The organism is Marinomonas foliarum (assembly GCF_016906065.1).
GTDB classification, from domain to species: Bacteria; Pseudomonadota; Gammaproteobacteria; order Pseudomonadales; family Marinomonadaceae; genus Marinomonas; species Marinomonas foliarum.
Map to the genome: position 1 here is coordinate 992,672 of NZ_CP070273.1, position 57,671 is coordinate 1,050,342.

General features: G+C 42.2%; 53 protein-coding genes (2 of these 53 running past the window's edge). 18 read left to right on the forward strand and 35 right to left on the reverse strand.

The features are described from left to right. From pyrH to rpsB, 3 genes are all read right to left on the reverse strand, one after another. On the reverse strand, positions 1-343 hold the 5' end (the start) of the coding sequence (pyrH, locus tag JSY38_RS04620) for a UMP kinase (protein WP_114410787.1). It extends 380 nt beyond the left edge of the window; 343 of the gene's 723 nt are visible here — the first part of the coding sequence; the start codon lies at positions 341-343; its stop codon lies off the left edge, out of view. Between the two features lie 130 nt (positions 344-473). After that, positions 474-1,334, reverse strand: a complete 861-nt coding sequence (tsf, locus tag JSY38_RS04625) for a translation elongation factor Ts (RefSeq protein WP_114410766.1) — start codon at positions 1,332-1,334, stop codon at positions 474-476. Positions 1,335-1,419: 85 nt separating this feature from the next. Next, positions 1,420-2,154, reverse strand: coding sequence for a 30S ribosomal protein S2 (gene rpsB, locus JSY38_RS04630; protein WP_114410765.1), 735 nt, complete (start codon positions 2,152-2,154; stop codon positions 1,420-1,422). Positions 2,155-2,486: 332 nt separating this feature from the next. On the opposite strand from rpsB, the gene map reads away from it, so the two are divergent. The 5 genes from map (at position 2,487) to JSY38_RS04655 (ending at position 8,804) form a co-directional block, all read left to right on the forward strand. Next, positions 2,487-3,344 carry a type I methionyl aminopeptidase gene (gene map / locus JSY38_RS04635; protein WP_114410764.1) on the forward strand — a complete coding sequence of 286 codons (858 nt, stop codon included), beginning with the start codon at positions 2,487-2,489 and terminating at the stop codon, positions 3,342-3,344. Between the two features lie 85 nt (positions 3,345-3,429). Continuing rightward, positions 3,430-6,123, forward strand: a complete 2,694-nt coding sequence (glnD, locus tag JSY38_RS04640) for a [protein-PII] uridylyltransferase (RefSeq protein WP_114410763.1) — start codon at positions 3,430-3,432, stop codon at positions 6,121-6,123. A gap of 6 nt (positions 6,124-6,129) precedes the next feature. After that, positions 6,130-7,317 (forward strand): succinyldiaminopimelate transaminase, encoded by a 1,188-nt coding sequence (gene dapC / locus JSY38_RS04645; protein WP_205115508.1) that lies wholly within the window; start codon positions 6,130-6,132, stop codon positions 7,315-7,317. 43 nt (positions 7,318-7,360) lie between these two features. Next, a complete protein-coding gene (gene dapD / locus JSY38_RS04650) occupies positions 7,361-8,398 on the forward strand; it encodes a 2,3,4,5-tetrahydropyridine-2,6-dicarboxylate N-succinyltransferase (RefSeq protein WP_205115509.1) in 1,038 nt (345 codons plus the stop codon). A 58-nt stretch (positions 8,399-8,456) separates the two neighbouring features. Next, complete coding sequence (locus JSY38_RS04655) at positions 8,457-8,804, forward strand: ArsC family reductase (protein WP_205115510.1); 348 nt, start codon at positions 8,457-8,459, stop codon at positions 8,802-8,804. Here JSY38_RS04655 and JSY38_RS04660 read toward each other — a convergent pair. Then, positions 8,801-8,995, reverse strand: a complete 195-nt coding sequence (locus tag JSY38_RS04660) for a hypothetical protein (RefSeq protein ID WP_147270545.1) — start codon at positions 8,993-8,995, stop codon at positions 8,801-8,803. The two genes, JSY38_RS04655 and JSY38_RS04660, sit on opposite strands and share 4 nt — an antisense overlap. Positions 8,996-9,074: 79 nt before the next feature. On the opposite strand from JSY38_RS04660, the gene dapE reads away from it, so the two are divergent. The 4 genes from dapE to panD are packed head-to-tail and all read left to right on the forward strand — an operon-like array spanning position 9,075 to position 11,332. After that, positions 9,075-10,232 carry a succinyl-diaminopimelate desuccinylase gene (gene dapE / locus JSY38_RS04665; protein WP_205115513.1) on the forward strand — a complete coding sequence of 386 codons (1,158 nt, stop codon included), beginning with the start codon at positions 9,075-9,077 and terminating at the stop codon, positions 10,230-10,232. A gap of 29 nt (positions 10,233-10,261) precedes the next feature. Then, entirely contained in the window at positions 10,262-10,528 is a 267-nt protein-coding gene (locus tag JSY38_RS04670; RefSeq protein ID WP_114410757.1) for a hypothetical protein, read from the forward strand. Positions 10,529-10,532: 4 nt separating this feature from the next. Further along, the gene (locus JSY38_RS04675; protein ID WP_114410756.1) at positions 10,533-10,907 is read left to right on the forward strand and encodes a hypothetical protein; all 375 of its coding nucleotides are present in this window, start codon (positions 10,533-10,535) and stop codon (positions 10,905-10,907) included. 44 nt (positions 10,908-10,951) lie between these two features. Then, positions 10,952-11,332 carry an aspartate 1-decarboxylase gene (gene panD, locus JSY38_RS04680; protein WP_114410755.1) on the forward strand — a complete coding sequence of 127 codons (381 nt, stop codon included), beginning with the start codon at positions 10,952-10,954 and terminating at the stop codon, positions 11,330-11,332. Between the two features lie 98 nt (positions 11,333-11,430). Here the strand turns inward: panD and tpx are convergent, their stop codons facing one another. Together tpx and JSY38_RS18565 are read right to left on the reverse strand one after the other, a co-directional pair. After that, positions 11,431-11,928, reverse strand: a complete 498-nt coding sequence (tpx, locus tag JSY38_RS04685; RefSeq protein ID WP_205115514.1) for a thiol peroxidase — start codon at positions 11,926-11,928, stop codon at positions 11,431-11,433. A 26-nt stretch (positions 11,929-11,954) separates the two neighbouring features. Next, complete coding sequence (locus JSY38_RS18565) at positions 11,955-12,425, reverse strand: cold-shock protein (protein ID WP_205115515.1); 471 nt, start codon at positions 12,423-12,425, stop codon at positions 11,955-11,957. Between the two features lie 286 nt (positions 12,426-12,711). Between JSY38_RS18565 and JSY38_RS04695 the strand changes: the two genes are divergently transcribed. Next, positions 12,712-12,924: a SlyX family protein gene (locus JSY38_RS04695; protein ID WP_114410752.1), complete on the forward strand. Its 213-nt coding sequence runs from the start codon at positions 12,712-12,714 to the stop codon at positions 12,922-12,924. Between the two features lie 11 nt (positions 12,925-12,935). Here the strand turns inward: JSY38_RS04695 and JSY38_RS04700 are convergent, their stop codons facing one another. The 9 genes from JSY38_RS04700 to cysM form a co-directional block, all read right to left on the reverse strand. After that, positions 12,936-13,727, reverse strand: coding sequence for a class I SAM-dependent methyltransferase (locus JSY38_RS04700; protein ID WP_114410751.1), 792 nt, complete (start codon positions 13,725-13,727; stop codon positions 12,936-12,938). A gap of 131 nt (positions 13,728-13,858) precedes the next feature. Then, positions 13,859-14,662 carry an undecaprenyl-diphosphate phosphatase gene (locus JSY38_RS04705; RefSeq protein WP_205115516.1) on the reverse strand — a complete coding sequence of 268 codons (804 nt, stop codon included), beginning with the start codon at positions 14,660-14,662 and terminating at the stop codon, positions 13,859-13,861. Between the two features lie 6 nt (positions 14,663-14,668). Then, positions 14,669-15,376, reverse strand: coding sequence for a tRNA (adenosine(37)-N6)-threonylcarbamoyltransferase complex dimerization subunit type 1 TsaB (tsaB, locus tag JSY38_RS04710; RefSeq protein WP_205115520.1), 708 nt, complete (start codon positions 15,374-15,376; stop codon positions 14,669-14,671). Positions 15,377-15,383: 7 nt separating this feature from the next. Continuing rightward, entirely contained in the window at positions 15,384-16,040 is a 657-nt protein-coding gene (adk, locus tag JSY38_RS04715; RefSeq protein ID WP_205115521.1) for an adenylate kinase, read from the reverse strand. Between the two features lie 224 nt (positions 16,041-16,264). Then, positions 16,265-18,895, reverse strand: coding sequence for a phosphoenolpyruvate carboxylase (gene ppc / locus JSY38_RS04720; protein ID WP_205115522.1), 2,631 nt, complete (start codon positions 18,893-18,895; stop codon positions 16,265-16,267). Between the two features lie 72 nt (positions 18,896-18,967). Continuing rightward, complete coding sequence (gene mazG, locus JSY38_RS04725; RefSeq protein ID WP_114410746.1) at positions 18,968-19,771, reverse strand: nucleoside triphosphate pyrophosphohydrolase; 804 nt, start codon at positions 19,769-19,771, stop codon at positions 18,968-18,970. Continuing rightward, positions 19,768-22,017, reverse strand: coding sequence for a GTP diphosphokinase (gene relA, locus JSY38_RS04730; protein WP_114410745.1), 2,250 nt, complete (start codon positions 22,015-22,017; stop codon positions 19,768-19,770). Before relA ends, mazG begins: the two co-directional genes overlap by 4 nt. 16 nt (positions 22,018-22,033) lie before the next feature. Beyond that, on the reverse strand, positions 22,034-23,350 hold the full coding sequence (gene rlmD, locus JSY38_RS04735) for a 23S rRNA (uracil(1939)-C(5))-methyltransferase RlmD (RefSeq protein WP_205115526.1): 1,317 nt from the start codon (positions 23,348-23,350) through the stop codon (positions 22,034-22,036). Between the two features lie 103 nt (positions 23,351-23,453). Continuing rightward, positions 23,454-24,347 carry a cysteine synthase CysM gene (cysM, locus tag JSY38_RS04740; RefSeq protein WP_114410743.1) on the reverse strand — a complete coding sequence of 298 codons (894 nt, stop codon included), beginning with the start codon at positions 24,345-24,347 and terminating at the stop codon, positions 23,454-23,456. Positions 24,348-24,794: 447 nt separating this feature from the next. On the opposite strand from cysM, the gene JSY38_RS04745 reads away from it, so the two are divergent. Then, positions 24,795-27,596: a response regulator gene (locus JSY38_RS04745; RefSeq protein WP_205115529.1), complete on the forward strand. Its 2,802-nt coding sequence runs from the start codon at positions 24,795-24,797 to the stop codon at positions 27,594-27,596. Here JSY38_RS04745 and acpS read toward each other — a convergent pair. The 8 genes from acpS to glgC form a co-directional block, all read right to left on the reverse strand. Continuing rightward, positions 27,563-27,949, reverse strand: a complete 387-nt coding sequence (gene acpS, locus JSY38_RS04750) for a holo-ACP synthase (RefSeq protein ID WP_114410740.1) — start codon at positions 27,947-27,949, stop codon at positions 27,563-27,565. The genes JSY38_RS04745 and acpS overlap by 34 nt on opposite strands. Before the next feature lie 16 nt (positions 27,950-27,965). After that, positions 27,966-28,709 carry a DNA repair protein RecO gene (recO, locus tag JSY38_RS04755; RefSeq protein WP_114410739.1) on the reverse strand — a complete coding sequence of 248 codons (744 nt, stop codon included), beginning with the start codon at positions 28,707-28,709 and terminating at the stop codon, positions 27,966-27,968. A 5-nt stretch (positions 28,710-28,714) separates the two neighbouring features. Next, positions 28,715-29,617, reverse strand: coding sequence for a GTPase Era (gene era / locus JSY38_RS04760; protein ID WP_114410738.1), 903 nt, complete (start codon positions 29,615-29,617; stop codon positions 28,715-28,717). Further along, a complete protein-coding gene (rnc, locus tag JSY38_RS04765; RefSeq protein ID WP_114410737.1) occupies positions 29,610-30,293 on the reverse strand; it encodes a ribonuclease III in 684 nt (227 codons plus the stop codon). Before rnc ends, era begins: the two co-directional genes overlap by 8 nt. An 18-nt stretch (positions 30,294-30,311) precedes the next feature. Further along, the gene (gene lepB / locus JSY38_RS04770) at positions 30,312-31,136 is read right to left on the reverse strand and encodes a signal peptidase I (RefSeq protein WP_205115530.1); all 825 of its coding nucleotides are present in this window, start codon (positions 31,134-31,136) and stop codon (positions 30,312-30,314) included. Positions 31,137-31,186: 50 nt separating this feature from the next. After that, positions 31,187-32,992 carry a translation elongation factor 4 gene (lepA, locus tag JSY38_RS04775; RefSeq protein WP_114410735.1) on the reverse strand — a complete coding sequence of 602 codons (1,806 nt, stop codon included), beginning with the start codon at positions 32,990-32,992 and terminating at the stop codon, positions 31,187-31,189. A 246-nt stretch (positions 32,993-33,238) separates the two neighbouring features. Further along, positions 33,239-33,871: a riboflavin synthase subunit alpha gene (locus tag JSY38_RS04780; RefSeq protein ID WP_114410734.1), complete on the reverse strand. Its 633-nt coding sequence runs from the start codon at positions 33,869-33,871 to the stop codon at positions 33,239-33,241. A gap of 324 nt (positions 33,872-34,195) precedes the next feature. Then, positions 34,196-35,452 (reverse strand): glucose-1-phosphate adenylyltransferase, encoded by a 1,257-nt coding sequence (gene glgC / locus JSY38_RS04785; RefSeq protein ID WP_114410733.1) that lies wholly within the window; start codon positions 35,450-35,452, stop codon positions 34,196-34,198. A gap of 93 nt (positions 35,453-35,545) precedes the next feature. On the opposite strand from glgC, the gene glgA reads away from it, so the two are divergent. Further along, positions 35,546-36,982, forward strand: coding sequence for a glycogen synthase GlgA (gene glgA / locus JSY38_RS04790; protein WP_205115533.1), 1,437 nt, complete (start codon positions 35,546-35,548; stop codon positions 36,980-36,982). 30 nt (positions 36,983-37,012) lie between these two features. Here the strand turns inward: glgA and JSY38_RS04795 are convergent, their stop codons facing one another. Next, a complete protein-coding gene (locus JSY38_RS04795; RefSeq protein WP_205115534.1) occupies positions 37,013-37,846 on the reverse strand; it encodes a substrate-binding periplasmic protein in 834 nt (277 codons plus the stop codon). Positions 37,847-38,127: 281 nt separating this feature from the next. Then, positions 38,128-40,344: a transglycosylase domain-containing protein gene (locus JSY38_RS04800; RefSeq protein ID WP_239544344.1), complete on the reverse strand. Its 2,217-nt coding sequence runs from the start codon at positions 40,342-40,344 to the stop codon at positions 38,128-38,130. Positions 40,345-40,709: 365 nt separating this feature from the next. On the opposite strand from JSY38_RS04800, the gene JSY38_RS04805 reads away from it, so the two are divergent. From JSY38_RS04805 to JSY38_RS04820, 4 genes are all read left to right on the forward strand, one after another. After that, the gene (locus JSY38_RS04805) at positions 40,710-41,039 is read left to right on the forward strand and encodes a Rieske (2Fe-2S) protein (protein WP_205115543.1); all 330 of its coding nucleotides are present in this window, start codon (positions 40,710-40,712) and stop codon (positions 41,037-41,039) included. A gap of 214 nt (positions 41,040-41,253) precedes the next feature. Beyond that, positions 41,254-41,796, forward strand: a complete 543-nt coding sequence (gene modB, locus JSY38_RS04810) for a molybdate ABC transporter permease subunit (RefSeq protein ID WP_338041466.1) — start codon at positions 41,254-41,256, stop codon at positions 41,794-41,796. Continuing rightward, positions 41,793-42,053, forward strand: coding sequence for an ATP-binding cassette domain-containing protein (locus JSY38_RS18630; protein WP_181858484.1), 261 nt, complete (start codon positions 41,793-41,795; stop codon positions 42,051-42,053). The genes modB and JSY38_RS18630 overlap by 4 nt, the downstream gene beginning before the upstream one ends. Beyond that, the gene (locus tag JSY38_RS04820; protein WP_205115562.1) at positions 42,008-42,808 is read left to right on the forward strand and encodes a molybdenum ABC transporter ATP-binding protein; all 801 of its coding nucleotides are present in this window, start codon (positions 42,008-42,010) and stop codon (positions 42,806-42,808) included. Before JSY38_RS18630 ends, JSY38_RS04820 begins: the two co-directional genes overlap by 46 nt. 29 nt (positions 42,809-42,837) lie before the next feature. Here JSY38_RS04820 and JSY38_RS04825 read toward each other — a convergent pair whose 3' ends face one another. Beyond that, positions 42,838-43,476 (reverse strand): HD domain-containing protein, encoded by a 639-nt coding sequence (locus JSY38_RS04825; protein ID WP_205115564.1) that lies wholly within the window; start codon positions 43,474-43,476, stop codon positions 42,838-42,840. A gap of 162 nt (positions 43,477-43,638) precedes the next feature. Beyond that, on the reverse strand, positions 43,639-44,250 hold the full coding sequence (locus JSY38_RS04830) for an OmpW family outer membrane protein (RefSeq protein ID WP_114410725.1): 612 nt from the start codon (positions 44,248-44,250) through the stop codon (positions 43,639-43,641). 313 nt (positions 44,251-44,563) lie between these two features. Between JSY38_RS04830 and JSY38_RS04835 the strand changes: the two genes are divergently transcribed. Next, positions 44,564-45,439 (forward strand): carboxylate/amino acid/amine transporter, encoded by an 876-nt coding sequence (locus JSY38_RS04835; RefSeq protein ID WP_205115565.1) that lies wholly within the window; start codon positions 44,564-44,566, stop codon positions 45,437-45,439. Between the two features lie 79 nt (positions 45,440-45,518). Here the strand turns inward: JSY38_RS04835 and JSY38_RS04840 are convergent, their stop codons facing one another. Then, positions 45,519-46,250, reverse strand: a complete 732-nt coding sequence (locus tag JSY38_RS04840; RefSeq protein ID WP_205115566.1) for a YccT family protein — start codon at positions 46,248-46,250, stop codon at positions 45,519-45,521. A 273-nt stretch (positions 46,251-46,523) separates the two neighbouring features. Here JSY38_RS04840 and JSY38_RS04845 point away from each other — a divergent pair, with 273 nt between their 5' ends. Then, entirely contained in the window at positions 46,524-47,567 is a 1,044-nt protein-coding gene (locus JSY38_RS04845; RefSeq protein ID WP_205115568.1) for a GGDEF domain-containing protein, read from the forward strand. Between the two features lies 1 nt (position 47,568). Here JSY38_RS04845 and JSY38_RS04850 read toward each other — a convergent pair whose 3' ends face one another. The 7 genes from JSY38_RS04850 to JSY38_RS04880 form a co-directional block, all read right to left on the reverse strand. Then, entirely contained in the window at positions 47,569-47,997 is a 429-nt protein-coding gene (locus tag JSY38_RS04850; RefSeq protein WP_114410721.1) for a GNAT family N-acetyltransferase, read from the reverse strand. After that, a complete protein-coding gene (locus JSY38_RS04855; RefSeq protein WP_114410720.1) occupies positions 47,998-48,492 on the reverse strand; it encodes an MgtC/SapB family protein in 495 nt (164 codons plus the stop codon). It lies immediately after the preceding gene. 94 nt (positions 48,493-48,586) lie between these two features. Next, positions 48,587-50,575 carry a cache domain-containing protein gene (locus tag JSY38_RS04860; RefSeq protein WP_205115569.1) on the reverse strand — a complete coding sequence of 663 codons (1,989 nt, stop codon included), beginning with the start codon at positions 50,573-50,575 and terminating at the stop codon, positions 48,587-48,589. Between the two features lie 297 nt (positions 50,576-50,872). Beyond that, positions 50,873-52,291, reverse strand: coding sequence for an esterase-like activity of phytase family protein (locus tag JSY38_RS04865; protein WP_205115571.1), 1,419 nt, complete (start codon positions 52,289-52,291; stop codon positions 50,873-50,875). A 191-nt stretch (positions 52,292-52,482) separates the two neighbouring features. Then, the gene (locus JSY38_RS04870) at positions 52,483-54,318 is read right to left on the reverse strand and encodes an ATP-binding protein (RefSeq protein WP_205115573.1); all 1,836 of its coding nucleotides are present in this window, start codon (positions 54,316-54,318) and stop codon (positions 52,483-52,485) included. Positions 54,319-54,484: 166 nt separating this feature from the next. Continuing rightward, the gene (locus JSY38_RS04875) at positions 54,485-55,438 is read right to left on the reverse strand and encodes a hypothetical protein (RefSeq protein ID WP_205115575.1); all 954 of its coding nucleotides are present in this window, start codon (positions 55,436-55,438) and stop codon (positions 54,485-54,487) included. Further along, on the reverse strand, positions 55,435-57,671 hold the 3' portion of the coding sequence (locus JSY38_RS04880; RefSeq protein ID WP_205115577.1) for a LysM peptidoglycan-binding domain-containing protein. The gene runs 1,144 nt beyond the window's last position; the window shows 2,237 of its 3,381 coding nt (coding positions 1,145-3,381); the start codon falls outside the window, past its right edge; the stop codon is at positions 55,435-55,437. Before JSY38_RS04880 ends, JSY38_RS04875 begins: the two co-directional genes overlap by 4 nt.

The following is a 57,671-nucleotide window of genomic DNA, read 5'->3' on the forward strand; positions in this document are numbered from 1 at the left end:
CAACTATTCCTGTCATAGTAATAGCCGACATTACACGTGTTGCAATATTGGCACGCTCTAATGCATCTCGCATTGCCAATGCATTCATAACCGTCGCCAGCATCCCCATATGGTCGCCAGTCACACGATCCATGCCAGCTTGACTCAAGGCTTGACCACGGAATAAATTACCGCCACCAATAACGATACCTACTTCAACGCCAATGCCACGCAATTGCCCTATCTCTAACGCGATGCGATTTAACACTTTAGGGTCAATACCAAAGGACTCATCGCCCATTAAGGCTTCGCCACTCAACTTAAGCAAAATTCTTTTGTATTTTGGACTCTTTTCTTTTGGCATATCAACCTCCGGCAATGATTTCATATCTTGAGTAATTGAGGCTAATGTAGCCGACACTCATGCAGTTGTCTTTCATAAAAAGGGGCAGTCAAGCTGCCCCTTTTTTTTTGCAAGACATTACAACTAGGAATTAACCTTTAAGTTGTGCTGCTACTTCTGCTGCAAAATCTACTTCAGCAACCTCAATACCCTCACCCACTTCAAGGCGAATGAAAGAAGTCACTGTTGCGCCAGCATCTTTAACAAGCTGACCAACTTTTATTTCTGGATTCTTAACAAAAGGCTGTTCAGTCAAGCTGTTTTCAGCCAAGAATTTCTTCATACGACCAACAATCATTTTATCAACGATTTCTGCTGGTTTACCAGCCATGTCTGGCTGTGCACGAACAATTTCTTCTTCTTTTTCAAGAGCTTCAGCAGGCATATCTTCACCACGAACAACGCGAGGAGCTACAGCAGCAACGTGCATAGACACATCTTTAGCTAATTCCGCATCACCGCCTTCTAACTGAGTCAAGACAGCGATTTGACCATTACCGTGAAGGTAACCACCTACCAAACCACCTTCAATGATAACAGCACGACGAGGTGTAATGTTTTCACCAATTTTTTGAACCAAAGCTTCACGAGCTTCAAGCATTTCGCCTGAAATCACTTTTGCCATGTCAGTTTCTTTTGTTGCAAAAACAACATCAGCCACTTTATTAGCGAAAGAAATGAAACCTTCATCACGAGAAGCAAAGTCAGTTTCAGAATTGATTTCAACCAAGACGCCATAAGATGAATCATCAGCTACACGTATAATGATTGTACCTTCAGCTGCAGTACGACCTGCTTTTTTAGCTGCCTTCATACCACTTGATTTACGTAGCTCTTCGATAGCCACTTCGATGTCAGCGTTAGCAGCGACGAGTGCTTTTTTACACTCCATCATGCCTAGGCCAGTACGATCACGTAGCTCTTTTACCAATGCTGCAGATACTGCGGCCATGTTAAATCCTCTTTATACCAATTCAAATTTAAAAAAGGAGGCAAGAAACCTCCCTTTAGAAACCAGAACAAACTAGAAAGTTTGCTTACGCTTCAGTAGCTTCGCTTACTTCAACGAATTCATCAGCAGTTCCTGCAGTCGCATTACGACCTTCTAGAACAGCATCAGCAAATGCACCAACGTACAACTGAACAGCGCGAATCGCGTCATCGTTAGCCGGGATGATGTAATCAACACCATCTGGATTACTGTTAGTATCAACGATACCGATAACAGGAATACCTAATTTGTTAGCTTCTTTGATTGCGATACGTTCATGATCAACGTCAACTACGAACATTACATCAGGAAGGCCGCCCATATCCTTGATACCACCCATAGAAAGCTCTAATTTATCAAGCTCACGAGTACGCATCAAAGCTTCTTTTTTGGTCAGCTTATCGAAAGTACCATCGGACATTTGTGTTTCAAGCTCACGTAGACGCTTGATAGATGCACGAATAGTTTTGTAGTTAGTCAACATACCACCTAACCAACGGTGGTTAACGTATGGCATACCAGAGCGAGCAGCTTGCTCTTTAATCGTTTTAGATGCAGCACGCTTAGTACCAACAAACAAAACCTTATTCTTGTTTTCAGCCATTTTTTTAACAAGCTCAAGAGCATTATTAAGAGCTGGAACAGTGTGCTCAAGGTTAATGATGTGAATCTTGTTACGAGCACCGAAAATGAAAGGCTTCATTTTTGGGTTCCAGTAACGAGTTTGGTGACCGAAGTGTGAACCAACCAATAATAGGTCGCGCATAGAAACTGTAGGCATTTTACTATCCTTTAAATTTGGGTTGTTTATGCTTACCAGCTAAAAGCGTCAGTCAAATAAGGTTTAAAGCAACCTAAGACACCCAAGACACTTTCTTTAGTAGCGGCAAGATCGTTGATTTAAGTAATTATCACTTATTTTGAGCACAAGCCCTATAAGCCGGCGTTTTATACCACATTTAACCAAAAACCAAAAGACCCAAACATATTTTTTACGCTTCACCATCTACACGTTTTTTTCATTTAGAGAGGCGATTCTACTGCTTAAGTCATGTAGAATATCTCGCAAACCAGTTTCTATGTAGACATAAACCAAATTAAGACACGTGAATTATGAGCAACGAAATCTTACAAAAAGTTGAAGCATTAACCAAAGATGGTCGCATTGACGCGCCTAGTTGGACTCCGCGCCCAGCGTCAACACGTTTCACAGACGTTAGTGATCTAGAGGGCATGCGTACAGCAGGAAAATTAGCCGCTGACGTTTTAGTTATGCTGGAAGAATTTGTGGTTCCAGGTGTGACAACTGAGCAGATAGATATTATTGCTCACAATTACATCATTAAAGAACAAGGCGCCATTCCAGCACCTTTAAACTACCATGGCTTCCCTAAGTCTTGCTGCACCTCTGTTAATGATGTCATCTGTCACGGAATCCCAAACGATAAAGCGCTAAAGAAAGGCGATGTAGTCAATATTGATATCACCATTATTAAAGATGGCTATTATGGTGATACCAGCAGAATGTTTTTTGCAGGCCCAGCTCTTCCTCACGCAGAACGACTTGCTAAAGTCACGCAAGAGGCGCTTTATATCGCCATTGATATGGTCAAACCAGGCGCTCGCTTAGGCGACATTGGCGCAGCCATTTCAGCCTATGCGCACAAACACCACTACTCTGTAGTTGAAGAGTATTGCGGGCACGGCGTTGGAACGACTTTTCACGGCGAACCTCAAGTTGCCCATTACGGTACGCCAGGCACAGGCGTCATGCTGGAAGAAGGTATGACTCTGACTATCGAACCCATGATCAACGCTGGCAAGAAACAAGTTAAACATTCAGGCCCAGACAATTGGATTGCAAAAACCAAAGACGGACGACTATCTGCACAATACGAACACACTTTGCTCGTTACAGCTGATGGCGTTGAAGTGCTAACACGTCGACCAGAAGAGACTCGCTTCTCATAAGAGAAGCGAGTTAACACACGCTTACTTAATTAACAGTTTACTTCACAAACACCAATAACAACGATTCATTCTTCGAGGCTTTTGTATGGACTTCCCTGCTTTTCCAGACGCTCCGCCACTACTGACAACGGAAGAAAAAAACGAACTTTCCAAAACGGGTTGTTCGATTCCCCGCTACAAAGCCATTATTGAAGAAAAAACCAATAGCTATAATGACCTTTTTCATTCTCTATACCCCATTGAAAAACTCGTTAAAGGTCTATCTTGTTTCTATGACGAAATCATGCAGGCCGCATGGATATCGAAGGGATTAAACAACGAAATCCATGTCAGTCTTGTTGCTGTTGGCGGATACGGTCGCGGAGAACTGCATCCAAAATCAGACATAGATTTGCTGATCTTAATCGAAAATGAAACATTAGCTCCAAAAGATAAAATAGAGGCATTCATCACCTTCCTCTGGGATATCAATTTAGATGTCGGCCATAGCGTCCGAACCATTGATGAATCTACAGAAATGGCCGCGAAAGACATCACAGTTATCACAAATCTAATCGAATCGCGCACACTGATTGGCCCAGATGATCTATTAGCGACACTTAAATTGCATGTTGATATCTCACAAATGTGGGATGGCCACTCTTTCTATCAGGCCAAACTAGCTGAGCAAAAACAGCGCCACGCAAAATACCAAAATACCGCATACAACCTAGAACCCAACCTAAAAGAATGCCCTGGCGGACTAAGAGACATGCAAGTAATCGACTGGGTTGCTAAACGCCACTTACATACTCATAGACTTAGCGCCCTCATCGAAAAAGAGTTTTTATCAGAAGATGAATATATACAAATAAAAGGCGCTGTTAGCCATCTCTGGCGAGTCCGCTGGGCTCTTCACATGGTCGCAGGACGCAAAGAAGACCGCTTACTTTTTGATCACCAACGCACCCTAACCAAATTATTTGGTTTTGATGATGATGACTTGAAGCGCAACGTTGAACGTTTCATGCAAGGCTATTATCAGAGTGTTGCCGCTATCCAACAACTAAATGATTTACTACTTCAGCACTTCGAAGAATCTTTCTTAGCAAACGATGCAGTCAATACGGTAGAAATCATCAATGATCACTTTCAAATTGCCAATGGACAACTTGAAGCACGCTCAGCGTCACTATTCAACGACACGCCCTCCAGCATGCTCGAACTGTACGTTTTATATGGAGAGTATGAGAACATAAAAGGCATTCGAGCCAACACCATGCGACAACTTCGCGACAGTTTAGACTTGATTGACGACGACTTTAGAAACGACAAAATTAATACAGACCTGTTTCTCGACATCATTGCCAGTCGATACAGACTAACAAGCATATTAAGATCAATGAAACACCTCGGACTACTGGGCCGCTACTTACCCGAGTTCGGAGCCATCATAGGCCAGATGCAACACGATTTGTTTCATATTTATACGGTTGATGCGCACACACTACAACTTGTTGAAAACTTACGCCGCCTTTGGCTACCCGAATTTAAACAAAAGTTCCCGATTTCGGCCCAGGCGATTCGACATATAGCAAAAGTCGAGTTACTGTACATAGCGGGTTTATATCACGATATAGCAAAAGGTCGCGGTGGTGATCATTCAGAACTAGGTTGTGTCGATGCTCAAGCTTTCTGCGAACGCCACGGTCTATCCAAAAGAGATACTGAATTGGTTGTCTGGTTGGTGCGAAACCACCTATTTATGTCTGTGACAGCTCAACGCAAAGACATATCCGATCCAGAAGTTATCTGGGAATTTGCTAGCTACGTCAAAGACCAAGAACATCTAGATTATTTATTTATCCTCACCGTTGCCGACATCAACGCGACCAACCCAACGATGTGGAACAGCTGGCGCGCGTCATTGATGCGCCAACTTTATTTGGAAACCAAACGCGCTCTCCGTCGCGGCCTAGATTTCCCAATCGACGCAGACATGATCAGCGATGAGCACAAACAACGCGCTTTAGAGATCATCATTGAACGCAACGTTGATATCGTGGAAGCAGAAAACATATGGGAAACCATTGAAGAGGAATATTTCATTCGCTCAAACGGTGACGAAATTGCCTGGAACACAGAAGCCATTATACGCCATCGCCCTAGCGACAAACCTCTCATTGCCATCACACCTCTGGGTGGACGCAATTTCTCTGGCGCCAGTAAAATATTTATCTACACCCCAATCAGTAAACACCTCTTTGCCGTAACCGCCGCTACCTTTGAGCAATTAGGCCTAACCATTTTAGATGCAAAAATAAGCCATACTAGCGACAACTACAGTTTAGATAGCTTCGTCGTGATGGACAGTAATGACAACGACGCCAACCTGCATTTAGACAAAGAACGCATCACGCTAATTCGCAAAACTTTGATGGAGCAATTAGAAACCCCATCTATGTTTGAAAGCGTAGTACAACGCCATACACCAAGAATTTTGAAAATATTTAACTCTCCTTCAACCGCTCATTTTGTTAGCCAACCAGAAGAAGTATGGTCGGCACTCGAAATAACCGCTCCAGACAGACCGGGGCTATTGGCGTTAGTTGGACAGTTTTTTATGAACCACAACATCATGTTACACAAGGCTAAAATCGCCACTTTAGGCGAACGAGTAGAAGACACCTTTTACATCACGGATGAAAATGGTGATCTAATTACAGCCCCTGATGACATGAATACTATCTGCGACCTTTTAAAAGAGAAAATAGATCGTTTCTCTCAAGCAATGGACTAAAGACAAATGAACCCTCTTATACATTCTTTGCACCCATACCCATTTCAGAAGCTCGCAGAGCTAATAGAAGGGTTAACACCAAATCCAGAAAAGCCATTGATTAAATTAACCATTGGCGAGCCTCAACACGAAGCACCTGCGATTGTTTTAGACACCCTAGCTAAAAGCTTAGCTGGCGTAAGCAAGTACCCAAGTACAAAGGGGGAGCTCCCTCTTAGACAGGCAATTAGCAATTGGGCGACTAAACGCTTTAACCTCAAAGCGCTTAACCCGGACACTGAAATCCTGCCAGTAACAGGAACCCGTGAAGCACTGTTTGCTATCACACAAACACTGGTTGGTGAAAAAAAGAACGCTCTTGTCGTCAGCCCAAACCCGTTTTATCAAATTTATGAAGGTGCAGGGATACTTGCTGGAGCAAACCTACACTTCCTACCCTGTGGAGCAGAAACAAACTACAGAGTAAATTACCAAGAAGTTAGTGATCAGGTGTGGCAACAGTGTGAAGTACTGTTTGTCTGCTCGCCCAACAACCCAAGTGGCAGCATTACGACACTAGAGGAATACGCTTACCTAATAGAAAAAGCCAAAACCTTTAATTTCACCATTGTGGCAGATGAATGCTATTCAGAGATCTACTTTGGTGACCAACCACCTCTGGGCTTACTAGAAGCCTGCGATAAACTGGGTCACACAGATTATAAGCACTGCCTAATATTCCAGTCTCTGTCGAAGCGCTCTAATTTGCCCGGCCTTCGATCAGGTTTTGTCGCTGGTGATGCCTCTATTCTTAAGCCATTTTTGTTGTATCGCACCTATCAAGGGTGTGCCATGCCGATCCATCATCAAGACGCCTCCATTGCCGCTTGGAATGATGAAGAGCATGTGATCAAAAATCGCCAAATATACACTCGCAAATTTGACTCCGTTTTAGAAATATTATCGCCAGTAATGCCGATATCTAAACCCGAGGCCGGTTTTTACCTTTGGCCTGAATTAAACATGACAGATGAAGAGTTTTGCACCTCGCTATATCAAGAAGAGTCCGTTTTAGTCTTGCCCGGTAGCTATTTAGGCAGAGAAGACAATGGTCATAATCCTGGCAGTCGCCATGTACGCATGGCCTTAGTTGCTGAAGAATCTGAGTGCGTTGAGGCAGCAAAAAGAATCAGAAGCTTCCTCAGTCGCCGATAACCCTTACCCCCCTTTAGTTAAACAACTCAGTTGGAGAATAGACATGAGTAACACAATTTTCGCATTCGGACTTGGCATCGGAGCACAAAATAAAGAAGGCAACTGGCTAGAAGTTTTCTACCCAACACCAAGCGTAAATGTAGAAAAAAGTACGCTTGACGCCATTTTAGAAAGCACAAATTACGAAGGCGGTAACTGCACGCTGGTATTAGATGAAAGCGATCTAAACCGCTTACACATGAGCCTTCTAAAAGCCGGCAATATCGAGCAAGCAGAATTAGCCTCTCGCCTAAAAGCCTCTACTAAGCCTGTAATTCTTTGTGTTCTAGCCAGTGACGAAGCACCAACAAGCCCTGCTGAAGTTTACCTAAAGCTTCAACTAATCTCGCATCGCTTAGTTACACCTCACAACACTGTGCTAGACGGTATGTTCGGTCTATTAATCAATACCGCATGGACAAGCGAAGGTCCTATCGACGTTCGCGAATTAGCTGATCGCCAGCTAAGCGCTCGCATGGAAGGACGCACCATCGAAGTATTCAGTGTTGATAAGTTCCCTAAAATGTTGAATTTCATCGTTCCTACAGGGATTCGAGTTGGTGATGCTGCTCGCGTTCGCTTAGGCGCTCATTTAGCAGAAGGCACAACAGTCATGCATGAAGGCTTTGTAAACTTCAATGCAGGCACACTAGGCAACAGCATGGTTGAAGGGCGTATTTCTGCTGGCGTTGTTGTAGGAAACGGCTCTGACCTTGGTGGCGGCTGTTCTACTATGGGCACATTGTCTGGTGGCGGTAATATCGTCATCGCTGTTGGCGAGAAATGCTTGATCGGTGCGAATGCAGGAATTGGTATTGGTCTTGGCGATCGCTGTATCGTTGAATCCGGTCTTTATATCACTGCTGGATCGAAAGTCGCTGTTTTGGATGAAAACAACCAAGTTGTATCAACCGTGAAGGCGCGCGATCTTTCTGGCCAATCAGACCTTTTATTCCGTCGCAACTCTGCTTCTGGCGCAATTGAATGCAAAACGAACAAGACCGCTATAGAGCTAAACGAAGCGCTGCACGCACATAACTAACAACCAAACCCAAAAGGCCATTTTGATTGCATCAAAATGGCCTTTAACGGAACATACAATGATTACTATATTTGGCATTAAAAACTGCGACACCATGAAGAAAGCCTTTCGCTGGCTTGATGAAAATAATATTGAATACCACTTCCATGACTACAAAAAAGCCGGCATAGATGAAACAATGGCCAAAGCATGGATAGATTTATTAGGCTGGGAAAACGTCATTAACAAACGCGGCACTACATGGCGAAAGCTAGACGATGAAGTAAAAAACACAATAGACAATGAAAAAGCAGTTAACATAATGCTTGCTCAGCCATCTATTATTAAGCGACCTTTATTGAGACTAAAAGAGTCAGAATATTTGCTCGGTTTTAAAAGCGAAGAATACGCAGAAAAACTACTTTAGTTAAAAGCAGGCGTATAAATTCTAGGTCTTTCTTTTCTCTGTACTGCTGGAGCTACGGTTGGTACATAACCAGAGGTTGAAGTATCAGAACGTATCACAGGAACAAAGTACGACTCTTGATGAACAGGCGGCGCAAAAAGACTACAACCAGCAGAAATCAACCCTAAAAAAACAACAACACCTAACTTCATAAGACCACCTTTATCTGAATCTCCTGTTATAGTAACAGTATCTTCTATAAGGTAGCGAAAACCAACACAAAGGTAAAGAATGTCAGACTTGTCCCCTACACTAAAACTTGCCATAGACCTCATTTCTCGTCCTTCAGTGACACCAGAAGACGCTGGCTGTCAGGATCTAATGATAGAGCGATTAAAAAAAATCGGTTTCGAAATTGAATACATGCCCTTCGGAGAAGTAAAAAACTTCTACGCTAAACGCGGAACCTCTGGACCAAACCTTTGCTTCGCAGGTCACACTGATGTTGTTCCAACAGGCCCAGAAAGCGAATGGAAAGTACCGCCGTTTTCTCCGTGTATTGTAGATGGTATGCTGTTTGGACGTGGCGCCGCTGACATGAAAGGTAGCCTTGCAGCTATGGTTACTGCGGTAGAAGATTTTGTAGCCAAACATCCTGATCATCAGGGGCAAATTTCTTTTTTGATCACTAGCGATGAAGAAGGACCATTTGTCGATGGCACCACCCGTGTTGTTGATGCGCTCATCGCACGAGAGGAAAAGGTCGATTGGTGTATTGTTGGCGAACCTTCCAGCACCAAAACACTTGGCGATATCATAAAAAATGGTCGCCGCGGCTCATTCAGCGGTGACTTAACTGTATACGGAAAGCAAGGCCACGTTGCTTACCCTCATTTGGCAGAAAATCCTATTCATCTAGCTGCACCAGCACTTGATGAAATGGCAAATGCTCATTGGGACAATGGTAATGATTTTTTCCCACCAACCAGCTTTCAAATATCCAACATTCAATCTGGCACAGGCGCTACCAATGTTGTCCCAGGCAAACTGAATGCGCAGTTTAACTTCCGTTTTTCTTCTGAGCTGGACTTCGATGCACTTAAACTTCGTGTACTTGAGATCCTAGATAAGCATAACTTACGCTACGACATCGAGTGGACCTATAATGGCTTACCATTCTTAACTCGTCCCGGCGAATTGGTTGATGCCATTGTTGAAGCAGTGCAAACTACCGTCAACATTACCCCTGAACTATCTACTTCGGGCGGCACTTCTGATGGCCGTTTTATCGCAAAAATGGGAACACAAGTTGTAGAGCTTGGTCCTATTAACGCTACAATCCATCAAATTAATGAGTGTATAGACGCTGAAAGCTTAAACCACCTTTCAACCATTTACGCTCGTATACTTGAAAACCTCTTTACTAAAGGTGAGTCGGACAATAAGTAGCCTACAGCAGAGCACTCATTCAACCCAATATGAAAAACGCCATACATAAATTAGCCATGAAACTGGGAAATAACCCAAGGCAAGCACTTATCAAAATGATCCAAGGTGGACTTGTGTTTGTTTTTGGTGTGCTAATGCTTATGGTTGCTGACCGTGTCATTGTAGAATCTCTTGCCCAAGAGATTATGGCGCTATTTGGCTTAATTCTAGCTGGCTGTGGCGTGCTATGGACATTATTTGGCTATTTGTCCATGAGCGTTCTCAGGATTTATCACATGATCAATAAGAAGGATTAGAACGATGCAAGAAGATATTGAAATATATGTATTGTCCTGCCCGACAGAGAAAATCATAACTTGGCTAGAAAGCACTTTTACCCTCATAGATAAAAGCAGTCCATCGCCACTCTGCACCAAAGCAACGATTGCCGTAGACAACAATGAAATAGAAGTCACCATTTTAGAACAAGCGGCAGGAAAACGTTTTACCTCTATCTGGTTTGACTCAGATAAAACCCCTTGGGAAGATGATATCGCTTGCGCCAAGCAAGCATTTGAAGCCCTCAACTGTGAAGTACGTTGCAACTTTCAAGGATGGGAAGAGGAAGGCAACCAAGATCCAGACCAATGGTGGCGCATTAATAGCCACGAAGAAGGCCCTTTCATTTGGAATTAACGAGCCACTCAAAAACAGAAATATATCATTAGAGACTTTTACACATGCAAATAACACTTCTAAAAGGCAAACTTCACATGGCCAGCGTTACGCAAGCTGAGCTGTGGTATGACGGCTCTTGTGCAATAGACAAAGACTTAGTGGAGCTAGCAGGATTCAGAGAGTTCGAACAAATAGACATCTATAACGTTGATAATGGCGAGCGCTTCCACACCTACGTAATTTTAGCTGAATCAGGGTCTGGTACGATCTCAATGAACGGTGCTGCAGCAAGAAAAGTACAAGTAGGTGATCGAGTTATCATTGCCGCTTACGGCCAAATGAACGAAGCACAAGCCGATGAATTCAAACCAAAACTAGTCTATCTAAACAAAGACAATAGTGTAGAAAGAACAACCAATACTATTGCTATGCAAAAAGACTAATACCAAATTTTCTGGGTTTAAGAGCCAAAACTCTTTTACAAAGACAAAAAAAGGCCGCTTCTGATCAACCCAGAAACGGCCTTTTTTATCATTATCAATTACGACAATACAGCCAAAGCCGCTTCATAATCAGGCTCATCAGCCGTTTCAGCAACTTGCTCTGTATAAATCACAGAACCCTTTTCATCCAACACCACAACTGCACGAGACAACAAACCAGTTAACGGACCAGTTGCAAAAGCAAGACCGTAATCTTTGCCGAACGTTGAACGGAAAGTAGAACCAGTATCGACATTATCAATACCTTCTGCACCACAAAAGCGCGCTGCCGCAAAAGGCAGATCAGCAGAAACGCAAATAACATTCACGCCTTTTAATGCTGCCGCAGATTCATTAAATTTACGAATAGACATGGCACAAGTCGGTGTATCAACAGATGGAAAAATGTTTAGTACCAATTTAGCGCCTTGGTAGTCTGCCAATGTAGCGACAGACAAATCCGTTTTAACAAGCTCAAACGCTGGAGCGACAGAACCCAAAGCAGGAAGAGAGCCTACAGTTTCAAAAGGATTACCTTTTAATGTTACCGTTGCCATAAATACCTCTTAAATCGAATGAAAAATTAACCGCGGATTATAGATACATTTTCAGCTTGTTTGCCTTTCTCACCTTCAGTGACATAAAAGCGAACTAGTTGACCTTCAACCAAGAAACGGCGACCACGACCACGAATAGCACGGTAATGAACAAAAACATCATCACCATTTTCCATTGTTAAGAAGCCAAAGCCTTTTGAAGAGTTGAACCACTTAACCGTCCCCTGTTCACGATCATCATCTTCGTCTTCATCAGACTCAGAATCTAAACCGGCAGAACTGGCCTGGCTGACCATAGCACCAATATAAACAGACACCAAAATAAAGGCGAAATACACTAAGAAGTTTGTACCCATTTCTTCTTTCAAGACGCCCGCAATAAGCAGAGGTACAATTAAAGCAATAACAAGGCTAACGATAAACGTGCGCAAGGAAAACAAACCTGAACCAACAGAAGACCCTTTGTTATGCGAAACATTATCCTGATGATCATTCATAAAAATATATCTCTTATTAAATTGAATATTATTGTGAAGCAGAGTCTATTTACAAAAATAGACTCCGTATTAGTACATATAGTGAATAAATAAATATTATTACTAAACTCTTTTTAAATCACTGTGTGAAGCGAAAGAAGATAGTAGTAAAATACTTACCTTCATTTTAGAGCAATTTTCACGCCACCCCACACATAAAATGATCAGTAGCTACATCATATATTTGTATAGAATAGCTTATAAAATACGAATTTAGTTTCGTAAGGTTAACACACAGAAGGTATCTATGAACACCTCACAAATCAATCAACGCATCGACGAACTAGAATTCAAACTACAATTTCAAGAAGACACAATTGATAGTTTAAACCAAGCTTTGGTCAGCCAACAAAAAGACATGTTGCGGATGCAAGAAAAGCTCGTTTTATTAGGAAATCAATTAGAATCCTACCGACAGCAACAGCCCATTCAGGATGGAGATAGACCGCCGCACTATTAATATTGCGACTGCTATTCTGAGCTATCAAGAGATTTTGAAACATAAATGTCGAATCGGCCCGACTTCCCTTCCAATTGGTAAGTTGGTTCGACGTCATTTAAATAAGGTGCACCTTTAGGGCGCTTAACCACTACTCGATAATCAGCTAATGCTATTGCATAAGGCAATAAACGATCAGCATCCTCATCTTTACCAATCAAATCTCTAAAGAATGCCATTTCTTTTTTCGCCGCTGCAGAAGATTTTTCAGTATGAGGATACATAGGATCCAAATACACAACATCAAACTTCGTACTGCTATCTATAGCAGTGATATCTGTCTCCAGCAGCTGCATTTTCTCTGTAATCTCGGCCACTTCAAAATGGAATGAAGCTCGATATAAACCATCTTTTAACATAGCTCTGACAAAACCAACACGCTCACACAATGAAACAGAGCAACCAAGACACGCTAAAACGAACGCATCACGCCCTAACCCAGCAGTCGCATCAAGCACAGATAAGTTAGCACGTTTATTCAAGCCAACCGCTTTGGCTATGTCCTGCCCTTTACCACCGCCAAAGCGTCGACGATGGTCAACTGCACCAGAGGTAAAATCAACATAAACAGGTTTTGGCGCCCCTTTTCCTGTTTTAGCAACAGCAAGCCCTTCCTGTGTATTAAGCAGAAGATAATCATATTGAGAAACAAACTTAATGGGTTCACGCAAAGGCAGAAAGTCAAGATCCAGTGACTTTGACAATAAACGAGACTCAGCCTCTAACAGCTTATCAATCGTTGCTACAGCAATAGAATTAAGCAAAAGGCACTTTCTCCGAAAAAGACCATAAGACAGGCTCAAAATAGGCTCAGCCTACTTTTAAAACAGCAGTAGGCTATCTAAACCGCCAGCAATATATTTAGCCACTTTTACAACAGGATAAAGGAAAACGCTTATAAAACATAAACGATAAATAGAAGAATAAAACCTAGAACAAGGCGGTATATGAAAAAGGGGAAAAAACCAATCGTGTTTAGCCATTTTAGGAACAGATAAATACAGCAGTAGGCACTTATCGCCGACAGAACAACCCCAGCAAGAATACTAACCCAATCCACAGCTATATTTGAAGACACAAGTTCAACAGTTTTTAATCCACCAGCGGCTAGAATCAAAGGAATAGACAAGAGAAATGAAAACTTTGCCGCAGATTCACGACCAAACCCCAGAAAACGTGCGGCTGTCATGGTGATACCCGATCGAGATGTTCCAGGAATTAGCGCGAGAACTTGAGCAAAGCCGATATAAAGCACACTCTTTACCCCGAAATCTTGCTCAGTTTTATTAGACGTCCCGTATTTATCAGACAACCAAAGCAAAACACCAAAGCCGATAGTGGTATACGCAATAACCTCTAAAGAACGTAAGTGTGTACTGATAAAGTCATCAAACAGCAAACCTGCTGCGCAAGCCGGTAAGGTAGCTAACACGATCCACCAAGCTAGACGACTTTCAGGTGTAGACTGTCTAGTCTTTAGGGACACAAACCAAGCAACAACAATGGCAAAAATATCTTTCCTAAAATAGCCAAGGATGGCCATTAAAGTGCCAACATGAACAGCAACATCAAAAGCCAAACCTTGGTCTGGCCAATGAAGCAACTGAGCTGGGAGAATTAAATGAGCAGAGCTTGAAATTGGCAGAAACTCAGTAAGACCCTGTATTACTGCCAAAAAAACAATGTGATACCACAACATAGTTTGTTATCGCTTTCCTATCCTTGGAGCTTGCTTTTCCCAGCTAATTTCATCTCGTAAGTAAGTCGGTATTGCCTCATAAGAAGAAACCGTTTCACCCTGCTGAAACTTAAGCAGAGCAAGCTCAGCAATACAGGCAGCTCGAGGAGCAGCGTCCGTTAAAATGTGCTCTGGAGCAGCAGGCATTAATGAACTAAGAATGTCTTCATAACACCAGCCAGAACCTACGCCGTTATAGTGTTCAGTAAAACCTTTTAGGGATTCGGGCTTCACAACACACTCATCAATCAATGACTCTATTACATAGCGGCCTTCCACTTTATTAACAGTGTAACCACCCATGTAAATTTCACCCATACGGGCATCAAGTGCAGCCAGCCAACGATTTTTTCCCGTTTTCTGAAAACCTTCCAGAGATAGTGCCGCCAATGTCGATACAGGAATAACAGGCAAATCAGCACCAAAGGCAAGCCCTTGAACAACACCCGCACTTATTCTCAGACCAGTAAAAGAGCCAGGCCCTCTTCCAAATGCAATAGCATCTAGATCTGACAGGGTAATACCAGCTTGGTCTAGAATTTGATCGACCATAGGAAGAATCAAATCATTATGAAGACGTGGCGCCATGCGAAAATCTTCTAACACAACGCCATTTATGTTCAACGCCACAGAACAAGCTGGCGTTGAAGTATCAAGAGCTAAAATCACCGACATGAAGTAATTAAGCCTTTAGTGATTCTAAAAGATTTTGCTTAATTTCATTCAAATCACCAATACCATTAACCTTGACGAACTTAGGAGCCGTTGAGCTATCTGATTTTAACCAATCTTGGTAATAACCAATCAGTGGCGCTGTTTGATCATGGTACACACCTAAGCGAAGACGAACAGTCTCTTCTGTATCATCGGCACGCTGCACAAGGTCATCGCCCGTTACATCGTCTTTACCTTCTACTTTCGGCGGGTTGTACACAATGTGGTATGTACGACCTGACGCTTCATGGACACGACGTCCACTCATGCGCTTAACAATCTCTTCATCTGGTACATCGATTTCAACAACATAATCGATCTTAACACCAGCGTCTTTTAAAGCATCCGCTTGAGGAATCGTACGAGGAAAACCATCAAACAGCGCACCATTAACGCAATCATCTTGTGTTAGACGTTCTTTTACCAAACCAATAATAATGTCATCTGAAACAAGCTGACCTGCGTCCATAACCGCTTTGGCTTTTAAACCCATTTCGCTTCCTGCTTTCACGGCGGCACGCAGCATGTCTCCAGTAGAGATTTGTGGAATACCAAACTCTTCTGTAATAAATTGAGCTTGAGTGCCTTTACCAGCGCCTGGCGCACCTAATAATATTACTCGCATAAACGTCTCCAAAAGACAGCGTTAACTGATAAGCAAGGCTAACTGACACAGCGCACCATCAACGTGCAAAAAGCACGGCAGCACTATGAAAAATCACACCATTTGCATACTAATAAATTGAATGGCCGCCAAGCATACCCAAGCAGCCATACTTTATGCAAATTTACGTGCCTTTTTTTATGTTTTTCTTACTCATACTGAGCATTTATTAACCATATTTACTATTAGCCCGTATTTTGCATACCACTGGCAATCCCAGCCATGGTAATCATTAGAGCTTTATTAACCTCGGCGTTATCTTCGTCTTTGCGACTACGATACAAAAGCTCTGCCTGTAAATAATGCAGTGGATCAATATAAGGGTTACGAACATCAATAGATTGACGAATCGTTTTATTATCTTCAATTAAGCGCTCTTGTTTTTTCAGCATTTTCACAAGCTCACTTACTTGCTTTAGCTTGCCTCGTAACAAGCGTCCTAACCCCTGAAGCTCTTCACCAACCAACCGCTTTTCATAATATTCAGCAATTTCAGGCTCAGCCTTCGCCAATACCATGTCGAGCATGTCTAAGTAAGCACCAAAGAAAGGCCATTTCTTATGCATTTCACGCAACTTTTCTAAATTACCGGACTCAACTCCTTGCTGTAATGCACTCTCGGCACCCAACCAAGCAGGCAGCATGAGACGAATTTGCATCCAAGCAAAAATCCAAGGAATGGCCCGCAAACTTTCAACTCCGCCATCAGAACGGCGACGAGCAGGACGCGATCCCAACGGCAACTTAGCCAACTCTTGTTCAGGTGTAGTTGCTCTAAAGTAAGGAACAAAGTCCTCGTGACCACGAACAATAGACCGATACTGATTCATCCCCACTTCTGCCATCTCATCCATGATGGCACGCCATTCCTCTTTCGGTAGCTCGGCAGGAATCAAAGACGCCTCCATAACAGCAGAGCAGTACAATTCTAAGGAGCGTACAGCAATATCAGGGATACCAAACTTGAAGCGAATCATCTCGCCTTGTTCGGTCACTCGAATAGCCCCATTAACAGAGCCAGGCGGCTGCGACAAAATCGCCACGTGGGCAGGGCCACCGCCGCGACCAACTGTGCCACCGCGCCCATGAAATAATGTCAGATGAATTCCGTGCTTTTTACACAAGCGAGTCAAGGCTTCTTGCGCTCTGTACTGCCCCCATGTTGCCGCAATTTGCCCTGCATCTTTGGCCGAGTCAGAATAACCAATCATCACTTCCTGTTGACCGTTGATATAGGATTTATACCAAGGCAATGAAAATAATTGCTCGATAATAGGCTCTGCATTATCCAAATCCGCTAAGGTTTCAAACAATGGAACAATTCGCATGGAAAAAGTTACACCCGATTCTTTCAGCATTAAAGCAACAGCCAATACATCAGAAGGCGCGCTAGCCATTGAAATGACATAAGAGCCAAATGAATTCTGCTGACCATTTGAAATCATCTTAAAGGTATCAAGGACTTCTTTAACTTCTGCCGTTGGCGTCCACTCCATAGGTAAAAGTGGACGCTTGGAGTTTAACTCTGTCAATAGAAAGGCTTGTCGAGAAGCTTCATCCCACTCGGCATAATCTCCTAACCCATAAAAGCGGGTAATCGCTGATAAAGCGTCGATATGGCGAGAAGCATCCTGACGAACATCCAAACGCACTAGCGTTGCCCCAAAGGTGGCCGCACAACGAATAAGGTCAAGTAATGACCCATTGGCAATCACCTTCATCCCGCAATCTAACAACGACTGATAACAAAGAATCAGATCATCGGTGAGTTCTTGTATATCAAGAAAAATATCATCATCTGTCGTCGGCTTACCTTCCAAACTGGCTTTCGCCCAATTTTTGGTAGCAAGCATCTTATTTTCTAGGTGACGTAACACTTCACGATAAGGTTGAGCGCTATCCCCCACTCGTTCACGCAGAGCTGCATTGCACTGAGTCATCGAGAATTCGGAACGTAATATATTCAAGTCTTTAATATAAAGGTCTGCCGCCATCCAGCGAGCCAATAATGTAACTTCTTTGGTTACCGTATGGGTCACATTTGGATTACCATCTCGGTCGCCGCCCATCCAAGTTGCAAAGCGAATCGGAGCCAGATCTAATGGCAGGCGGTCTTCTTTTGAAAACTCACTAAACTGCTCATCGAGTTGGCGAAAAAAGCGTGGTACCGCTTGCCATAAAGACTGCTCTATAACCGCAAACCCCCACTTAGCCTCATCAACAGGAGTTGGTCGTTCTTCACGAATTTCATCGGTATGCCACGCTTGAGTAATAATTTCTTTCAGTCGTCTTACGTGTTTTGTTTCCTCTAGTGGCAAGATATTATCTTTATCCAGAGCCTCTAGTTCAGTGGAAATATTGTCATATTTACGAATCAAAGAACGGCGTACTACTTCAGTAGGATGCGCAGTTAGCACCAGCTCAATAGATTGTGATTGCAAAGAATCGATCATTTGCTCGGCAGTAAAATTTTGCTTATCAAGACGAGCCAACAAATCCCCTACAGGATTATGATAAACACCTAAACTCTCGTTTGTGCGTCTACGATGAACTCGGTGATACTGCTCTGCAATATTGGACAGGTTTAAGAACTGGTTAAAAGCCCTAGCTACTGGAACAATTTCTTTGTCGTCTAACTCTTCTAAGGCTTGAATAAGAGCGGCAGAGTCACCTGATTGACGTCCATCCTTTGAAAGCAGTCGAATATTTTCTACTTTTTCAAGAAAACCTTCTCCTAAATGATTGCTCATACTTTCGCCAAGACAATCTCCTAGCAACCTAACATTTTCACGTAATGACGCCTGACGATCACTCACTTCACCCTCCTAATCTTGCTAATCACACCTATTTATTCAAAGGTATTTTTATTATCCGATCAAAAATCAAACTCACAAACCTTCACGTTTAGCTTGATCCCAATAATTATCCAGTTCCCTTAAAGAACAATCTATTAGCCTTTTATTTTGCTCCGATACAAGTGCTTCAATTCTAGCAAACCGTCTGCGGAATTTAACATTAGTTTTATTTAGAGCGACATCAGGGGACACATCAAGATGACGAGACAAATTCGTCATCGCAAACAAGACATCCCCCATTTCTTCTTCTATATGGAGCTGATTTTGCTCTTTGATCGCCTCTTCAAGCTCATCCAACTCTTCTCGAATCTTGTCAAAAACAGGCTCAATATTTGGCCAATCAAAGCCCACTTTCGACACTTTTTTCTGAATTTTAACGGCTTGCATTAAGGCAGGCATGGACACTGGCACATCCGCTAACATACTCTCTTTTTTATCGCCCTTTTCTTGCGCCTTAATTTGCTGCCATTGCTCTGCAATTTCTTGATCCGTTAAAGCTGTCGGTTCGCCAAAACGCGTGATATCAGCGTCTGGAAAGACATGAGGATGACGTCGCAGCATTTTCTTAACAATACCAGCAGCAATATCTTCAAAGGAAAAATACTGTTCCTCTTCGGCCATTTGCGCATAAAAAATCACTTGAAACAGTAAATCCCCAAGCTCTTCTTTTAAGTGCTCAAAATCTTCTCGCTCAATGGCATCTAACACTTCATAAGCTTCTTCGAGAGTGTAAGGAGCAATGCTTTTGTAGGTTTGCTTTTTATCCCAGGCACAGCCAAATTGCTCATCTCTCAAGCATTTCATTAGATATTGCAATTGGGTAATGGCGTTACTCAAAAGTCTCTCTCTCTAAATACATTTAAGACGTTTGGTAGCTGGTTAATACGATGAAGCAGCTTACTTAACACACTCAACTCGCCCACCTCGATAGTAAAACGTATGCTCGCCGTATGATTTTCCTTTGCAGACAAAGTATTCATTGACAATAAATTGACCTTCTCGTTGGCAAGTAAGCTCGTAATATCATTAAGCAAACCTGTACGATCATAAGCTTCGACCTGAATGTTCACAGGATACTGATTGTCTAGCTCTTCACCCCAGCTTACATCAATGATTCGTTCAGGCTCGTCCAGCCCTAACTGAACGATATTAATACAATCCTGCCTATGTACCGACACACCACGTCCTTGGGTAATAAAACCAACAATATCGTCCCCAGGAATTGGCGTGCAGCATTTGGCCATTTGGGTGAGTAATTTACCAACACCCAATATATGAACATCGTTATCAGATGATTTATGGCGGCTCTTCTTAAGGCGAATTGGACGTGTAGGGGCCGTTTCACCGTTAAGATTGTAGAAGTCATCAATCACTCTTAGGACGCGTGCTAACTGTATATCGCCAGCACCTAATGCGACGTACACTTCTTCAGCATAAGAAAAGTTAAAGCGTGATGATATCGCCTGTAAATCAATACGATTATCTTCAAGCCCTAGACGCTTTAGCTGTTTATCTAATAGATGCTTACCCGCTTCGAGGTTTTTCTCTCGATCTTCTTTTCTAAACCAATTCTGAATTTTGGCTCTGGCACGGTTAGTTTGAACATAACCCAATGTAGGGTGAAGCCAATCGCGACTTGGCCCCCCTTCTTTAGTGGTTAATATTTCGACTTTATCGCCCGTTTTGAGGTGCGTCACCAAAGAGATAATCTTGCCGTTTACTTTCGCACCTCGGCAGCGATGACCAATTTCCGTGTGAACACGGTAAGCAAAATCAACGGGAGTAGCGTTAATCGGCAAATCAACCACATGACCATCAGGCGTAAAGACGTAAATACGGTCCTGCTCTATGTCACTACGAACTTGTTCAGACAAAGACTCCAAATCACCTTGAACTTCATGGAAATCTAAAATAGTACGCAGCCACTGCAACTTCTCTTCATAGCTAGTGCTGTTAGAGCTTAAGTCTGTACCTTTGTATTTCCAATGCGCACACACACCAAGCTCCGCATCTTCATGCATCTTATGTGTACGAATTTGGATCTCAAGGGCTCGCCCTTGAGGACCGACCACCGCAGTATGCAATGACTGATAGCCGTTAGATTTAGGGTTACTGATGTAATCATCAAATTCTTGGGGAATAGGACGCCATAAATTATGAACAACACCAAGAACACCGTAACACTCCATTGGTTCATCCACCAAGATACGCACGGCACGCACATCATAGACTTCATCGAAGCCTATATTTTTACGCTTCATTTTTCGCCAAATACTGTAGATGTGCTTGGCACGTCCCATTAGATCGGCGTGAATATTAATGGCTTTTAGTCGTTCATCTAGCAAAGAGATAACATCGTCAATGAATTGCTGACGATCTAAGCGCTTTTCATCCAACCAGGTAGCAATACGTTTGTAGTCAGAAGGGTATAGGTAACGAAATGACAGATCTTCCAGCTCCCATTTGATATGGCCAATGCCTAAACGATGAGCCAATGGGGCATAAACACTTTGTACCTCTAAAGCAACGGCAACACGTCGCTCTTCACTTTGGTGCTTCGCTTCTTTGATTGCACAGGCGCGCTCAGCCAGCTTAATCAATACAACACGAACATCATCAATAATAGAGACTAACATTTTGCGTAAGGATTCTAATTGATTCTCACTACTTCCAAGCACTTCTGCTGCCGTATCCGCCGTGAGGTTCTTAGAAACCTCACCCATTTTTATGACACCTTCGACAATCAGAGCAACCTTACGGCCAAACATATCCGTGACTCGGGAAATAGGAAGCTGGTCTTCTCTTACTGCGCGATATACAGCTGCAGCCACTAAAGAGTCTTGATCCGCTCGAAAGCCGGACAAAATTTCGACCATTTCTAGTCCGGCTCGAAAAGTACTCGCCTGCGCTCCCCAATAGGATGGTCTTGCGCTTTGCAATTCTGCCTGTCTGGCTAATTCACAAGCCATTCGCAATGGCACTCTAGCACTGTCATCGATTAAATGAGAAAAGTGCCCCATCCAACCATCAATGTCCACGCTACCATCATCTAATACAGGGTGATCTTTTCTTACCGTTACCATTTATCCGCCCTTCAAGTTACTTCTTTTTTTGCAACAACATCATCGTCTCAACATGGGAAGTTTGCGGAAACATATCCATCAAACTAACTCGCAAAACACGATATCCTTTTGCAACTAGATATTCGGCATCCCTTGCTAAAGTAGAAGCATTGCAAGAAACATACAATATTTGTATTGGTGCAATTTTTATTATGCTGTCTAAGAATTCAAATGCTCCCGCACGAGGAGGATCAAGCAGCACTTTTGTTATTTGTTTGTTAATAAGCCCATTTTCAACTGGCTGAGTCAAGTCTGCAGCAACAAATGCGACATTATCCAGTCCATTACGTTGCGCATTTTGACGCGCAGCTTCTACCATAGAAGCTTGTACTTCAACGCCAATGACTTTTTGCGCATGCTGAGCCAATGGCAACGAAAAGTTCCCCACTCCACAAAATAAATCCAACACAATATCTTGATTATTTAACACCAGCCAATCAATTGCTTGCGTCACCATTTTCTGATTCATCGCGGCATTTACCTGGATAAAATCTTGAGGGTGATAATTCAATTTCAACCCGCCAAGCTCATAATGACGCATTTTTTCTAATGACACCTCAGCCTTGCTCGCTTTTGGTGCTTGCCAATATAGAGTAACTTGATCTTTTTGCGCCCAGCTTTCCCATGCTTCTTTGAGCGCGTCAGTCACGTCAAAGTTCAATCGAAACAAAACTGATATACCTTTTGTATCTTCTAATAACTCAATATGCCCAAGCAAACCTGCTAGTTCATTTTGCAACAAGGCATTTTTTAGCGACTGAAAGGTTTTTTGCAAAGGGGGGGTAAGAACAACACATTGATCGATCGAAACGATATCGCTTGAAGACTTTCCACGAAAGCCCATCGCCACCACACCTTTTTTTTGATCAATGGCTATGCGGGCTCGGCGGCGATATTTTGTAGAGACATCCGAAAGAGGTTCAAAGTTTTGAGTCGTAACGACTTTACGCAACTGCCCTTGCAACCAATCAGTTTTTGCAGCTAATTGCTTCTCATCAGTTAAATGCTGAAAGCTACAACCGCCACAAATAGAAAAGTGTGGGCAGACAGGATCAACTCGGTAGTCGCTTGGCTCGATAATGGAATGTAAAACGGCTTCATCAAAACGACGCCCCGCTTTAATCACTTGTGCAGTCACTGATTCACCAGGCAAAGCCCCTTCAATAAAGGTAACTTTGCCATCTAGACGGGCAACACCTTTGGCTTCATGAGTGATACCTTCTACATGATAGGTCTGCACAGGCCCCATCACATGGGGTTTGGTTATTCGACGAGGGGATGTTCTTCTTCTCAAAGGAGGCTCTCTTGTTCCTGAGTATAGGATAAACGCACACCCATTCTATCTCATCTATTAGTAGAACTGTACGCGAAAGCGAGCCTTAATAGCCATTGATCACTCAGCCATCAAACACGCCCGTTGAAAGGTAGCGATCTCCACGGTCACATACAATCGCGACGATAACGGCATCACTCAACTGTTTAGACAATTCTATCGCCATTGCCACAGAGCCACCTGAAGAAACACCACAAAAAATACCTTCTTCTTTCGCTAAACGGCGCATTGTTGTTTCCGCAGCGTCTTGCGACACATCCATCACAGTATCCACTCTGCTGTCGTCAAATATCGAAGGCAAATACTCTTTTGGCCAACGACGAATCCCTGGGATACTCGAACCGTCTTGGGGCTGAAGACCAACAATTTGAATTTCTTTATTCTGCTCTTTCAAATAATGCGATACCCCCATAATGGTACCAGTAGTCCCCATCGAGCTAACAAAGTGCGTTATCGTTCCTTGTGTTTGCTGCCAAATTTCAGGCCCTGTGGTTAGGTAGTGCGCATTAGGGTTGTCTTGATTAGCAAACTGGTTCAAGACGACACCAACACCTTGTTCTTGCATCTCTTGGGCAAGGTCGCGGGCCCTTTCCATGCCTTCCTCTTTTGTCACCAAATGCAATATGGCGCCATAAGCCGTCATTGCAGACTTTCGTTCTTGGCTCATGTTATCCGGCATGATCAGGTGCATTTTATAGCCCTTGATTGCCGCAGCCATGGCCAAAGCAATCCCTGTATTACCACTTGTCGCCTCGATTAAACTGTCACCGGGCTTGATGTCACCGCGAAGTTCAGCTTGAAGTATCATATTTAATGCAGGGCGATCTTTTACTGACCCTGCCGGGTTTTGGCCTTCAAGCTTTAATAAAATGGTATTACTCGGGTTTGGGTTGATACGCTGTAAGCGAACCAGAGGAGTTTGTCCAATTAAGGACTCGATGCTAGGGTATTGGATCATAAAAAACTTCATTGACATTGATGACTTAGGGAATGAAACTTAACGCATTAGGCCTATTTAAGACCACTTACGCCCAACAGTACAATAAGAAAGCGTTATAAACTTAGTGTCAGTTTCTCATTTTGAAAAATAAAACAGGTTACTCTACCTTTTTAGGTAGGTAAAATCTGGTGCTTACACTCCGTCTGGACTAACCATATGCGCTCTACACGCTTTTTCACAATGCTTTTTTTATCGCTAATAATAAGCAGTTGTGACAAGCCAGCAGAAGATTTTTCAGAGCTAAGCAACGCAGAACTGCGTAAAGCTTGGCGCGCATGTGCTTACCTCGACTCCGCGTCCAGTGATGATATAAAGACATGTGAAAACTATGAAAAAGAATGTGGCACACGTAAAAAACAAGGCAGCTTAGCATGCTACTAATCTTCTATAGCGATGGCTCTCACAATGAAAACCCCTTTTGTTAACGTCTCCTCACTGAGCCTAAATAGTAAGTTATTTTGGGTATTATTCACTCCCGCATTCATTGTCTCTTTGCTGGTTGCCATCTTCTTACTATCGACACGCTTTAGTGATTTAAATCGGAACCTACACGAGCAATCGCGTCACATTACAGAACAAGTCTCAATAACCAGCGCCTACGCGATTGTGTTTTCCGACCAAAATATGATGTATCGGATCTTACAAAACGCGCTAAACAATCCAAACATAAGCAGCGTACAACTCTTCAACAGCGAACAAAAAATCATTGCAGAATTAGGCAATGCATCAACTCAGGACAGACCTTTTTTTCCAGAAAAGAATGAAATAACAGAATATGATGACCGTCTCGAATCTATTACCGCCATCCACTATACAAGTAACTCTCTCGACGGTATTTTTAACAATCAAACAGACCCTTTCAATACGCAAGATCAGCGAAGCTTAATTGGGTGGGTCAAAATTGAATCGAATAAAGCTTCTCTGCGATTAGAAAAGTATCAATACTCTAGCTTGGTCATTTTCACCTTTCTGCTTTTTAACATCGCCATGATCTTATGCGCGTTTCATACTTCAAAAACACTGACCCAACCAATTAACAAACTGGCTTCTGTATTAGGCAAACTGGTTAAAGGCCAATTCTCCACCGCTAAGTTGATGAAACTGCCAGCAGAATATACCTCGATCCAAAGAGACTTGCTCGATTTAACAGAAAGGCTGGAATACCATAATGAAGAGTTGGTTTCAGGTATAGAGCAGTCAACAGAAGACATTCGTCGTAGCCTGGATAGCATGGAAGAAAAAAGTGCACAGCTGCACATAGCAAACCGCGAAGCTATGGAATCAAATCGTTTAAAGTCGCAATTTTTAGCCAACATAAGTCATGAGGTAAGAACCCCTCTAAACGCTATTCTAGGGTATACAAAAACACTGCAAAAAGACATTACGGATCCCCAACACCGCCTCTACGTTGACACGATTGAGCAATCCACCAACAGTCTACTGGCCATTATTGGTGATATTTTAGACTTTTCTAAAATTGAAGCAGGGAAATTAAGCTTAGAAAGTAATCACTTTAACCTTAAAACCTTGATAGACGATGTTTACCAGACATTAAGTATCAACTTGCTCAGCAAGGAAAAACAAATTGATCTAGTCCCTGAGTTTGGGCTGGATGTACCGGAATGGTTTATTGGCGACAACACTCGAGTACGTCAAATTATAACCAACTTGATCGGCAACGCAATTAAGTTCACGCATCAAGGTTCCGTAAGAACCCGCGTTGCTATCGCTACTGAGAATGATCAAGATATCAGTCTGTCATTTCAAATTATCGATACAGGTATTGGCATCGCAGAAAACAAGATTCATCGTTTGTTTAAACCTTTTTCCCAAGTCGACACCAGCACTACAAGGCAGTTTGGTGGAACAGGGTTGGGATTGGTGATAACCAAAAAACTTGTTGAACAAATGAACGGCAAAATTGAAATAAGCAGTGACCCAAGTATTGGCTCGACCTTCCGCTTCACGATCACACTTAAGAAATCAACCAAAATCAAAAGCGACCCCACCCCTCTCGAACTTCATACCCTTATACTCGAACCTAGCTCCACCTATAAAAGTTATTTGAACAACTACCTAAACAGTATCGGGGTGACTTGCAGTACATGTTCAGATGTTGAACAAACCGTTGCCTTATTAAACAAACAACATGACAAAATCGATGCTATTTTATTAAGCGTTATACCAAACGAGCAAAGTATTTGCGAAATTCGAGAGCTCATCATGTATTCAACACAACAATTCTCCATACCTTGCATACTAATGATCCAGCCACCGGGACAGATTACACATTACCCAGACCTGAAGGACATTTGCAGTGATGTTCTGCTAAAGCCAATCAGCCATGATCGTCTTTATCATGCTCTTCAGCACTTAGGAATGAGTCCGGTCACGACTCCTCAGCCCCAGAAAACCGGCGCACAGCGAGAAAAAATTAAAGGCCTTAGTGTGCTCGCCGTTGATGACTCGCCGATCAATCTACAATTACTTAACCATTGGCTGATACCAATAGGCCTAGAGGTCACTTTGGCCTACAGCGGACAACAGGCTATAGATCTGGCGATGAATAAACACTTCGACCTAATTTTTATGGACATTCAAATGCCAGAAATGGATGGTATGGAAGCAACCCAGCACCTAAGGCAACTAAATGCCTATAAAAATACACCTATTATTGCTCTAACAGCACATGCGCTGGGATCAGAGCAGCAACAGATGCTCAGCAGTGGCATGAATGCCTACCTAACCAAACCTATTGACGAAGACGTGCTGATTAGTACGATCGAAAAATGGTGCGCCAACACAGACTCTTTTCAAGATCAGGTTAATGCTAAGCTGATTGGCATTTTTGACTTAGAAAAAGCCCTGTCCATTGTGGACGGCAAAGAAGAGATCGCAAAAGAGATGTTTGATATGTTGGCGGACTCACTCAGCGCGGAGAAGAAGCTGATTAAGCATCACTTAGAAAACAAAGACACCAAAAAACTGATTGAAGTGGTTCACAGAATACACGGCGCCTCAAAATACACTGGCACAGTTAATATTGCACGCAATGCAAATTTTCTAGAAACTCATTTGAAAGAACTTGGAATGGAAGACGCCGAGGGCGTCACCGAAGACTTTGTAGAAGCCATCGATGAACTACTAGCTCATCGTCAGCTTATCCCTTGGACTCAATCCTTAGATTCAAGCACCACAAAGGCCTGAGCATAAGCCTTTTCATCCGTTAAGCTCAAATGCCACGAAACAGAAAAATCATAACGGGAAGAAATGACATCATCAACGATGAGAATTGGCTGTCCCGTAGGCAAATTCATTACACTAAAGTGCTGGAAGCTCACCCCTGAACCAATCCCCGTCCCTAACGCTTTCACTGCAGCTTCTTTCGCAGCAAAACGTTTCGCAACATATGCGATAGCCTTATCTTCATTGGCAATGCCTTGCCAGCATTTTTTCTCGTCTTCGGTCAGGATACGATCAATAAAACGCTCTCCCAAGCGCGCGATAGACTTCGCAATACGAGCAATTTCTACCAGGTCAGTTCCAACACCAATAATCAAGTGACAACCTCTCAACTCAAACTTTCAACGCACGAAAAATTGGCACACCTAAATGCCGCTCCCCTTGGAAGGGCTGTTTTGGCAATAAACGCCTCGCAACGACAGGTTTACCATTTAACAAACTATCCAACCAACCACGGTGCAATTCCTTAGCGAGACTTAATACCTGCTTATCCATCCACTTACCCGCTTGATAATTAAGCGCGACTTGCCCTTCGACAAACAGCATTGGCATGAGTTTTGGTATCTCACCATGGTATGGGCGCAAGCCAAACTTATAATGAAACTGATACAACTGATTTGCGTCTATCAATTCTCCACGGCTTGTAGAAAGCATATTGATAGCAACCCCCAATTCAGAGAACAACCCTACCTCAAAACGTCGTAACAAAGGTGCTATAGGAGCCCCTGTGTACAAACTTTCAATAAGCCATTTATAAAGCTCATACACATCAGGCAAAGGAAGATTAATTGGTAGTAGTTTTTCTAACAATTCATGAATATATAGAGCTGCGTACAAAGGCAAACCTTCAAGAGAAGAAGCAGACGTAAGAGACTCTAAACTTTTCACTGTTTTTAAATCGCTGCGACCAGAAAACTCCATTTCATAACACAAAAAAGGCCCAGGTATGACCCGAGCCTCTTTTTTAGGTAATCGCCAAACCCCTCTCACCAAACCTTGCTCAAGCGTTAATACATCGAGCAATATTTTATTGTCTTGAAAAGGACGGGTGTGGATAACATACGCTGATGCGCGCATCGGAATTACTCTTCCTGATAGCCTAAACTGGCTAACGCACGCTCATCATCAGACCAGCCTGAACGAATCTTGATCCAGAGATTCAACATTACTTTATGTTGAAACAGGTTCTCCATATCAATACGCGCTTCTTTGCCAATTAACTTAATTTTTTCACCACGGTCACCGATAATAATGCGTTTTTGACCATTTCTCTCAACCAAAATTAGCGCACTAATATGAATAGCGGACTCTTCAAAAACAAACTCTTCAATTTGCACAGCAACTTCGTATGGCACTTCTTGACCGAGCTGACGAGTAATTTTCTCTCGCACTATTTCTGCCGCTAAAAAGCGTGAGCTACGATTGGTAATCTGATCTTCTGGGTAAAATTGTGTACCTTCTGGAATATAGCTCTCAACCAAACGCTCTAAACGGTCAAGGTTATTATTACGAAGCGCCGATATAGGCACTATTTGCGCAAAATTCATTCGATCAGATAAATTCGCCAAACGCGGCAATAGGCTTTCTTTTTGATCTAATTGATCAACCTTATTTACCACTAAAATAACCGGGCAACGTGCATGCTTCACCTTCTGAAGAACAGATTCATCTTCTTCGGTCCAACGGTCAGCATCAATAACAAACAACACAACATCGACGTCTTTCAAAGCGGCCGCAGCAGTTTTATTCATAATTCGGTTTATGGCTTTAGCTTCACCGATATGTAATCCAGGCGTATCAACATAGATAGCTTGAACATGCCCTTCTGTTTTTACACCAAGAATTTGGTCACGTGTCGTTTGCGGCTTACGAGACGTAATCGACAATTTTTGACCCAAGATATGGTTAAGTAACGTTGATTTACCCACATTAGGGCGACCAACAATAGCAATATAACCACAGTGTGTAATTTCAACCTCAGACATCTTTCTTTTCCAATTGTTTCAGTGCTTTTGAAGCGGCATTTTGCTCCGCTATACGGCGACTATTGCCTTTCCCTTCAATAGCGTCTTCACAGAGTTCTATATAACAGTGAACATGAAACGTCTGGTCATGTGGTTCACCGACAATGTCTACCACATCATACTGAGGCAAAGCGTGCTTACGAGCTTGTAAATACTCTTGTAGGCGCGTTTTTGCATCTTTAGTAACGATCTTCAAAGATGTCGCGTCTAAACGCTCCTTGTACCATGACAAAATATGTTCTCGACAAACATCCATGCCCGCATCTAAATACATGGCGCCAATAATACCTTCTACCGTATCCGCCAAAATAGAGTCACGTCTAAAGCCGCCACTTTTTAATTCGCCAGCCCCCAGCTTTAAATAATCACCTAGTTGAAATTCGCGAGCGAGTTCAGCTAGCGTGTCGCCTTTCACTAAAGAAGCACGTAAGCGGCTCAACTCACCTTCCTTGGCTTTTGGAAAACGATGAAATAGGTCTTCAGCGATCACATAGTTAAGAATCGAGTCACCTAAAAATTCAAGGCGCTCATTATTTTTCCCACCAAAACTACGATGCGTTAGCGCCAGCTCAAGCAGTCCAAGGTCGGCAAAAAAGTAACCTATTCGCCGACTCAGCTTCTGATACAATGAACTCAAAATTTCTCCAAAAAATACTTATTCAATCAAACCGTTATTTTTAAAGCTTGGAATACTGAAAAACTCATCCCAATGCAGCCACACGTAAAAAGCGCGGCCTTTCATGTTTTCATCAGGAACAAAGCCCCAGAATCGGCTGTCTGCACTATTATCTCGATTATCTCCCATTACAAAGTAATGACCTTCAGGAACCGTCCACTCCCCTTCATGAGGTGTAAATCGATAGCTGTTATAAACCTCATGCTCCACACCGCCCAAGTTCTCAGAGAACAGCTCCACTGGCTCTTGATTTGGGTTTAACGATATTGACAGTTTTGCCAAAAGGTCTTTGCTTACTTGTTGGCCATTTACCGTTAATATTTTATTACGGTAACTCACCTGATCCCCAGGAAGACCGACCAAACGTTTAATATAGTTTAAATCAGGTTTTAGCGGATACTTAAAAACCACTACATCACCACGCTTTGGCTCTGTTGTTGGAATAATAGTGATATTCAAAACCGGTAAACGCAAACCATAGTCAAATTTATTCACTAGAATAAAGTCGCCAATTTTCAAAGTTGGCAACATAGAACCAGATGGAATTTGAAAAGGTTCGACAACAAAAGAGCGCAGACCAAAAATAATCGCAATAATGACAAAGTAAGACTTAACCTCTACAACAAACTTAGGCGTTTCAGCCAAGCGCTGCTGTGCTTCTTTGCCTAAAGCACTTCGCGCCTCTGTCGCCATGTTCGCCAGTACGCGTTTGCGCTTTGGAAAGTATACAATGCGGTCGTAAACCCAAAAAACACCGGTTACTAAAAACGCAATCGCCAGTATCAATTCGAAATCAAAACTCATACTTCATGTCTCCACCTAGATGTGCTCTCGCACACCTGTTGATTTTCTGGCTAGCTATCAAGCTGCAAAACTGCAAGGAAAGCAGACTGTGGTACTTCAACGTTACCCACCTGCTTCATACGTTTTTTACCTTCTTTCTGTTTCTGTAGCAGCTTCTTCTTACGACTCACGTCACCACCATAACATTTGGCTATTACGTTTTTACGTAACGCTTTGACCGTAGTACGCGAAATAATTTTCGCACCAACCGCACCTTGAATGGCAACATCAAACATCTGACGAGGAATCAGATCTTTCATTTTTTCACACAAAGCACGTCCTCTAAATTGAACGTTATCTTTGTGCATAATTAACGCTAACGCATCAACACGCTCGCCATTGATTAGGATATCCAAACGACACAAAGGAGCAGGACTAAAGTGAGAAAAATTGTAATCCAAAGAGGCAAAACCGCGACTACAAGACTTCAGTTTATCGAAGAAATCCATTACCACTTCGTTCATTGGTAATTCATAACGCAGTTGCACCTGACGACCAACATATAACATGTCTTTTTGGATGCCGCGTTTTTCAACACACAAAGTAATCACGTTCCCCAAGTATTCTTGTGGTACCAAAATATTGGCTTCCACGATAGGCTCACGCATCTCTTTAATGGTGCCGGGATCTGGCATTTTTGATGGGCTATCAACATTGATAACGTCACCATTATTTAACTCAACTTCAAATACTACGGTTGGCGCGGTCGTAATTAGGTCTAAATCGTATTCACGTTCAAGACGTTCCTGAATAATTTCCATATGGAGCATACCCAAGAAACCACAACGGAAACCAAAACCCAATGCATCGGAGCTTTCAGGTTCGAAGAACAAGGAGGCATCATTTAGGGTTAATTTATCCAAAGCAACACGAAAATCTTCATATTGATCAGAGCTTACAGGGAAGACACCGGCGTATACTTGCGGCTTTACTTTCTGGAAACCAGCCAACTGAGGTACATCAGGAGTCGACGAATGTGTAATAGTGTCACCTACTGGCGCACCATGGATGTCTTTGATACCTGCAACTACATAGCCAACTTCACCAGCACGAAGAACACCTGTTTCTTTACGTTTAGGCGTAAAAATACCAGCCATATCTACAGGGTGAGTGTGTTTAGTCGATTTGATATAAATCTTGTCTTTCTTGCGCAATGTTCCTTGCTTGATACGAACAAGGGAAACAACGCCTAGATAATTATCAAACCAAGAATCAATGATAAGCGCTTGAAGCGGTGCATCTACGTCGCCCACTGGTGGCGGAATCGTCGCAACCAACCGTTCTAAAACATCATCAACGCCCATGCCGGTTTTTGCAGAACAAGTCACGGCATTCATTGCATCGATACCAATGATCTCTTCAATTTCTGCACATACACGTTCAGGCTCAGCTTGAGGCAAGTCAATTTTATTAAGAACGGGCATTACTTCGAGGCCTTGCTCGATAGCGGTATAGCAGTTAGCAACAGATTGAGCTTCAACACCTTGTGCTGCATCAACCACCAGCAATGCACCTTCACAGGCAGCAAGAGAACGTGATACTTCATAAGAGAAATCCACGTGTCCTGGTGTATCGATAAAGTTCAATTGATAAACCTGACCATCTTTCGCATGGTAGTCCAACGTGACACTTTGTGCCTTGATGGTAATGCCTCGTTCACGCTCAATATCCATTGAGTCGAGAACCTGAGCCGACATCTCACGCTCGCTCAAGCCTTCACAAGTCTGGATGAAGCGATCGGCTAAGGTCGATTTTCCGTGGTCGATATGTGCGATGATACTAAAATTGCGTATGTGCTTAAGATTATTGGAAGACACTATTTACTCACACTTTAAAAGCGATATTTGAATGATTACCTGTTGATAAATAAGCCACATATGCACACATTTTCATCAAAACGGCACTCAAATTGAGCCCCATTACCATGCTTGTACTATGAAAAAGCCTATCAACACATTTTCAGGATAGAAATTGGCGAGCATTCTACCGAAAATCGAGCGTGGACTCCATTTATTTCAGAAGGCAACCAGATAGAACCCAGCAAGTTAGAACAATGCACACAGCTAAGGCAGCACAATCCCCTTTTCTTTTAAGACTCGCTCGACGGTGTCTACTGTCGCCTGAGTATGAGAATCGATTTCAAGATTGACTCTGTCACCCACACTTAACATGCCAAAAGTAGTCAATCTCAACGTTTCAGGGATCAAAGAAACCTCAAGCCAATCATTTCCGATATTACTGATCGTCAAGCTAGCGCCATTCAAACCGACATAACCTTTATCAAACAAATAACGTCGGGCATCGACGTCATACTGGCGATCTGTCGTAAAGCGGATATGGACACTTTCTTCAATTTTTTCAATACGCGTGACACAAACAGACGTCATGATATGACCAGACATAACGTGCCCGCCAATTTCATCACCCATGCGTGCTGCACGTTCAAAGTTTACCGTGTCACCCGCTTGCAATAAGCCAATATTGGTTAGTGCTAACGTAGTATCAATCACATCAAAAGTTAAAATGTCATGCCCTATCTCGGCAACGGTCAGACACACACCGTTAATCGCGACACTTGCTCCTAGCTGCTGACCTAACATAACTCCCGCCGGGAAAACAATTTCTAATCGCTTATTTCGCCCAACCTGGCTCGCAAGCTGGACCGTTGCAGTACCTTGAACAATACCTGTAAACATAAATAATCCTCATTTATAGGTGAAAAAACGTGCTGTATGATGGACTTAACGCAGGCCACCCGAGTGACTGAAGAAGAAATGAACACTTTTATTCAAAGCAGCATCAGAGCTGGTTTTGCGCAAGTTATCACAGTGTCACCAATAGGGTTATCCACAGGTTACGGGGATAACAGTCTCATCATAAAAAGATAAAAACCAAACCCTACTAATGCGCCCATTTTATCCATTTTCAAGTTAGCATTAAGTATTACTCGGTAAAATTACAAAAAAGCCGCTTCGCAAGCGGCTTTTTTCAGTCTTTACATAAAATCTATTCAATTAACATTACTGCTCAGATAAGGCGTCAATCATGCCCTGAGTCACCAAGACAATCCCATCAGAACTACGATAAAAACGCTCAGCATCCGCAACAGCATCTTCACCAATTACTGTTCCTTCAGGAATATGACAATCAGAATCCACAACCACTTTGTTCAAGCGACAATTACGTCCTATATCACAACGAGGCAAAATGACGCATTTATTTACCTGTGAGTAAGAATTGACTCGGACATTATTGAACAGTATAGACTGCTCTACCGTGGAGCCTGAAACAATGCAGCCTGCGGACACAACTGAGTTTAATGCCGTGCCAATACGCTCTTCGTAATTATAATTAAATTTAGCAGCAGGACGCTGATATTGGGTAGTACGAATAGGCCAATCTTCATCATATAGATCCAGCTCAGGAACTAAACGCGTTAAATCCATATTGGCTTCCCAATACGCCGTCAAGGTACCTACATCACGCCAATAAGGTTTATCTGGATAGCTTTTATTATCAATCACACTGTTAGCAAAATGATGGGCTTTTATTTTACTTCTACCAACAAAAAGAGGAATTAGGTCTTTACCAAAGTCATGGCTCGACGCATCATCGCTGGCATCCGAACGTAGGTTCTCAGACAAAAATTTGGTGTTGAAAATATATATTCCCATACTTGCTAGTGATACATCGGGCTTGCCTGGCATAGTAGGTGGATTGGAAGGTTTTTCTTCAAACGCGATGATATTGTCATTTTCATCAACGTGCATAATGCCAAACTGGTCAGCTTCAGCCAGTGGAACTTGAATACACGCCACAGTGACATCTGCACCGCTATCAATGTGCTCTTGCAACATAACACTATAATCTTGTTTATAAACATGGTCACCCGCGAGAATTAAAATAAACTCGCTATCTAGGCCATTAATCATGCTTAAATTTTGATAGACGGCGTCAGCCGTTCCACGATACCAGTCCCCCCCAGTCTGCTGCTGAGCAGGCCAGAGTTCAATAAATTCATTAAAATCGGAACGCAAGAAGTTCCAGCCACGTTGCACATGTTGATTTAAAGTATGTGACCGATATTGAGTTAAAACGGCGATTCGCCTCATTCCCGAATTCATACAATTAGAAAGCGGAAAATCAATTATCTTGTATTTACCTGCAATAGGAACGGCAGGCTTAGAGCGGTTATCCGTTAATTGTTTTAATCTTGAGCCTCGCCCACCGGCTAAAATAATGGACAAAGTTTTCATACGCGCCGTATTTAAATCCATGTAATGCCCTTAAATTTTTTGTCAACACACTCAATTTGAAGTTTCATTTAGGTATACTCGTATCATTATTCCAAATCAATAAGACGCCTAACAATGAAAATACTCTTTGCCGCTTCCGAAATTTACCCTCTCATTAAAACTGGTGGATTGGCCGATGTCGCAGGTGCTCTTCCAGTTGCCCTCCGAAAAAAAGGCCTTGATGTCAAACTTATCATGCCTGCATACCAAGGCATACTTGAAAAGGTAGCGCCAATTCAACAGAGTATCAACCTAGGAAATCCATTTGGAGCCGGGGATTTACTTTTACTAGAGACCCATATTCCCGAAAACGGCACTCCAATTTACTTGCTTCAATGCCAAGCTCTATACGAGCGTGCAGATGGCCCTTACGTTGACAAAAATGGAATAGATTTCAAAGACAACCATATCCGCTTTGCCGCCTTATCATGGGCCACAGCGACACTCGCCTTACATGGAAGCCTGATTGACTGGCAGGCAGATATCCTACATTTGAATGACTGGCAGACTGGGTTTGCAGCAGCCTATCTTGAAAGCTGGAAAGTAAAACATCTTCCGGTTGTGACGACAGTACATAATTTACGCTACAACGGGAGTTTTGATATGAATCAATTCTCTGAGACGCTTCTATCAACAGAATTGCTCAGCATGCATGGCATGGAGTTTTATGGGCGCTTCTCTGGATTAAAAGCAGGCCTTGTTTATGCAGACGCTATCACCACGGTTAGCCCAACCTATGCACAAGAAATCCTTACTCCTGAATACGGTGATGGACTTGATGGCACACTAAGAGCAATGCCCGAAAAGCTAGTCGGTATATTGAATGGCGTAGACTATGAGCAATGGTCACCAGAAATCGACTCTCTCATTTCTAAACAATACAACACAGATAACTTAGAACAAAAGCAGACAAACAAGCTCGCCTTGCTGCAAGAGAACAATCTTTCAGAAGACCTCAACCAGCCTATTTTCGGTGTGATTAGCCGATTAACGGAGCAAAAAGGGCTAGACCTTATTTTAGAAATCATGCCGAAATTATTAGATAAAGGCGCACGACTTGTTGTGTTAGGTTCTGGGGATAAGTACCTAGAAGCAGGCTATTTAGCACTACAAGATAACTACCCAGAACAAGTGTCAGTTCGTATTGGATATTTTGAAGACTACTCTCATCGCATCCAGGCAGGGATTGATGCTTTACTCATACCTTCTCGATTTGAACCATGTGGTTTAACACAACTTTACGCCTTAAAATACGGAACATTGCCAATCGTAAGGCAGACAGGTGGATTAGCTGACAGCGTGTTTGAGCAAGGAGAGAAGCCAAATGGCTTTGTCTTTGAGGAAGCAAGCACTAAGGCTTTAGAGGCAGCTATGGAACGTTGCATGGCTTGTTTTCATCACGATAAAGAACACTGGCAAGCATTACAAACGAATGCGATGGGCTATGACTACAGCTGGGAGGCAGTTACGCACCAATGGGAAGCGCTATATAAAGCACTACTGACCGAATAATAAGTCGATACTCACAAAGCGAGTTAGCTTTTATTCAAGAGATAACCCAGCATGAAGACTTTCCTTCCATAATTTTTCGCCATCAATTAATGCCTGCTCAGTAAAACCTTCTTGCCTCATTTCTTGCAAGGCAACAGCAATACGATACTTCAGGCTATCTTCATTACATGGCGACTTTTTAGACATAGTAAGGTACAAACCTTCACTACTTATAAAAGGCTGTTGAGGAAAAATAGTGTCAGACAACCCCAAAACCACAGAGTAAGCAAGAGCAGGGCTTCTCTCATACAAAACATAATCAACACGATCGGCAGCAAGCATTCGCAAAGCTTGAGATAAACTAGCAACAGACAAAATATTTAGCTTGCGCTGAGCAAATTGATCAAACTCTTGACCAAAACTATTATTTATAACTGTCACCCCCCATTTACCAATCAAATCTTCTTTCTTATTAAAAGCAAAGCGCTTGTCTTTACGTTGCCATACAACGCTCGTTGTATGGAGCATTACAGGGGTAAAATAGTCCATATAATCCGCTCGCTCAGTGGTATAAAACGCGCCCGCCATTAAATCGACACGACCATTTTTCACTTCGGTTTGTGCTCGCGACCAAGGGCCGACATGGACTAACTTAATGGGAATATTTATACGTCGACTTAACTCATCAATAATAAGGCGGTTAACACCTTCTAGAGTTTTTGCGTTTGGTTTTTCTTGCCACAAGAAAGGAGGGTATTCTGAGTTACCTGATGCAGTAAGCTGAGTACATGATGATAAAGGAAGAGTTTCTTCACCTAAAACGATAGCACTCTTAAAAAAAGTCGCTATTAATAAACAGCAAACTAGGTGTGTAAGTAGTCGCATATCACGCCACTCCCTTTAACAAATAAAATTCAAACTACAAGTGACGAATTCAAACTACAAGTGACGCTTTGTATCCTACAACTATGGTGACCACGTTACAGTGAAAAAACACATAAGTACATGCCACTTAACTGAACTCTTGCGCTAAAAAATAGTATCGTCGGTAAATATAATCACGATTCGATGAAAAAAAACAGCAATCTGTTTAATTTCAACAACCTAAGGGATAATATAAAACCTAACTATTTAAAAGGCGCTTACTTTTACTAATCGTAATTGACTTAAAAAGGCCAAAAACATGAGCTACTGTCTTTGGGTTCAGTTCCCAAAATAAAAGCCAGTGAGGTTTTATCGCTACAACGGCTGGCTGCTATTTCAAACTCCTCATTCAGCACATCATAACGAGCCGCACCATTGGGCAAACTAGTAGGTAATGATCTAGGATTGACGTTTTTAGTAAAGTCTATCCAAACTTTCTGAGCGCCGCTGCTTCCAGTTATACTGAGCGGCACGTTATTATCGTCACCTAACCATACAGTTGAAGAATAATCTCCAGTAATCCCAACAAACCAACTGTCTTTTTGTTGATTTGTTGTTCCGGTTTTAGCTGCAAAATTCAAGTCTGGAAACGCAGCTTGCGCAGCTCGTGCAGTACCTATCTTAGGTGTTTTTGTCATTCCATCCAAAGTCACAGCAAGCAGAGCATCAGTAAAAGGCACATCATTTTGCTGATCAAAACGCTTCATTAATCGATCATTCTGATCCATAACAGCTAGCACAACCCCAAGCTCACTACTTTTTCCCTGAGACGCAATCGGCTGATACAAACGCGACACTTCAAACGGAGACAACTCTAATGCACCCAACGCCATGGCGGGGTGCATGGTAAATGAGCGCTTAACCCCTAATTGTCTTAACGTATCCCCTACTCTATCGAAGCCTATTTGCTCTGCCAATGAGACTGTCGCCAAATTATAGGATTTCGCCATCGCCTCATAAAGATGCACCACGCCATGAGTCTTTCGATCATAGTTTTCAGGCTCCCAGATCTGACCACCTACTTTGAACCGAAGTCGCTTATCTTCAATTTTTGACCACCATGTATAGCGCCCTGTCGCCAAAGCAGACATATAAAGCGGTGGTTTTACTAATGACCCAATAGGTCTTACGGCTCCTAACGCTCGGTTAAATCCTGTGTAATATTGGTCACTCGAACCAACGATAGCTCGCACCTGCCCCGTTATTCGGTCGGTAACCACCATCGCACCTTGTAGGCCCTTTAATTTCGCATCACGTCTTCCCAGTGCGGCTACTTGACGCTGCATAGCCGCACTTGCAGCACGCTGAGCTCTAATATCAACCCCAGTATAAATGCGTAGATTTTTTGTTGCTAAAGTCGCTTCATCAAAATCTCGCGAAAGCTGCATAGCAACAAGATCTAGGTAGTCACCATATACCGAGCGCTCTTTCTGCTTACTTGCAAGCCGAATGGGCTGTTTTATTAGACTATTGTAATCTTTATCAGATAAGCGCCCTTGTTCTTTCAACACTGCCAATACAGTATTCCGTCGAGCTTTTGCTCTATTTGGCGAGCGTTCAGGGTTGTATAAAGATGGACCTTTTACCATGCCAACTAAGAGTGCGAACTCATCTATATTAAGCTCGTTCAAAGGGCGGCCGAAGAAGTGCTGGCTAGCAGCGGCAAAGCCATGTAATGCGCTACTACCAAGCTGTGCGAGATAGACTTCATTCATATACGCCGTGATGATAGCTTCTTTTGAATAATGATATTCAAGCAACAAACTCATCACAACTTCGGTTAATTTGCGTGTGTAAGTTCGCTCAGAACTCAAATACATGTTTTTAACCAACTGCTGAGTCAGTGTAGAGCCACCCTGACGCCTAGAGCCTTGGGTAAAATTAACAACAACAGCTCGCGCAATCCCTGTTAAAGAAATCCCCCAGTGATGATAAAACTCCTGATCCTCAACGGCCACGAGGATATCAATAAGGGGTTTAGGTATTTCGTTGTAAGTTAATATTTGACGGCTTTCAGTATTACCACCATATAAATAGCCGATTCGTTGAGGCTCTATTCTTGCCTCACTGATTTCATCACCATTCAATGCTTGGATAACCAAACGACCATTTTCAAATGAAAAGATGCGCCTTTCACTTTCATGGAAACCAAGATGATCGACATAAGAGCGAAGATGCGCGCTTACTTTCGTTTGGCTACGAGCTGCCCAGCCTACCTTTTGACTGTTTCGGCCAAAACGATAACCCGTTTCCTCCAGCAAGCTCTCGAGATCTTGTTTTTTCCAAGGCGCGCCACTCGATAAAATAATAGGAGCACTATACACCTCAGAAGGCACCTGCCATTTTTGGCCTTCAAAGCGTTCAACAACTTGTCCATTTAACCACCATACCCAAGCGGAAAATGGGATACTAGCTACTAATGAAAGGATGAAGCCCCACTTAAAAAGAAAACGAAACATCCTCTTCAAAAAAGAAGATCGAGGGATTTTTTTCGTTTGAGACGAAGACTTACGAGAGGGTTTTGCCGGAGTTTTTTTAGCCATAGCGGCAAGTATAAGGAGCTTACCAAACGCAAGCAACGATCAAAATACAACTAGCTAAATTATTGCATATTGACTCACTTGCCATAGCACTTTAGAGTCGTTCCTCACGGAATGTTTAATTTACTGACATTTCCTTGATATTTAATCACTTAAACGGCCGTAGAATTGAAAGAAAACAGCACTAGATTGAAATGGATAACTCTATCATTCTAGTTCGCATAAACATGAAATGCGCCAATTCTCTTAAATAAGCAATCCATTATAAAAAGTGCGGTAATCACGTGTTTAATAAGCATCTTATTCCTGACGCGCAAAACCTTCCTGAAGGCAAAGCGCTGAACATAAAAGTAGCAGAGTACAACTTTTTGGTGACTAAGCAAAAAGGTCAAATTTTAGCCTATGAGAACCTTTGCCCTCACCAGAAAAAACAGTTAACTTGGTCTTCTAATCCAACCTTAGATGACGATGGAGATTATTTGAAGTGCCACCACCACGGTGCTCTTTTCTCTCCTATCGATGGGGTATGCATAACTGGACCCTGCCAAGGCAGCCACTTAAAAAAAGCCACCGTAGGCATTGAGCAAGGCAACTGCTATCTACTCTTTGCATAAAGCTTCTTTTATTAAATTACAGAATGGAAAAACATGGCTCATAAGGCATTTTTAGTTAACAAAACGCTATTTTTACTAAGCAAATTTAGCGTCTTGTTAACTATGGCTTTATGCTTTCTACTCTCGGCCAAATTATTCGCAACAGACGGACTTCACCTTGCTGTAGCCTCTAATTTTATTTCGCCAATACAGCAGTTAGCGAAAGACTATGAGAATGCCACTAGTATTACCTCCGACAGTACTTGGTTTCTATTTACTGCTTCTGTTAAGCCCTCAAGGGGCTGTGGGCTCTGTAATCAATAACATAGGGCTATCACCGTTACCTTTTAGCTTTGCAGGCTTAGTCATTGCTTCCATGCTTTACTCACTTCCTTTTGTTGTACAGCCTATTCAAAATGCTTTTATAACCATTGGAAAAGGGCCTTTAGAAGCAGCGGCCACCTTACGATCTTCGCCCTTAAACCGTTTCTTCCATGTGGCTATTCCATTAGCAAGACCTGGTTATATCAGTGCCGCTATTCTTGGATTTGCCCATACGGTGGGCGAATTAGGTGTGGTTCTTATGATAGGCGGAAACATCTCAAATGAAACAAGAGTTATTTCTATACAGATATATGACCATGTTGAAGCTCTAGAATACGGACAAGCTCATACTTTGTCTCTGCTGATGGTAGCTTTTGCATTTGTTGTACTCGCCTTTTTATACGGTGTGCAGAAACATCAAAAAAGCAAAGCGGTTTCTGGGGTGGTATTGTGACTCTTTTAGACGATGACAAATCATTGCACATACAAATTGTTAAGCCATCAATCAGGCACTCAAACTTCTCTTTAGATATTAACCTCCATCTCCCAAGTACTGGTGTTACGGCATTATTTGGATCATCAGGTTCAGGAAAAACCACGGTATTGCGTCATATAGCAGGTTTGGAGGCAAGTAATAACAGCCATATTCGCCTAGAAAATACTGTGTGGCAAACTCCTCAAACATCTCTCCCCCCCATAAACGACCCATAGGCTTTGTCTTCCAAGATGCAAACCTATTTGAGCATTTAACAGCTGAAGGTAACCTGCGCTTTGCAATGAAACGTGCTGATAAAGATCAATCAGTTATTTCTTATAATGAAATCACTCAGCTAATGAATATCGAATCTATTTTGCCCCAATATCCGGCACAATTATCGGGTGGCGAGCGTCAGCGAGTCGCCATTGCCAGAGCACTGCTTATTCAGCCAAAATTATTACTTATGGATGAACCCCTAGCCGCTCTAGATGAAGTGATCAGGTTAGCCGACCATATGGTGGTATTAGATAAAGGGCGAGTCTTAGAGGAAGGGGAAATTCATACCTTGCTTGGTAAACTTGGCACCTCATTTTCACGATACCAAGATGCCAGCGTAGTTATTTCCGGCACAGTAGCAAAACAAGAAGCGAAATGGGGACTTTCATGGCTCAGCTTCGATAACCAGACCATTGCTTTTAAGCAAGGCAATGAAAAGCTCAATGATACCGTGCGATTAAGAATTCAATCGAAAGATGTCAGCTTGTCCCTAAGCAAAGAAAATGACTCAAGCATCTTAAACCGCCTGAACGCTATTATTGACGACATGGAAAATGATCCTAAAGACCCAAATACAATGATCGTCCGATTATTGGTAGGCGACAAAACCCCAATATTAGCCAAATTAACGGCCTTATCGGTCCACCGCCTTTCACTAGTACAAGGAAAATCCGTCATTGCTCAAATCAAATCCACAGCGGTTCTCTCCTAATTTTTTAGTAAGCCACCAGCCACCGCTTGCTAGATTTCATAGGCCAATTGCTCTAAGAAAGTCCGCATAACACGCTCTCGTCTTCGTCCTTCCAGTTGAGCTGAAGGCGTATTCAAACGATCTACAATATGAAACAGTTTGTTATAAAAATGATCAATGGAATATAACGCATCATTTGGCTCACGCTGTTCGCAAAACGGATCATAAAAAGAATAGAGAGTTCGATTTAGCGCCCCACTAACCTGCATACAGCGAGCAATACCAACCGCCCCTAACGCATCCAAGCGGTCCGCATCTTGTACTATTTTGGCTTCCAATGTGTCAGTCGAAATATTGGCACTAAAACTATGGGAACAAATCGCGTGATGAATCGCTTTGTAGTACTCGCTTGGATAATTGATTGAAACAAGAAACTCTATCGCCTTGTCGGCAGCCATCCTCGAAGCCAAGTGTCTGTTAGGGTGGTTTTTAGGTAACGACACACAGTCATGAAGCCAAGCCGCAGGCACAACCACCGCTAAGTCAGCCTTCTCTGCTTCAGCAAGCTGCTTCGCCGTTTTTACAACTCGCAGAATATGGCTTATATCATGAGCAACATCCGCTTCTTCTTGCGTTTGCAAAAAAACACGGCTCTTCTGTTCAAACTCAATTAGAAAAGTTAACAACACTATATTTTCCTAGAAATGTTTCTTCATAAAGACCCGTAAGCCTATACCAAACGCATAAATCAAAACAAATGACATTTCAAAACCAGGAGCCAGCTCCTTGGGCGCAATAACAAAAAAGGGTCTTAATTTCGAATTAAGACCCTTTTTTAAACTGCTAAAGAATTAGAAGGTGTAGCCAACACTTGCCATAAAGGTAATAGGGTCAATGTCCGCATTGAAAGTGCCGACTGATGTATGAACATCGGTGTTAATATCCATGTACCAAAGAGACGCATTGGCGAACCAACGTTCAGATAGTTTCACGTCTACACCCACTTGAGCAGCCAAACCCAATGAGCTATCAAGGTCAACATCCGTATTGGCCAAATCGCCCTTACCTTCTTCATCAAAGAAAATAGTGTAATTCAAACCGGCACCAACATAAGGGCGAATTTGGCTGTTGGCTTGGCCAAAATAATATTGTGCCATGATAGAAGGCGGTAAATGTGAAACCTCAGCAACCTCTCCTAAACCGCCAGTAGATACTTTATGAGTAAATGGGGTGGCTGCCAAAAGTTCAACTCCAAACTGCTCAGTCAGCATATAGGTAAGCGTTACCCCGATTTGAGTATCATTATCCAGTTCCAATTCACCAGAACTAGCAACGTCATCACTGCTTTCGTTTGGCATGACAACCGCTAGACCGCCACGCACAAAGATATCACCAGCATCATGAGCCAATGCAGCAGATGAACAAAGTACAGAAAATAGAGCAACAGGGAGTAAAGCTTTCATAATCGATTCCTTTTTTGGTCAAACAACATGTCTGTGACAAAAAAGTAACAGGATCTAAAATCGACTTTTTAATCTAGATCAAGGTTTTGCTCGCCCGAAAGATACAACCAGGGGAACACACCCATTAGGTCAACAAAAAGCGAACTGCCAAAATAGAATCACTTTTTACTAAAATATGCAGAAAAAGAGGCCAACTTCAAAAAGTTGATATTGAAACACTAGTAAACCAGCAAAAATATAAAAGTAAACTGATTTACCACAGTGCAATTAATCGGTAAGATTTGCAAAAAATTTAACCTGGATAAAGAATAATATGCCAATACTTATTGCCGTCACGCTACTTTGGGCGTTTTCCTTTAGCTTAATTGGGGTCTACCTTGCTGGTCAGGTTGATGCTTGGTTTTCTGTATTAATGCGAGTCGCACTAGCGACAGTTGTGTTTCTACCTTTTCTAAAACTACGCCAGATAGAAGCAAAAATAGCTTTCAAATTAATGATCTGTGGTGCACTTCAGCTCGGCATCATGTATGGCTTTTACTATCAGTCATTTTTGTACCTGTCTGTTCCAGAAGTATTACTTTTTACCGTTATGACCCCTCTTTATGTCACGCTCATTAATGACATGTTAGATCGCCGTATCAATATTGGTTTTGCTATCAGTGCATTGCTTGCCATTCTGGGTGCTGTTGCTATTCGCTACCAAGGCATAGATGAAGGCTTCGTGAAGGGACTCTTGATTGTACAATGTGCGAATCTTTGTTTTGCTGCAGGGCAAGTAGGTTACAAGCGAGTCATTGCAAAAGAGCGCCCAGACTTACCTCAACGTACTGTATTTGGCTGGTTCTTCCTAGGAGCTCTTGCTGTCGTCATCCCTTGTTATCTTGCGCTTGGCAACCCAGATAAGCTGCCTACTACAACACTTCAGTGGTCTATTTTGACTTACTTGGGAATTGTTGCTTCGGGCCTTGGCTACTTTGCTTGGAACAAGGGTGCGACCTTAGTCAATATAGGCACATTGGCGGTAGCGAATAACCTACTGATTCCTGCAGGCATACTGGTCAATGTGCTTTTCTGGAACCGTGATGCAGATATTCTACGTTTAAGCATTGGTGGCGGGATTATATTACTGGCACTTTGGGTAAATGATAAATTCAACCAAAAACAGAACAAGACGCAAACCGCCTTTTAAAATAATACAATTTTCAAACAAAAAACGGACAACGCGGTAATCAACCACGCTGGCCGTTTTTTTGTTCGTTCATAGAGCGCTACTCTTTAATCAACCACTGCTGAAAAGCTTGCTGTGATTGTTTGTCAGCTTTATTAAACCAAAATGTCGACATCTCAAACTGAATGCTAGAGACCTCTGGTTTGTACAAATCATCCGCAATCCAAACTCGAATATTCTTACGAGTCACCTTGTCTGATTGGTTATACCAAAACTGCATCATTTGCAGCTCGACATCATCAGACATTCTAACAGGCGCAACATCAGGACCAGCTGATGAGGCATTCGCATTAATTGATTTTTTTGCCGTCAAACGCTCAACTTCTGTGACAAAATCACGGGTATTTTGTAACCCAGACTTCTTAGTGAGCATTTGCTGCTTGTAGTCGATTTCTTGGCCACTTACCTCATCAACAATTGAGAACTGAGGCTCTTTTACATTGTCTTCAGCTTGACTAACCGTAGATATATAAGGTGCTTTCAAGCTAAGGTATGTATCACTTTGAAACTGTAAATCCAACACAATTGGCTCAGACTGGAAAGTTTGAGTATCCCCGCCACTACGTAGTATTTTATTAAATCGAACAACGATTTGATGCGGCCCTTCATCTACATTGACTTTGAAGTCGTTGCCAAACTGCCGAGAACTTTCTAAGTCAACATACATAATTTCAAAAGATCTGGGCACTTCAAAAGTCGCTGCCATGGCTGGGAGTGCCGTGAAGCAGCTAACAAACATCACCACTGCACTAAATCCGTGTTTTACCTTCATCCTACATCCTTAAACATCATAATATTTCAAACAAATCTAACATAGAATTCTGTTTTAATTACGTGTGTAAGCCTAATTCAACAGTACTTGCGCGATTTTATCTTTTTTCTTCTACAATAAATAAAGTCGAACAATAGTACACAGAAAAAATATCGTAAAAAGCCTTTAAGCTAAGTACTATGTCAGAACTCAAGAGATCGTTAGAGCACCGCTTAATACAACCCAGAGTCTCTCATTCTCATATAAAATTAAAAAGGCACTTCTCGTAGCGGCATGCAAAACAGCAACAATACCCCAAACGCACTCACTCATAACTTAACGCTTAAAGTTATCAAACTAACCATTGCAGCCATAATTGCATCTGTGTTTTTTCGACCCTTTTTTGTGACATTGCCAGCCATATTTACTGTGCTGGATTTAATCAACCTAACACTGGTTACCATTTTTTATATTATCGTTCGCCTGAACCTTGCGACAAAGCAGGAAATAACACTTTCTCTATTGCTAGCCATAGTGCTAATTACACCAACCTTTTATCTATCAGGTGGTGTTAACAGCCATGTTGCTTTCGCTTTACCCCTGTATCCCATATTTGCAGCCCTGATTGGTGGTTTCCGAGAATCATTACTTGTCACCGCTTTTTTATCCATAAGCGTGATTATTACCACTATTTTCAATGGCCTAATTCCAGACTTAACAGGAGAAATACACTCAAACGAAAAATCCATCGCTCGCGGTTTTTGGCTAACAATATCCATTGTATTCAGCGGTGTGTTCGGCCTATTTTTCTTAAAAAAACACACTGAATTTACTGATCAGCTAAAAGACGAGAATATCCATGATCCTCTAACAGGCTTACTTAATCGACGAGGCTTAAACCGTAACTTTAGCCTTGCACTAGAAACTGCAGAAATGTCTTCTACACCGCTAAGCTTAATACTGATTGATATTGATTTATTCAAAAAAGTAAATGATATGTATGGGCATGACATTGGTGATATCTGTTTAATAGAAGTCGGAACAGTATTATCAAATAATATAAGAAAAACAGACACAATCGCCCGATTTGGCGGTGAAGAATTTATTATCCTTTTACCGAACACCTCACAAAATGAGGCCGCCAAAATAGCGGACAATTTGAGAAACATCATAGCTCAAGACAAGTTCAGCGACTTTAGTCTTCCATTAACCATTACGCTTGGCCTTGCAGAACGACACAAACAAAATGATAACGCACTTAATATGATTAAACGTGCCGATAAGGCACTTTACAGAGGGAAAGACAGAGGAAGAAACTGTGTCGAGCTGTCTGAATAAACTACCCTTTGTAGACATCAGGCTGCCATTTTTGCATAAAAGTCTCAGGTGAACCCAATGCGGTATAACCAAACTGCTGATATAAACTATGCGCGTCTCGAGTAGCCAATAAAATCCTTCGCAATCCCTGTAGTGATGGATGCTCATGAACACGCTGCATCAACCACTTTGACAGCCCCTGTCCTCGGTGCTCTTCATCAATAAAAACATCCGCCAAATACGCAAAAGTGGCTTGGTCCGTAATCATTCTAGCAAAGCCAACTTGCTTCCCATCAGACGAAAACACCCCAAAGCACAGCGAGTTTTCTAGCGCTTTTTTAAGCGTTTCTTTAGGTATGCCCGCTGCCCAATAAGAGCTCGATATGTAACTATAAATGACGTCAACATCCATTTCATTACTATCACTACTCACTCGATAACCTGAAACCATCTAGTCCTCTCTATTCACGTCTCGTTTACGCCAGCGACTGTATTTAGAATGTACTCCGCGAGTAAAATTCGACGAATAGCCTTCAAGAATATCTACACCATATAAAATAGCGACAACAACAAAAGACAATTTAATCGCCACATAAGAGCCAATAATCGCAATGCATACCCCAATTGCAGCAAGTGTCCAAATCGTTGCAGCAGAGGTCACACCAATAACGGCACCATCTTTAGACAACATAACACCAGCCCCAAGAAAACCAATTCCAGTAATCACCTGCCCAATAATTCGAGAAGGATCTGTCGTCTCAGCAGCAATAAACATCGACGAGGCAATAAACACATAAGTGCCCAATACAATTAGCGCCGAGGTTCTAATTCCTACAGGCTTTCCCCTTAATTGACGCTCTAAACCAACAATGACACCGCAAAAAATAGCGGTAGCTATCGAGCTCCAACGATAAGGATCAATAGAAAATAACGACTCTAAATTCATACAATGTTTCTTAGGGTTAATGTCATGTTTTTAAAACACAATGAAACCATTAAATTATCATATCTTCCACAGCATCAGCTTAATATTTTTTACACTAACAAGGAACAAGCACCCAAGAAACTATACTATTCTCATACCCATCCTGACGTTTGTATTCTCGATAACCTTCTGACTTTGCAGCACCAACAAGATAAGCCTTATCAGCTAATTTAATAATAGAAGCTGTCGAGCCATTTTGTTGCAATTCCGTACGATCAATATCAACCCAAAATACAGAGCCAACCGGATGATCATCCGATGAACTGGATACAACAAAACCTGTATCCGTGGTGAACAATGCCTTAGCCCCCGCTTTCACTTTACCATTTTCACGAGGCAAAATATCTTGAAGAATGGCCCTAAACTCATGCTTGGAATCGAAAACAACCCCAATTCCACCAATGGTCTGACGACTATCTTGTGAGTCTCGTATTGCTGCATTATAAATATAAGTGTGCTCTCCGCCATAGCAGTCAAATGTTGTAAAAGCGGATACGCTATAGGCATAGATATCTTGCAACTTAAACACAGCCTGCCCACAAGAGCTTTCCTCTATAGGCAGACCAACTTTGTCCTGGTAGCTTTCATCAGAAAAAGCCACATAATGTCCATTCTGATCATAGACATATAAAGTGTGGTAAACCGTATAAAGAGAATGAATCTTGGCAAGCGTTTCACGAATACTCGCAGTATCAATTTTTGTACTCGACAAAGCTAACTGCAATTGGCTGCTCAAGCCCCACCAGCGACAATCATTCGCACGCTCATACAAATTACGGTCCATGATATCGACAGCCAAACTTGCCTGTAAACGCATCGAATTTAATTGACCAGAGACTATTGTGGAGAATAAAGATTTAATCGAATCGGCAAATACATTATCAATATCCCGTCCTATTTTTTTAATCGCTTCTAACACAGGCATAAATTCAACCGCTTCCTTACGCGCAGCCGTGATGATGCCATTTAATACAATCAGCTCTAGGTCATCATTGATTGATATGGATTGATGCCGAATATCAAATAAATCAGCAGAAATAATACCCGTTAAGTGCGTAAAAGAAGCGAAGCTATGTTCATCAATAGTCTCTTGCCCTATTGTTTCAAGTGCTAATAAAGACCCTACATTCCAATCTGTAGGTCCAGAATAGCCTTGGTAAGCTTGTCCTTTGGCAGTAACTTGCACCATTTTTTTGTTATTTAAAGACACCATTTTAGGTGACAAGCTGATTGTTAGATTCTCTGGAAACGCTTGCTTATAATATTGTGGGGCGAACAGAACATCCCCTGCGCCATTTAAGAGCAAGAAATGGTTTTCTTCCTGTTCAAATAAAAGGCGATTAGTAATTTCCTCTAGCTCATTATCAAAGCGAAAACATAATACAATAACACCAACCACTTTCCCTTCATCTACAACTGCATTGGCATACAAGAGGTTCGGCTGTGTTCCCTCTAACAAGCTAGTACAGCCAAAATACTCGACGTATTGATCTGGCTTAGCCAGCGCTTGTTGAATGAAGGCATCTTGCACGTTTTCATTGCGAGCAGGCTGACTAAGCTGAAAAACCAGATCCCCATCGGGTGCAATCAATAACACGTCCTGATAGACAGAATATATATCGACATAGGCTTGTAGTCTGAGCCTCAAAAAATCTTTATCTTCTTCTTTTATATGATTATTTTTTAGAAATTGGACAACATCATAATCGGCTGATAAGAATCCGATATCAGCTGTTCGTTCAAACAAATTACGTATTAATACATCGATAGCCATCTGACAACGGGCTAGGTCCTGAGTCACCACCTTTCGAGCCTGTTCATTCGTTAGACTTTCAATTAAGCGTTTCTGAAGGTGGTGGAACTGATCCAACGTATGGTCCATATCTTCCAAAATGGTCGATGCAACTTCTAAACTATTAATCTTCCCTATTAGAGATATTTTCCCCCACCACGAACTTAATGAATGCAATGTCTGATCGTACTTATCAATGCCTCTAATAAAACGTTTTATCAAAGACTGGTTCTTTGAAAGAAACACTTCCATTTTAATGTCCTGTAAAATCTTAAGACCGCTATCAAAGCAATTTTTTTGCCAATATGTATAGTCACTAATAAAAACCCAAAAATAGTGGGACTAAATAATTTCAAAACGGAATTCATCGCCTATGAAAAATGTTAATTTAAAGGTCAATCAACTTAACTCTCTCGGTAGGAGCATGGCCTGCAGGAATAGGTTTGCTTTTCAATTTAAAGAAGCCCTTACAAGAATAATCATCTCATAAAATAAAAAAAGAAATGCACTGCGGCATTTCTTTTTTTAAAAAGTCATTCTGTGGAGGAATCAATTTCCCATCAAATCAGCTTTAATAATATAAAGTTTATTAGAATCCACTGTCGTATTATCCAATAATTTTTGCTCTAATTTTCCTTTAGTCGACCAGGTAGCAAAATCATCATCGTTTAATACACCAAGATGATGATCATCAATCACCCACAAGCCTTCCATTTTATCGTGTGGATAAGAAGTTGCTTTCACCATATCAACCACCAAAGCTTTATTCACAGGCTTGACCCCTCTATCTGACAAAGCATCCCAGCCATTTTTCATCGCGAACTGCTCTAGCGTTAAACCTTCGATCATTAAACCGTGACTATCATCACGCTTAACAGAGTCTGACAGACTAATCGATGAAAGCGGCGTGCCTGTTGTTAAATCAATACGGTAAACATGCTTTTGGGCATTCGGCTTGGCTTTAGAGTCACCACCAGGGCCGCCTAGTAAAAAGGCGCCATCTCGCTCAATAACCAAGAACTTATTCGTCGTTAAAGCCGATATATCAGAATTCGAGTTTTCATTGTTCTCTTGGCGATACAAATACTGCTCAGTTTTACCCGTGGTTAAATTCACTGTGACAATACGCGTTAAATCACTTTTTTGTGCCGCTTTATCTGGGTTCTGCAAAGTCGATTGCATGATGCCAACTAAGGTCGTTTCGTCTGGCGTAATGGCTAGCCCTTCCATGCCTCGGTTGGCTCGACGGTGCGCAAAAACAGCAGGCAGATGATAGACGTTACGACTGTCGTCTTTAAACGCATTAATGCGGCCAATCTCCACACCGTTGCTATCGAAGTGAACAATGTGCGGACCATACTCATCGCTCACCCAAAACGTACCATCTTTAAGTGCGACTAAACCCTCACCATCTAAACCGTAATCATCCAGCTTAATAGGATTGGTTGTCTTATCATGCGGCTTACTATCATCCATCAACACAGGGCTACCATCGGCATGATAGGGAGTTTCACCTGTTCCACCTAACGCAGAGGTATTTGGTAAACCAGAAATCAAACTGCCATTTGGACGTTTAAGCAAAATACTTTTAACCATAGTGACTTTGCCACCTGCATCGACTTCGAAAAGACCAATACGAGGCGTGTAAGAAGCAACAGGAAAGCTTTTCCCCTTACCGTAACCGCCATTATAATTTGCATTTGGACCACGATCTGTCAACGCATAAAACTGGTTAGCTTGATTTGGGTTCGCTACCATAGCCGACCCAAAACCACCATTACGAATTTCGAATGGTCGATTAGTTTTTCCATCGATCAAATCATTACGCAATACAGAGTAAGGCAGTTCACTACCTTCTGATGGAAAACTATCAACAAAACCGGTTGTCGATGTCGTAGCGGAGTTCGTCGTACAACCCGATAAAACACCAACTGAGACCAAACTTGCTAACCAAATTTTACTTGTCATTTTTTCGCCCTTTTATGTGAGAGTACTTGTCGTACTTCTATGATTCTCACAAAGATTAGCGTTTCGCTGTGACGATTTAATGAACAGACATAAAAAAGCCCAAGCATTGAGTTTCAATGGCTTAGGCTTAACTTGAAATGCTTGACCTCACGGATTAACCGATGCAAAGAAATCAGCCAATGAAAAGTAACCTAACTCTTTTTGCTAACCTCTTTTAATGTAATCTCATTGCGCATACCAGCTCGAACTTTGTTTACTATGAACTCCAGGTCTTCAAACAAGAAAGGTTTACTGATAAAAGCATTCATACCAGAATCAAGGCATTGTCGCTTAATATCTTCTTCCACATGGGCAGTCAGAGCGATAACCGGAGTTTGATTTAGACCTTTGCTTTTTTCAATCTGCCTAATAGCAACAGTGGTTGAAAAGCCGTCCATTTCCGGCATGTTACAGTCCATGAAAATAACATCATAATGTTGAGATCCATTAAACCTCTCCAACGCCATAACGCCCGTTTCTACTAAATCCACCGAACATCCCAATTTAAAGAAGAACTGCTCGCAGATCATTTGATTTACTTTATTATCTTCAGCCAACAGAACATGCAAGTTAGTTGGGAGATCAGGTTTTGTTAATGTACTCCCAGACTCTAGTGACTCCTTAAAAACCGACGGGACAGTCAGAGCAAAAGGAATGGCGATGGTAAACGTACTTCCCACACCCTCTTCACTCTCTACAGAAATAGTCCCACCCATAAGCTCAACTAAACGCTGGGTAATACTCAACCCCAATCCTGTGCCTCGAATATTAGGATTAAAATGGTTAACCTGATAAAATTGCTCAAAAATTTGCTGTTGCTCTTCAGACGATATACCAATGCCTGTGTCCCTAATAGCAAAAGACAAAATCACATTCTTGTCATCGTCACTTTGCTTACTAGTAACCTCAATAGAAATAGCCCCGTCATCGGTAAATTTAAAGGCATTACCAACAAGGTTATAAAGGATTTGATGAAGCCGGAAAGAGTCTCCATGCACTATCTCAGGGATATCTTCTATAGCACACGTTAGTACTATTGGCTTTTGCTCAAACTGAGGTGAAAGCAGCAACATTACCTCATCAACAACATTACGCGGGCTAAATGCAACTTTTTCCAACTCTAATTGCTCGGCATTAATTTTAGAGTAATCTAGAATATTATTAATTATATGCATCAAGGTTCGGCCTGCATTATTGATTACTGTCACTTGCTGCTGCTGCTTTTCGTTAAGGTCTCCCATCGCCAACAATTGCGCCATACCAAGCACGCCATTCATTGGCGTTCGTATTTCATGGGTCATCGAAGATAAAAAGTCGGCTTTGGCCTGTCCCGCTAACTCGGCAGCAATTTTCGCTTTTTCTAGCTCCTCGGCCTGTTCTGACAGCTTTAAATTGTCATTAAGAGCCTGCCAATAAGCGCGATTTTGCTGCTTTCCCGTCATCAAAATAAACAGGCCATAACCCAGAATTAAGCCAACAACAATCAGATTACCCGGCTCATCAAGAAACACACCTGCAGCCAATGCAAAAGGCAAACAGATTAACAGCCAATATGTGCGCATTATTTTATAGGAAGGCGCTAATACAGTAATGCCACCAATACTGATGCCTGCCGCCGCCATCATGTTAATGGTTACTGCCAAGTCGACAATAGGATTAATATAAAAAAGCCAAGCAGAACCACTGACCCACACAATAGCTGAAGAATTGTAGATGAAAGCATAACGAGAGAAGTACGAAGGGTAATCTATATCGTGTGAAGAAAACACTTTGAAAAATAAGGCCAAACGATAGATTTGGAGAAGGATAAAACCGCCGGAAAAAAGGCCAATAATGTCTAGATGCTCCCGCGCCGTTGCTGAACTAAAAACAGCAGACCAAAATGCAAGTAGATAGAAGACCCCACCATAGCGAGAACGTTTCGCTAAATCTTTTAAGCTAATGTCATTAACTTGTTTATCATCTAGCGCATAACGTGAATTATTCAATAAAACCCTCGAATTCAGTGGCCAAAAAAGTTTGAGAAAACCAGTTTCCAAAAAACTGACTTACGCCATAATAATCCATTTACAAAATATTAAAAACTAAGCAAAAAACCAGCAGGGGGAAGACTTGAACTCGCTGACTTTTTGTATCAATCAACGCACAATAGGCCTAATGCCAGTCGCACCGCTCGCCCGTCCATTCATGGACTTCTTTTGGCCACCGCTCTTTAAAAGGGCTTAAAAGGGCCATTTTTTCAGGTTTAAACAAAAATGCAAAAGGAATAATGATAATAAAAAAGCAAATAGCTTTGATATAACCCATGCTTTCCGCTCTCTCAGTGTTAAATCTAGGTGTTCTGGATTTTTTGCTCATTTCTATATAGAAAGGCGTGTCCCCAGTCATATAGCGGCGTACGTACTCCCAGTAACCGTAGAGGGGAATATGATGATCCATATTATGAAACATGTTCAATGGTACATGCTTTTGTCCGGTAAGGTCCTTGTTTACCGCGTGTTTCGGGTTAAGCCATAGGGTCAGTTGATAACCATCTTGCTGACCTTTAAGCCCTATATTACGATTATCAACACGAATGGATAGCTCGCATTCGTCCCATGGGATGCGATATAACACTTTTTTGTGCCACACATACACTTCTTGATTCGCTTTATGAAAGCGCACGGGAGTATGCAGAGTACGAAATAAACAAATGAGCGCTCCGATACCAAAAAAAGCGTAGCCGCTGTAAATGCTGATATCGCGAATTAGCTCGTCTTGTATAGCCGACAACACAAAAAACTCAAACGACCACCAAACCAACATGCCAATAATACCCATGATGTAAAAGCCTTCGCCTCGATTCGCCACCGAGTTAACCCGCATATCCAAATAGCCTTCATGTCCGCCTGCAGAAGACCCCTTAAATACTTCTTCCATGTTCTCTGCCCCTTTATTTTTATAGACAAGAGGTATTTTTTTATTCTCCGGTTGTACAGGCTCATGAATTAATGATTCACCTTTCGGATAATGTGCAATGGCGTGTTCCGTTCTTTTAAAGTGAGGAGTAAAACCCATGTCTTTGGGTCCCACCCAAAGGTTGGCGCTCACTTGCTTTATCTTACTCATAGGGCGGCCTGCTCCAAATAAAAGTCTTCTATTTCTGTTTGGTTACGCCAAAATGATAAGGCAAACTTATTATCGTCTATGGTGATTTTAGGGTATTTTAAATTAATAGGGATACCTGCTGGCTGTTTGTATTCTAACGACAAGTTGTATTTCATATAATTCATGCCTTTTGTAGCATTATTTCTGCTCGCCTGTCCGGTTTGGATTCTTTTCTCCCGATGGGATGTCAGGGTACGCTCGTCGATCTCTAAAGTTAGTAAGCCTGTGTTATTTTCTATGGTGAGGCCGCCCTTTAGATTATTCATCTGCCAGCGATTGTCTTCACTATTGCTGGCTAATAACACGCCGTCTGGTGTGTAACTACTGTCGCCACTGATTGCAAAGGTCACGTCGCTCTTACCTTTCACAAAATTTGGTAACTCTATTTTAATGGTAAACACACTAAGCGCCCCCACTTTGGTTTGTTCAACCACTTGTGCAACCGGTTTATAGAGATAGTCACAAAATGCTCGCAGCTCACGCCCCATCATTTTTACTATTTTTTTCTGTTCTTCTTCAGATGCATCACCATTAAATAATTGACTTCTATCTTCCCATGAACTGATTTTCTCTTGGTACTTGTAGTCACTTTTTCCCCAATAGGACGACTTCAACAGCAATTTCGCTTGATCATCTGCCACCATGCCACGCCAAAAATCCAGAGCAATGGCCAAAATACCTAATACCGTGGCCAGCACAATTAATACAGGCCCACTAAACAAGAACCCGACAATAAAAAAGAATGCGGAACCGGCATTGGCCACCACGGATAAAGCGGATAAAGTCACAGTCTTGGTATTTTGTTTGCCCACGTCGTCCCAAAGTTTCACACTGCTGGAGAAGGTCGCTACCAGAGCCCCAAGCACTGGCAGAGCCCGAAAGGCGCCGTTAACAAGCTTACCAGCCTTAGAACCTACTCTTTCGTACAATTCCATTTGTTTTGCTGCATCAATATCAAGTAGGTCAAACGGTCTAACTTTCTGTAACAAGGCGGTGGTTTTATTCCCTACCGCCATTGCGCCTGTGGTTTTCATATAGCCAGTAAAGCTTTGCCCCGCAAAAGATTTACTAAAGACTTTATCAACCAAGGCCATCGAAGCGGTACTCAAGCCAAACAGTGCCGAATAAAAATCCGCTTTCGCTTTAAAAGAGGTGTCTTGTTCCATGGCATCATAGAGTTTGATGGTATTAAACAGCTGAGCGAAGGCAAAAATACCGACCAACTTAGTTTGCCTAGCAGACGAAAATATTTTGTCACTTTTCGCATAAACCATTTTCAAATTGTTACTATTTTTGCCATACAATTCCAGTGCGTTCATGTGTTTAGCTAAAAAGCGTGGATATTTTGCTTGATCGCGAATAAAAGGGTCACCTGGCGCACCGGCTTGTTCTAAATCAATCAGGTTAACCATTTTTGTGCTCGATCGGACGACAGAGCGAGCCTCTTCTCTAAGCGCCTGATTAAAGGTGACCGCTGAAACGGCGGCATAAGAAGCTTTTAAATCGAACGCAACATCATCCAATTTAGCGGTTACCGTAGCGAATTGCATACCATAACGTCGACTCATATTGTCGAAAGTCTTTTTCCATAAGGCTTGACCTTCTGGTGTTGTCGTCCCCATTTTCACCAGATGGGCAGAGATAGTATCTAATAGCACCTCAGTCGGAGGTGTCGCTCTCATTTTAAACATTAATGCTTCATGGGCTTTCTCTATTTCTGTGCGTACAGAGCCCACTAAGCCATTCATCGCTTTCAACCATTTAGAGCCTGTAAGCACCGCAGTGCCAAACCCCATCGTAATAAAATAGTGGGCACCCACACCGTTTATTGTTGCCCTCGTATCCTCTTCGCTCAACTGTGTCGATAATGAATCGACCCATTCAGCAACAATTGCCACGCCTTTGTCGAAGGCGTTTATATTATTTAATGACGATGCGACTAACGTTTCTTTTAGTTGAAGTTGCTTTTCGTCCGCATCATCTAACCATGTTAATGCTAAATCAAGTGAGCCTTTACTATCTTTAATCCAACTAACCCAATCTTCAGCTAGACCTTCTAGTATTTCTTTCTGTTCTTTAGCTGCGTTTGGTTGTTTGTCTAACAATGCGTCCATTTTGTCTTTATGAATAAGCTCCTCTAGCTCAGACTTTTTTTCTTGCGCATTTTTCTCAGCTTGAGCGGCGACATCCTTTT

Excerpts from the sequence above, each read along its gene's own strand:
- JSY38_RS04865 (WP_205115571.1), bottom strand. The coding sequence starts at position 52,291 with ATGACAAGTAAAATTTGGTTAGCAAGTTTGGTCTCAGTTGGTGTTTTA.
- JSY38_RS04675 (WP_114410756.1), top strand. The coding sequence starts at position 10,533 with ATGCAAGAAGATATTGAAATATATGTATTGTCCTGCCCGACAGAGAAA.
- dapC (WP_205115508.1), top strand. The coding sequence starts at position 6,130 with ATGAACCCTCTTATACATTCTTTGCACCCATACCCATTTCAGAAGCTC.
- JSY38_RS04875 (WP_205115575.1), bottom strand. The coding sequence starts at position 55,438 with ATGAGTAAGATAAAGCAAGTGAGCGCCAACCTTTGGGTGGGACCCAAA.
- tpx (WP_205115514.1), bottom strand. The coding sequence starts at position 11,928 with ATGGCAACGGTAACATTAAAAGGTAATCCTTTTGAAACTGTAGGCTCT.
- map (WP_114410764.1), top strand. The coding sequence starts at position 2,487 with ATGAGCAACGAAATCTTACAAAAAGTTGAAGCATTAACCAAAGATGGT.
- JSY38_RS04795 (WP_205115534.1), bottom strand. The coding sequence starts at position 37,846 with ATGCGACTACTTACACACCTAGTTTGCTGTTTATTAATAGCGACTTTT.
- JSY38_RS04860 (WP_205115569.1), bottom strand. The coding sequence starts at position 50,575 with ATGGAAGTGTTTCTTTCAAAGAACCAGTCTTTGATAAAACGTTTTATT.
- JSY38_RS04745 (WP_205115529.1), top strand. The coding sequence starts at position 24,795 with ATGAAAACCCCTTTTGTTAACGTCTCCTCACTGAGCCTAAATAGTAAG.
- dapD (WP_205115509.1), top strand. The coding sequence starts at position 7,361 with ATGAGTAACACAATTTTCGCATTCGGACTTGGCATCGGAGCACAAAAT.
- JSY38_RS04850 (WP_114410721.1), bottom strand. The coding sequence starts at position 47,997 with ATGGTTTCAGGTTATCGAGTGAGTAGTGATAGTAATGAAATGGATGTT.
- relA (WP_114410745.1), bottom strand. The coding sequence starts at position 22,017 with ATGGTAACGGTAAGAAAAGATCACCCTGTATTAGATGATGGTAGCGTG.
- JSY38_RS04855 (WP_114410720.1), bottom strand. The coding sequence starts at position 48,492 with ATGAATTTAGAGTCGTTATTTTCTATTGATCCTTATCGTTGGAGCTCG.
- recO (WP_114410739.1), bottom strand. The coding sequence starts at position 28,709 with ATGCGCGCATCAGCGTATGTTATCCACACCCGTCCTTTTCAAGACAAT.
- glgC (WP_114410733.1), bottom strand. The coding sequence starts at position 35,452 with ATGGATTTAAATACGGCGCGTATGAAAACTTTGTCCATTATTTTAGCC.
- adk (WP_205115521.1), bottom strand. The coding sequence starts at position 16,040 with ATGCGAGTAATATTATTAGGTGCGCCAGGCGCTGGTAAAGGCACTCAA.
- JSY38_RS04835 (WP_205115565.1), top strand. The coding sequence starts at position 44,564 with ATGCCAATACTTATTGCCGTCACGCTACTTTGGGCGTTTTCCTTTAGC.
- cysM (WP_114410743.1), bottom strand. The coding sequence starts at position 24,347 with ATGATCCAATACCCTAGCATCGAGTCCTTAATTGGACAAACTCCTCTG.
- JSY38_RS04705 (WP_205115516.1), bottom strand. The coding sequence starts at position 14,662 with ATGTTGTGGTATCACATTGTTTTTTTGGCAGTAATACAGGGTCTTACT.
- glgA (WP_205115533.1), top strand. The coding sequence starts at position 35,546 with ATGAAAATACTCTTTGCCGCTTCCGAAATTTACCCTCTCATTAAAACT.
- tsf (WP_114410766.1), bottom strand. The coding sequence starts at position 1,334 with ATGGCCGCAGTATCTGCAGCATTGGTAAAAGAGCTACGTGATCGTACT.
- rpsB (WP_114410765.1), bottom strand. The coding sequence starts at position 2,154 with ATGCCTACAGTTTCTATGCGCGACCTATTATTGGTTGGTTCACACTTC.
- JSY38_RS04840 (WP_205115566.1), bottom strand. The coding sequence starts at position 46,250 with ATGAAGGTAAAACACGGATTTAGTGCAGTGGTGATGTTTGTTAGCTGC.
- JSY38_RS04800 (WP_239544344.1), bottom strand. The coding sequence starts at position 40,344 with ATGTTTCGTTTTCTTTTTAAGTGGGGCTTCATCCTTTCATTAGTAGCT.
- tsaB (WP_205115520.1), bottom strand. The coding sequence starts at position 15,376 with ATGTCGGTGATTTTAGCTCTTGATACTTCAACGCCAGCTTGTTCTGTG.
- JSY38_RS04780 (WP_114410734.1), bottom strand. The coding sequence starts at position 33,871 with ATGTTTACAGGTATTGTTCAAGGTACTGCAACGGTCCAGCTTGCGAGC.
- panD (WP_114410755.1), top strand. The coding sequence starts at position 10,952 with ATGCAAATAACACTTCTAAAAGGCAAACTTCACATGGCCAGCGTTACG.
- JSY38_RS04845 (WP_205115568.1), top strand. The coding sequence starts at position 46,524 with ATGCAAAACAGCAACAATACCCCAAACGCACTCACTCATAACTTAACG.
- era (WP_114410738.1), bottom strand. The coding sequence starts at position 29,617 with ATGTCTGAGGTTGAAATTACACACTGTGGTTATATTGCTATTGTTGGT.
- modB (WP_338041466.1), top strand. The coding sequence starts at position 41,254 with ATGCCACTAGTATTACCTCCGACAGTACTTGGTTTCTATTTACTGCTT.
- glnD (WP_114410763.1), top strand. The coding sequence starts at position 3,430 with ATGGACTTCCCTGCTTTTCCAGACGCTCCGCCACTACTGACAACGGAA.
- JSY38_RS18565 (WP_205115515.1), bottom strand. The coding sequence starts at position 12,425 with ATGAATGATCATCAGGATAATGTTTCGCATAACAAAGGGTCTTCTGTT.
- lepB (WP_205115530.1), bottom strand. The coding sequence starts at position 31,136 with ATGAGTTTTGATTTCGAATTGATACTGGCGATTGCGTTTTTAGTAACC.
- JSY38_RS04660 (WP_147270545.1), bottom strand. The coding sequence starts at position 8,995 with ATGAAGTTAGGTGTTGTTGTTTTTTTAGGGTTGATTTCTGCTGGTTGT.
- JSY38_RS04695 (WP_114410752.1), top strand. The coding sequence starts at position 12,712 with ATGAACACCTCACAAATCAATCAACGCATCGACGAACTAGAATTCAAA.
- JSY38_RS04655 (WP_205115510.1), top strand. The coding sequence starts at position 8,457 with ATGATTACTATATTTGGCATTAAAAACTGCGACACCATGAAGAAAGCC.
- JSY38_RS04830 (WP_114410725.1), bottom strand. The coding sequence starts at position 44,250 with ATGAAAGCTTTACTCCCTGTTGCTCTATTTTCTGTACTTTGTTCATCT.
- dapE (WP_205115513.1), top strand. The coding sequence starts at position 9,075 with ATGTCAGACTTGTCCCCTACACTAAAACTTGCCATAGACCTCATTTCT.
- JSY38_RS04670 (WP_114410757.1), top strand. The coding sequence starts at position 10,262 with ATGAAAAACGCCATACATAAATTAGCCATGAAACTGGGAAATAACCCA.